We start from the raw sequence: 57,105 nt of genomic DNA on the forward strand, positions 1-57,105 counted from the left end.
ATGCCGCGCGCCCCGAGCGAGAAGGCCAGCTCCGTACCCGCCATGAGCAGGACAAGCGCCACGGTGACCGGCGGGATCGTGTTGAAGGGGCTGGCGTTGTGGTCGCTGCTCACTGGGCGCTCTCCCGGGGAGGTTGGCTTGACGCGTCTCCGGGCCATGGGTAAGCCACCGCGAACCCGTTTTCCAGCAGCTTCCAGCAGCGAGTGACCCCATGTCCGAGGCGCCTTCCAACCTCGCCAATTTCGCCCCGCGCGTGTTTTCCGGCATCCAGCCCTCGGGCGGGCTGACGCTGGGCAATTACCTGGGCGCGATCAAGCGCTTCGTCGACATGCAGGGCGCGGATTACGAGACCATCTACTGCATGGTCGACATGCATGCGATCACCGTCTGGCAGGACCCGGGCGCGCTGCGCCGCAACACCCGCGAGCTTTGCGCCGGCTTCATCGCCGCGGGCATCGATCCCGAGCAGTCGATCCTAGTCAACCAGAGCCAGGTGCCCGAGCACGCCCAGCTTGGCTGGATCTTCAACTGCGTCGCCCGCATGGGCTGGATGAAGCGCATGACCCAGTTCAAGGACAAGGCCGGCAAGAACGCCGAGCAGGCCTCGCTGGGGCTCTTTGCCTATCCCGCGCTGATGGCCGCCGACATCCTGGTCTACCACGCCACCCATGTGCCGGTGGGCGAGGACCAGAAGCAGCACCTGGAACTGACGCGCGACATCGCGGCGAAGTTCAACCACGACTACGATGTGGATTTTTTCCCGCTGACCGAACCGGTGATCGAGGGGGCCGCGACCCGCGTCATGTCGCTGCGCGACGGCTCGAAGAAGATGTCGAAGAGCGATCCCTCGGACATGAGCCGGATCAACATGACCGACGATGCCGACACGATCGCCGCGAAGATCCGCAAGGCGCGCACCGACCCCGAGGCCCTGCCCTCCGAGGCCGAGGGCCTGAGCGAGCGCCCCGAGGCGCGCAACCTGGTGAACATCTACGCCGCGCTCTCCGATCAGACCGTGGCGGAGGTACTGGCGGAGCACGGCGGCCAGCAGTTCTCGGCCTTCAAGCCGGCGCTGTCGGAGCTGGCGGTCGAGAAGCTGGCGCCGATCTCCACCGAGATGGCGCGGCTGATGGAAGAGCCCGGCGAGATCGACGCGATCCTCGCCCGCGGCGCCGAGCGCGCCCGCGAACGCGCCGAGCCGGTGCTGAAGAAGACCTACGAGATCATCGGCATGGTGCGCTGAACCGAGGCTGAGGTGAGACGCGAAGGGGCCGGAGCGATCCGGCCCTTTTTTGTTTGGGGCTTTCAGTCAGTTGAATGCCGGCGCCCCGTCCCGTCCCCTGCGCGCCTCCTTGCGCCCGAATAGCACCGAAGGTGCCGGGCGCGCGCCGGACCGGCCCCCGGTCCGGCGCGCGCCCTCTGTTGCACGAGTTGCAAGGGGTGCGCGGCGCCCCCCCTCCCCTCACCGCCGGCTCGGCGTGTTGTAGCCCTTCCGGTCCAGGCAACGCTCGCCGTAGACCAGCCGCTTGCCGCGGGTGGTCTCGACGCGGAAGGCGCATTGGCGCGGCAGGCTCTCGTGAGCGGCAAAGTTCCGCGCCAGGCAGCGCTGGGGGTAGACCACCCGGGCCCGGGGTTTGCCCGAGGTGTGGCGTTCACCGTCAAGCCGCACCCGGCATTCGGCGGGCAGCGTCGCGGCCCAGTGGTTCTCGGCCCAGCGGTCGTGGCGGTGGCTGTGGTCGCGGCGGTGCTGATGCGCGCCGTAACCCTCGTGGCGATGGGTGTAATAGGGCGATGCATGCCCGTGCTTGGCCTGGCTGGCCTTGGCCTTGGCCTTCGCCTTCTCTTTCTTCTTGTCCTTCTCGCGGTCGGCCTCGGCCGAGAGCGCCTCTCCGACGATATATAGAAGCGCGATGCCGCCGACGATCTTGGCGATATCCTGGGTCTGATCGGCGCGGGCCCCGCTGGCCGAGGCGGCGATGGCGGTGCTGGCGGCCAGGATCAGGGCGATGAAACGGCGGGACATGGCAGGTCTCCTCTCTAGCGGTCGGATCGGATGGCGGCCCCCGAAGCGCCCGCGCCGGACAGGTGACGCGTCAGGACGCCTGGGGGCCGCCACCGAGAAGGATCCGCCCGCTCCCGGCGGTCAGGCAATGTCCGGGTCGAGGTTATCACATATCGCCCCGCCGCCGCCCTGCGGTTATTGATCGACCGCGCGCGCCGGGTCACTCTCGGGCCCATGAAAACCGTCCTTCCCCTCCTTCTTGCGCTGGCCATGGCGCCGGCAGCCGCCGAGGCGGCCTGCTACGCCGACTACAAGGCCAAGCGCGAGGACCCGCTGCGCCTGCACTACGGCGTCGCCGAGGTCCCCGATGATGCCTGTTCGCGCGATGGCGCGGCCAGCGCCCTGGCGCCGCGGCTCGACCGCGCGGGCTGGACCCTCTTGAACATTGTCTCGACCTTCGGCGAAGAGGGTCTCGAGGAAAGGAAGGACAGTGCCGGACAACACTTTCTCCGTTACTGAGGCGCGCCGCTCGGGCGCGCGGGTGGTGGGTTTCGGCATCGCCGCGATCCTGCTTCTCCTGATCGTGGCCGGGGTCTGGCTTTTCGCCACCCTGCCCGACGCGGGCGCCTTCAACGACCGGGTGGAGCGGCTCTTCATCGAGAACGACGACCTGACCGCCCAGGCCGAGATCAAGCTCCTGGAGATCCTCGCCCAGTCGGGCACCGCCTTCGCGGAGACGCTCGAGAGCTACCGAGTGACGATCTTCGTGCTGCTGATCTTCGCCACCGCCCTCCTGATGACCGCGCTGGTGTCGCTGGTCATGCTGGTGGGGCTGAACCGGCGCATGGCGGCGATCGAACGCTCGGGCATCGAGGTCCGCTCGCTGATCATCAGCCGCAGCGAGAACACGGTCTATCTCAACACCATGGGCTTCAAGCTGACCGAGGCGATGATGGAGACCCTGGCGATCCTGGCCGAGGCGCGGCTCGACGAGGAGATGCTGACCGGCACCCAGATCGAGGCGATGATCTCGGGGCGCGACGAATCCGACTGCGAGGAGGCGGCGGGCGCGACCCGGGTGAAACGCCTCCGCGACGGGCTCGGCAACCAGCTGGTGAGCGAGCTTCTGGTCAAGACCATCGCCAAGCGCGGCTATGTGCTGGCGGTCGACCGGGACGTGATCGAGGTGATCTGAGGCGGGCTTTGGTGGCCTGCGGGGGCTGGCGCGGCGGGAGGCCGGGCCGGGGTCAAGCGTTGTGGCCAAAGAGGGCGCGCGTTTGAGGGGCGGCTTTCGGCGCCGCCCTCCGCACCGTGGCCGGTGCCTCAGCTCCGCCAATCCTTGGAGCTGGCCCGGACACCGGTTCTTCAAGACCCGGGGGCACCAAGGCGCGCGCCCCTCCTCTCGCCCCCGGCACCACAAGGCCGCCCGACGCCCCGCACCCTGCCCCATCCAATTGCCTTATTTGCGCCACAATTTGCCACGTTTCCGCCACGATCTGCGGTTAACCATTTGTCAAAGATCAACAATCGGCCGGGGAAGCCGTGATCGCAGAGGCAAGGGTCAACAGCAGCGGCGTGCTTTTCGCACGCGGCGCCGCGCGGCAGGGCCGTCCGGCGCATATGACCGTAGGGGGCAGACCACACTCACCGCCCCTGATGCGCAAGCAGCCCCCCACACCCCGGACCGCGAGCAGAGGCCCCGAAGCGCACCCGCCGGATCACCCCGGCCAGGCGCCCGCGGGGTGAAAGGCCGGGCAGGATGGCGACGTATTCGGTAACGAGTTCCAACTACAACGACCCCAAGTTCTGGGGCTCGATCATCGAGACCGGCTCGGGCCATACGCTCGACTTCAGCGCCCTGCCCTCGGATTTCACCGTCTACCACGCCTATGGCGGCAACTACCTCTACATCCACGACGGCGACAGCTGGTTCACCGTGGGCTCGGGCGGCATCGGCGGGGTCGACGCGACGCTGGGCGGGCTGACCGGGCTGTCCTCCTTCACCAGCTACGCGGGCGGCGCGGGCGCGGACCTCTATGGCGGCTCCGACGCGGGCGAGCTGATCGAGGGCAACGCCGGCGACGACATCATTGACGCGGCGGGCGGCAATGACACCGTCTCGGGCGGCGCGGGCAACGACATCATCCTGACCAGCTCGGACGGCGGCCAGGGCGGCGGCACCCGCATCGACTGGAAAGCCGCGGGCATCGTCGACCGGGTGCAGGGCAGCTCGGGGCAGGACTATTTCACCTGGGCCGCCGCCGAGGGCAGCAGCACCACGCTGCGCCTCGGCCAGTCGCGCGACAGCGGCGAGGGCGACGGCCAGGCCGATTACGTGGTGGTCGAGACCACCAATGAGACCGGCACGCTGACGCTGCACAACTTCGACTTCGGGCTCGACAAGATCGTCCTGCAGGAGGTCCCGGTCGCGGCCAAGCACTACGCGGGCGACGGCTACTACGAGGTCGCCCTGGCCTATGAAAACGGCAACGTCCAATCCTTCCTGATCTACAGCGACGACCGCGGCGCCGACCTGCGCGAGGCTTTCACCACCGAGATGCCGCTGGAACTGGCGGGCGACCTGCTGATGGGCGGCGACGACGCCGACACCTTCCTGGCCAGCAATGATTTCGGCAATGACACGGTCATCGGCGGCGAGGGCGGGCGCGATTTCGACGTGCTCGACTTCTCGCTGGTCACCGACCCGGTGACGCTGACCTATACCGGCGACGAATCCGGCACGATCACCGATGGCACCGACACGCTGAGCTTCTCCGAGATCGAGCGGGTGATCCTTTCCGATCGGGCCGAGACCATCGACGCCAGCGCCACCACCGGCGGCATCCAGATCGAGGCTGGCGGCGGCGCCGACCTGTTGCGGGGCGGCTCGGGCGACGACACGATCTACCTCGGCGACGGGGCGGATACGGTCGCCGCGGGCGCGGGCGACGACCTGATCGACGACATCGAGGGCGGGGTCACCAGCGGCACCCAGTGGATCGACGCGGGCCTCGGCGACGACACGGTGCTTTACGGCGGCGGCGACGACACGGTCTTCGGCGGCGAGGGCAACGACCGCATCGACGACGCCAGCGGCGAGCAGCACGCCGGGCGCAACCTGATCGACGGCGGCGCGGGCTCGGACACGATCTGGGCGGGGCACGATTCCGACACGCTGATCGGCGGGCTCGGGGCGGATTACCTCAGCGGCGAGCACGACGACGACCTCTTCATCCTCGAGGATGACTTCGGCGCCGACACGATCCTCGGCGGCAGCGGCGGCACCGACAGCGACACGGTGGATTTCTCGGCGCTGACCGGGGCCGTCACGGTGACCTATTCGGGCAACGAGGCGGGCGCCTTCAGCGCCGGCAGCGACCGCGCCAGCTTCTCCGACATCGAAGCCTTCACTTTGACCGGCTTCGACGACCGCATCGACGCCACCGCCACGACCCGCGGCATCCGCGTGGCTGAGAGCGCCGGCAACGACGTGGTGCTGGGCGGCAGCGGCGGCGACACGATCTGGGGCGGCGAGGGCTCGGACTACATCGACGGCGGCGACGGCGACGACATGCTCTTCACCGGCACCGGCGAGGACACGCTGATCGGCGGCGCGGGCAACGACACGCTGTCGAACTCCTCGGGTGACGACAGCCTGGTGGGCGGCACCGGCGACGACAGCATCACCGCCACCGAGGGCGACGACACGCTCGAGGGCGGCGAGGGCAGCGACACCATGCACGGCGGCGCCGACAACGACCGGCTGGTCGGCGGGCGCGGCGCGGACAGCATGACCGGCGACGGAGGCTCGGACACCTTCATCATCGAGGACGGCTTCGGCGCCGACACCATCGAGGGCGGCGAGACCGGCTCGGATGTCGACATGATCGACCTCTCGGCGCTCTCGGGGCCGGTCACGGTCACCTACACCGGCGACGAGGCCGGGACGATCACCGATGGCACCGACACGCTGAGCTTCACCGGGATCGAGCGGCTCAGGCTCACCGATCACGACGATTCCGTCGATGCCAGCGCCCAGCCCACCGCCGGCGCCTGGGTCGAGATGGGCGGCGGCAACGACAGTTTCACCGCCGACCAGAGCCGCGACTCCGCCCAGCAGGACACGGTCTTCGGCGGCTCCGGCAATGACACGATCTCGACCGGCGCGGGCGAGGATTCGATCGAGGGCGGCAGCGGCGACGACAGCATCGACGGCGGCGACCGCGGCGACACGATCTTCGGCGGCGCCGGCAACGACCGGATCGAGGCGGGCGAGGAATATGCCCAGGGCGACAGCGACCTGATCCTCGGCGGTGACGGCAACGACACGATCACCTCGGCCGAGACCGACGCCGGCTCGCAGGACACGATCTACGGCGAGGCCGGCGCGGATTCGATCTCGGTCACCGGCGGCGACCGCAACTTCCTCGATGGCGGGGCGGACAACGACACGATCGTCAGCGGCACCGGCAACGACACGCTCTCGGGCGATGCGGGCGACGACCTCCTGACCGGCGGGGCGGGGGACGACGCGCTCTCGGGCGGCACCGGCAACGACGTCTTCACCTATGCCGCGGGCGACGGCAGCGACACGATCAACGATTTCAACACCGGCAACACCGGCGGGCTCGAGGACGGCGACAGCGCCAACAACGACTTCATCGACCTCTCGGGCTATTACGACCACATCTCCGAGCTCTACGCCGACCAGGCCGACGACGGGGTGCTGAACCAGTCCAACGCCGCGGATTCCCGCGGCCAGGCGGTGGATTACTCCGACAACAGCCAGTTCGGCACCGGCAGTCTGACCTTCAAGGGCGCCAGCGCCGACCGCTCCTATTACACCGCCGAGAACACCGGCGTGGTCTGTTTCACCACCGGCACGCTGATCCGCACCGCGCGGGGCGAGGTGCCGATCGAGGCGCTGCGGCCGGGCGACCGGGTGGAGACGCTCGACAACGGGCTGCAGGAGGTGCTCTGGATCGGGCGGCGCCATCTCGGCAAGCGCAAGCTCGCCCATGCGCCGCAATTGCTGCCGGTGGAGATCGCGCCGGGGCTCTCGGGCGGCACTGCGCCGCTGGTGGTCTCGCCGCAGCACGGGGTGGTGCTGCGCCAGGACGGCGAGGACATCCTGATGCGCGCCACGCATCTGGCGCGGCTCGACGGCGGCCAGGCGCGGGTGATGAACGGCTGCCGCGCGGTGACCTACTACCACCTGATGTGCGCCCGCCACGAGGTGATCTTCGCCAATGGCGCGCCGTCGGAGAGCTTCTACCCCGGCCCGCTGGCCCTGGGCGCCCTCGCCGCGCCGATCCGGGCGGAACTGGGGATCCTGTTCCCCGAGATGCTCGGCCGAGCGCCTGACAGCTGGTACGGCGAGAGCGCCCGGCCCTACAGCCGGATGGGCGCCCTGCCCGAGCATCTGAAGGCACTGACGCCGGCGGCGTGAGGGGGGTGGTTGAGGCAAGCGGTGGGGCGCCGGTTGGCCTTTGGCGGGTCGCTTGCCCCCGGGTGCACCGCCGTTCTCTAGCCGACCCGCACGCCCTCATCCAAACAACTCGAGACTCCCAGTCACCAAGGCGCCCCCCTTGCGCCCGAACAGCGCGCGACGGTCGAAGCCCCAGCCCACCCCCTTGCGCCCGAATAGCACCGAAGGTGCCGGGCGCGCGCCGGACCGGCCCGATGGGCCGGCGCTCCTTGGGATGGCGTGCTTAGCTCTTCGTTAGTCCTGACCTTGGTGGGATAAAGCGCACAGCGCGAAGCGTAGAAGCGCCGGCCCCCGGTCCGGCGCGCGCCCTCGGGTGGGGAGGTCGGGATGGAGCGGATGGCGCCGATGGGTGGTCCGTTCCAGTGCAGCACCTTCACCTTCCGGAGAAGCCCGTCGAGAGCATCCAGCCTCGGACCGGACGCCTATCCCGCTCAGAACACCTGCCCAACCGCGTGCGATAAGCCTGCCCAACGGCCCTCCCGGCGCCTCCCCGAGAGGGCTTTTTCGTTTCACGCTAACGGCTTGCGGATCCACCCATTGGGCGGATTTTGGGCGCCCGTGCCGTGACATCTCGCGAAATTGCACGCCATACCGTGCTGCGCCGCAACATGTCGTGACATGCACGCTTTGCGAACACGCACGGCGAAACCCGCCGGGCCAGAAAATTCCTGTTACTTCTCAGCATCTTAATGGCGACCCCGCCAGGATTCGAACCTGGAACCTGCCCCTTAGGAGGGGGCTGCTCTATCCAGTTGAGCCACGGGGCCGCTGCGGCGCCTTGTAGCCTCTGCGCCACCGGCTGTCACCCTCCGACGAGGCTGCTTGTAGCCGCCGAGCACAATGGGCTAACCTCTTCTGGCAAGCGACAGATTGAGGATCCGCCCTTGTCGACGACGCCCCCCCGCCCGCTGACCCTGCGCGATGTCTCGGAAGCCTCGGGCGTCTCGGAAATGACCGTCAGCCGGGTGCTGCGCAACCGCGGCGACGTGAGCCAGGCCACCCGCGAAAAGGTGCTCGAAGCGGCGAAATCCCTGGGCTATGTGCCCAACAAGATCGCCGGCGCCCTGGCCAGCCAGCGGGTCAATCTGGTCGCGGTGATCATTCCCTCCTTGCGCAACATGGTCTTCCCCGAGGTCCTCAGCGGCATCAGCGCGGTCCTCGAGGACACCGAGCTGCAGCCCGTCGTCGGCGTCACCGACTACCTGCCCGAGAAGGAAGAGCGCGTCCTCTACGAGATGCTCTCCTGGCGGCCCTCCTCAGTGATCATCGCGGGGCTGGAACATTCCGACGCCTCGCGCGCCATGCTCTCGGCCTCGGGCATCCCGGTCGTGGAGATCATGGACACCGACGGCACGCCGATCGACGCCATGGTCGGCATCTCGCACCGCCGCGCGGGCCGCGAGATGGCCCAGGCGATCCTCAAGGCGGGCTATACCAACATCGGCTTCATGGGCACCAAGATGCCGCTCGACCACCGGGCGCGGAAGCGCTTCGAGGGCTTCACCGAGACGCTCGCCAAGGCCGGGATCGAGGTCATGGACCAGGAATTCTACTCCGGCGGCTCCTCGCTCGCCAAGGGGCGCGAGCTGACCCAGGCCATGCTGGAGCGCACACCCGAGCTGGATTTCCTCTATTATTCCAACGACATGATCGGCGCAGGCGGGCTCCTCTACCTGCTCGAGGCGGGGATCGACGTGCCCGGCAAGATCGGGCTCGCGGGGTTCAACGACGTCGAGCTCCTGGACGGGCTGCCGCGCCGCTTGGCCACCATGGACGCGGGCCGGACCGAGATCGGCCGCCGCGCCGCGGAGATCGTCGCCACGCTCGTCGACAACCCCCATTCCGAGATCGACCGCATCGTCGAGCTGGCCCCCAAGGTCGCCCCCGGGGACACGCTGAAGAAGCGCTGACGGGTCATCAAGCTGTTACGGAAGGCGCGCTATCCTCGGCCCCGTGTTCGGGCCGCCCGCGCCGGATCGTGACCGCAGCCGGCCCCGCGCCCATTTCAAGCGAGCCTTTCAGCACCAAAGAAGGGGGTGGCCCCGGCCGCCCCCGATTGGCTCCGGCCCGAGACCTGCACGCCTTGCAAGCCCTGCCCTGCAAGCCGCCCGGAGACATGCAGGAGCCGGGATGCCGCGTTGCAGAAAGAGCGGTGGAAGCCGCGCGGCCCGCGCCATATCTCCCGTGTCAAGGGGAGGATCAACCGTCAACGGAGATCCTGTTATGGCATTCGCAGACACCACCGCAAACACCGGCGCGAGCCGCGGCTTCTTCGGCGCGATTCTCGATTTCTTCGTGCATGTCGCCGAATCAAACTCCCGCGTCCGTCTCGCCCGTGAACTGAACGAGATGAGCGACGAGGAACTGGCCGAACGCGGCCTGAAGCGCACCGACATCGCGCGCCACGTCTACGGCGATCTCTACTACATCTGAGACCGCGCTCGGCTTTTGCCGAAGAAATCGGGCCGGCCCGGGCGATCCCCGGGCGGGCCCGTTTTTTTGTGCGCGCTAAGGGGAGATGCGGCCCCTGCCCGGCGCGGAAACGCAGCGCAGAGAGGCCCCATAAGAAAAGGCCGCACCCGAGGGGCGCGGCCTTTCCCGATAAGCGGCGCGGAACCGAAAAGGATCAGTTCTGCGCGTAGAATTCGATGACGAGGTTCGGTTCCATCTGGACGGCGAAGGGCACGTCCGAGAGGCCCGGCTGACGCACGAAGGTCGCGGTCATCTTGGAGTGGTCGGCCTCGATGTAGTCCGGCACGTCGCGCTCGGGCAGTTGGCTGGCTTCGATCACCGATGCGAGCTGCTTGGACTTCTCGCGGACCTCGATGACGTCGCCTTCCTTCACGCGGTAGGAGGGGATGTTCACCTTGCGGCCGTTCACCAGGACGTGGCCGTGGTTCACGAACTGGCGCGCGGCGAAGACGGTCGCCACGAACTTCGCGCGGTAGACCACCGCGTCGAGGCGGCGCTCCAGCAGGCCGATCAGGATCTCGCCGGTGTCGCCGCGCAGGCGCTCGGCCTCGGCGAAGATGCGGCGGAACTGCTTCTCGGTCAGGTCGCCGTAATGGCCCTTGAGCTTCTGCTTGGCGCGCAGCTGCAGACCGAAGTCGGACATCTTGCCCTTGCGGCGCTGACCGTGCTGGCCGGGGGCGTATTCACGCTTGTTGACCGGGGACTTCGGGCGACCCCAGATGTTTTCGCCCATCCGGCGGTCGAGCTTGTACTTGGCAGAGGTGCGTTTGGTCACCGTCTGATCTCCTTCTGATGCGGCGCCGGACGGGTGGTCGGCCCGGAGCCTTGGAAGGGCGTTGTCCTCTGGGCGCTTTGCGGTGCATCGCACCGGCCCTGACAGGCATCCCCTTGCGGGGGCCACCAACACCAATGAAGGCGCGCTTATATCGCCCGCGGGCGCGGTGTCAACTGGGCAGAATGCGGGCCTGCGTTAAGCGCCCGGTAAGGCGCGCGGAGGCAGGATATGCGCGGGTCCGTTCCGCCGCCCCGGTGCCGGGGGTGATGCGGGGGGTGGGCCCCTGGTGGGGGCCGGTTCGCGGTGCCCTGCCCGTCACCGCCATCCGGGCCGCCGCCGGGTGGCCTTTGTAAAGGAGATGCGCCCTGCGATCCATGCGCCCCCTGCCGCCGGAGGATGCGGTGCGCCACGGGCCGGGTGACCGGCCCCCGCGCGATCCCGCGCCGCCGCCCGACCCCGAGGCCCCGCGCAACGCGCTCGACGCGCTGGCGCGGCTGCACAGCCACGAGGCCCCGCGCACCGCCGCCGCCGCGATCCGCACGCGGCAGGTGCAGCTGGCCTATCAGCCGATCGTGCAGGCCCGCGACGCCGAGAAGGTGGCCTTCCACGAAGGGCTGGCCCGGGTCTTCGACCCGCAGGGCCGAATCATTCCTGCCCGCGATTTCATCACCGAGATCGAGGAGGAAGAGGCCGGCCGCCTGCTCGACTGCCTGGCATTGGGAAAGGGACTGCGGGTGCTGGCGCGGCACCGGGGCATCCGGCTGTCGCTGAACCTCTCGGCCCGCTCCATCGGCTTTCAGAAATACACCACGCTGCTGTCGCAGGCGCTGACCGCCGATCCCGGCATCGCCGAGCGGCTGATCCTCGAGGTGACCGAGGAATCGGCCCTGCGCCTGCCCGAGCTGGTCACCGACTTCATGCGGCACTACGGGGCCGAAGGGGTGAGCTTCGCGCTCGACAATTTCGGCGCGGGGCCGACCAACCTGCGCACGCTGACACGCTTTCCCTTCGACATCCTGAAGATCGACGGCGGCATCATGCGCGGGCTCAGCGAAGAGGGCGAGAAACAGGTGCTCCTGCGCGCCGTGCTGGCGCTCGCGCGCGAGCTGGACGTCTTCACCATCGCCCAGGGCATCGAGAGCCAGCCCGACGCCGAGCTTGCCGCCGAGGCCGGGGTCGACTGCCTGCAGGGCTATTTCTACGCCGCCCCGACGCTGACCCCGCCCTGGCAGCCGCCGGGGGCGGGCTGAGGCGGGACGAGGCGGCAGCCGCCTCGGGCGCAGCGACGCCGCCGCCTTTCGCGCACACACTAAAGCGGGTCTCGATGCAGCCGCCGGGCGCGGGATGAGGAGCGGGTCGCGGCCGAGCCGCTCCCGGCACGACACCGCGGCAGCGCCCACTCGCCCGGGCATCACGGCAGCCCCAACTCAAGCCCGCATGGGGCGCGCCCCAACTCACGCCCGCATCAGCGTCGCTCACCACCCCCGCAGGCAACACGCGCGCCCACCGCGCGCGCAGGCATCCCGGCCAACCCCACTCGCGCACGCCACAGGACCGGCTCCGATATTGCCCGTTCCACTTGCATCCTTTACCACGGGCCCAAAGCGACGGGCCCGCCGCGATGCGGCCCCGCGCCAGTGCACGAGAGGAGACCGCACATGACCAACATCGTGATCGCGTCCGCCGCCCGCACCGCGGTGGGCAGCTTCAACGGCGCTTTCGCCGCCACCCCGGCCCACGATCTCGGCGCCGCGGTGCTCGAGGCGCTGGTCGCCCGCGCCGGCATCGACAAATCCGAGGTCTCCGAGACGATTCTCGGCCAGGTGCTGACCGCCGCCCAGGGCCAGAACCCCGCCCGCCAGGCGCATATCAACGCCGGCCTGCCGCAGGAAAGCGCGGCCTGGGGCATCAACCAGGTCTGCGGCTCGGGCCTGCGCGCCGTGGCGCTTGGCGCCCAGCACATCATGCTTGGCGATGCCGAGATCATCTGCGCCGGCGGCCAGGAAAGCATGTCGCTCTCGGCCCATGCCGCGCATCTGCGCTCGGGGCACAAGATGGGCGACGTGAAATACATCGACACGATGATCCGCGACGGCCTCTGGGACGCCTTCAACGGCTACCACATGGGCAACACCGCCGAGAATGTCGCCGAGAAGTGGCAGATCGGCCGCGAGCAGCAGGACGAATTCGCCCTGGCCTCGCAGAACAAGGCCGAGGCCGCCCAGAAGGCCGGCAAGTTCGACGACGAGGTCGTGCCCTTCACCGTCAAGACCCGCAAGGGCGACATCGTGGTCGACAAGGATGAATACATCCGCCACGGCGCCACCATCGAGAACATGCAGAAGCTGCGCCCGGCCTTCGCCAAGGACGGCACGGTCACCGCGGGCAACGCCTCGGGCATCAACGACGGCGCCGCGGGCGCGCTCCTGATGTCGGCCGAGGCCGCCGAGAAGCGCGGCATCGAGCCGCTCGCGCGCATCGTCTCCTATGCGACCGCGGGCCTCGACCCGGCGATCATGGGCGTCGGCCCGATCCACGCCAGCCGCAAGGCGCTCGAGAAGGCGGGCTGGAAGCCCGAGGACCTCGACCTCGTGGAGGCCAACGAGGCCTTCGCCGCCCAGGCCTGCGCGGTGAACAAGGACATGGGCTGGGACCCCTCGATCGTGAACGTGAACGGCGGCGCCATCGCCATCGGCCACCCGATCGGCGCCTCCGGCGCGCGGGTCCTGAACACGCTGCTCTTCGAAATGAAGCGCCGCGGCGCCAAGAAGGGCCTCGCCACGCTCTGCATCGGCGGCGGCATGGGCGTCGCCATGTGCGTCGAGCGCCCGTAACGGCATAGCGGCGAAGAAGGCGGGGCCCGGACCCCGCCTTTTTTGTCTCTGCCGAGGCCGTCATGCGCCAGGTGCTGCCCCATAGCCCCGACCAGATCGTCTTTTCAGGCGGCGGGCTGCGCTGTTTCTGGCAGGGCGGCTTCATGACCGAACTGGCCAGGGACCGGACGCTTGCGCCCGCGCGGGTCACCGGCGTCTCGGGCGGGGCGCTGGCCGGTGCGGCTTATCTCGGCGGAGTGGAGCATCACCTCCTCTCCGAGATGTGCGCGGCCTTCGCCGAACAGGACAGCAATCTTGACCTCTTCCACAAGGGCGAGAGCGGCCTGACCCCGCATCAGACCATCTACTGCGAGGTGGTCGACCGGGTGCTCGACGATGAGGTCGCCCGCCGCATCGCCGAGGGCCCGCAGTTCCAGGTGCTGATCGCCCATCCGCCGCCGCATCTGCCGCCGATGATCTCGGGCGCGGCCATGACGCTGGCCTATGAGGCGGAATTGCACACGGTCAACGCCCCGCATTTCGGCTGGGCCGAGAAGCTCGGGCTCGACTACAGCCTGGTCGACGCCAATGCCGCCGCCCGCGCGGGCAAGCTCTCCGAGCTGGTCTGCGCCGCCGCGGTGATCCCGCCGGTCTTCGAGCCGCCGCTCTGGGACGGCCGCCCGGTGGTCGACGGCGGCATGGCCGACCAGGCCCCCATGCCCGAACCCGACGAAGGCCGGACGATGATCCTGCTGACCCGCGCCTACCGAAGGCTGCCCGAGGATGCGAACCGCCATTACCTGCACCCGAGCGACGAGACGCCCGCCGACAAGATCGATTTCACCGACCCGCAGAAGCTGCGCGACACCTGGGCACAGGGCGCCAGCGATGCCCGGCGGCTGCTTGACGGGGCAGGAGAGAAGTGATTTTCGTTAAGCAATAAAGTTGCGCATCAAGGGAGGTTCCGCGCAACAACAAGATAAGCACACGCGATAAAAGGAGGATTTCATGGGACGTGTAGCAGTTGTAACCGGCGGCAGCCGGGGGATCGGGGCCGCCATTTCCAAGGCGCTCAAGGCCGAGGGCTATTCCGTGGCCGCGACCTATGCCGGCAACGACGAGAAGGCCAAGGCCTTCACCGATGAGACCGGGATCAAGACCTACAAGTGGGACGTGGCCGATTACGACAGCTCCAAGGCCGGGCTGGCCCAGGTCGAGGCCGACCTCGGCCCGATCGAGGTGGTGGTCGCCAATGCCGGCATCACCCGGGACGCGCCCTTCCACAAGATGACGCCCGAGCAGTGGCACCAGGTCATCGACACCAACCTGACCGGCGTCTTCAACACCGTACACCCGATCTGGCCGGGCATGCGCGAGCGCGGCTTCGGGCGGATCATCGTGATCTCCTCGATCAATGGGCAGAAAGGCCAGTTCGCCCAGGTGAACTACGCCGCGACCAAGGCCGGCGACCTCGGCATCGTGAAAAGCCTCGCCCAGGAAGGCGCGGGCAAGGGCATCACCGCCAATGCGATCTGCCCGGGCTATATTGCGACCGAGATGGTCATGGCGGTGCCCGAGAAGGTGCGCGACGCGATCATCGGCCAGATCCCGACCGGCCGCCTCGGCGAGCCCGAGGAAATCGCGCGCTGCGTGACCTTCCTGGCCTCCGAGGATTCGCAGTTCATCAACGGCTCGACGATCTCGGCCAACGGCGGGCAGTTCTTCGTCTGATCGCCGGCGCCTTGTCCGGCTTGAGAGGGCGCGTCCGCCGGGCGCGCCCTTTTTGCTTGGCGCGAAACGCAGGGCAAGTTCTGTTCACCCGCGCACCATCATGGTGAGCGCCCGCCGGTTATCCGCCCTCATGCACAGCGCTATATCTGCCCCAAGACCAGATGGAGACCCAGCATGATCAAGGAAATCAACGGGCTGCACCACGTCACCTCGCTGGCGTCCGATGCCCAGACCAACAATGACTTCTTCACCCGCACCCTCGGGCTGCGCCGGGTCAAGAAGACGGTGAATTTCGACGCGCCCGAGGTCTATCACCTCTATTACGGCGACGCCGAAGGCACGCCGGGCACGGTGATGACCTATTTCCCCTTCCAGGGCGCGCGGCGCGGCAAGGCCGGCACCGGCGAGGTGGGGACCACCGTGTTTTCGGTGCCGAAGGGCGCCCTGCCCTACTGGGAGAGCCGCCTGACCGAGGCCGGAACCGCCAACCTGACCCGCGACAACCGCTTCGGCGCGGCGCGGCTGCGGTTTTCCGGCCCCGACGGCGACGGCTTCGCCCTGACCGAGACCGAGGACGACCCCCGCGCCCCCTGGACCGGCGGCGGCGTGCCCGAGGAGGCGGCGATCCGTGGCTTCCACTCCACCGACATGCGGCTTGCCGACCCCGGCGCCACGGCCGAGCTCTTGCGCTTCATGGGCTACGAGGAGGCCGACACCCAGGGCGAGGTGACGCGCTTTCACGTGCCTGGCGGCAATGCGGCCAATGTCATCGACCTGACCCGGGTCAACGCCCCCATGGCGGACCAGGGCGCGGGCTCGGTGCACCACGTGGCCTTCGCGGTCGAGGACCGCGCGGCGCAGCTTTCGGTGCGCAAGGCGCTGATGGACACCGGCTACCAGGTCACCCCGGTGATCGACCGCGACTACTTCTGGGCGATCTACTTCCGCACCCCGGGCGGCGTGCTCTTCGAGGTGGCCACCAACGAGCCGGGCTTCGACCGCGACGAGGACAGCGCGCATCTCGGCCAGGCGCTGAAGCTGCCGAGCCAGCACGAACACCTGCGCGAGATCCTCGAGGCGCGCTACCTGGAGCCGATCCGTGACTGATCCCGCCTATCATTACGCCGAGACCGAGGGCGCCCCCGGGCGCCCCCTGGTCTTCACCTTCCACGGCACCGGCGGCAGCGAGGCGCAGTTCCACCGCATCGCCTCGGACCTGGTGCCCGGAGCGCATGTGATCTCGCCCCGGGGCGATGTCTCGGAGATGGGCGCGCTGCGCTATTTCCGCCGCCGGGGCGAAGGGCGCTACGACATGGAGGACCTGGCCCGGCGTCGCGCGGTGATGGGCGAGTTCCTCGCCGCCCAGAAGGCGCGGGTCGGGGCGTCGCGGGTGATCGGCCTGGGTTATTCCAACGGCGCCAATATCGCCGCGGCGGTGGCCTTCGAGATGCCGGAGCTCTTCACCGACCTGGCGCTCCTGCACCCGCTGATCCCCTGGGAGCCCGCGCCGGAACCGCGGCTCGCTGCCCTTCGCGTGCTGATCACCGCAGGACGGCGCGACCCGATCTGCCCGCCGGATCTGACCGAGGCGCTGACCGGCTACCTGGCCGCGCAAGGATCCCCGGTCGAGACGCATTGGCACCCGGGCGGGCATGAGATCGCGCAAAGTGAAGTCACGGCGCTGAGCGCCTTCCTGGCCGACTAAGCGGCCCGCGCGCGGAATAAAAAACGCCCCCGGAGGCTCGGCCCAGGGCCGTCGCTTCGGGGGCGTTTCGCATCTGCGCGCGGGTCGTCGGGCGGGCCAGCCGCCTGCGGCCCCTAGCGGCGCGCAAACAGCGCGGACCAGAGCGCCGCAACCGCGGCGCCCCGGGCGTCATGGGCACGCCGGATCGCGGCGCGATGTCGTCTGTCGATGGGCGATTCCAACATGGCTTGCTCCTTTCGCATCGAAAAATTCTTGACCTCCTCTCATATGGACCTTGCCATGAGCGCCGACAAACGAGAGGTTTTAGCCTATCAGTTAAGAATATCTTGTGTGATATGCCCGACCGCCTTCCGCCCCTGACCGCCCTGCGCGCCTTCGACGCCGCGGCGCGGCATCTTTCCTTTGCCAAGGCGGCGGAGGAGCTGAACGTCACGCCCGCGGCTTTGTCCTTTCAGATCAAGTCACTGGAGGAACACCTGGGCCGCCCGCTCTTCCGCAGGCTCAACCGCGCGGTGGAACTGACCGAGGCCGGCCGCACCCTCGCCCCCGGCGCGGCGCGCGGCTTCGAGACCCTGCAGGGCGCCTGGCAGGAGACCCGGCGGCTGGGCGATGCGCGCACGCTGACCGTCACCGCCGGCCCCGCCTTCACCGCGAAATGGCTCGCCCCGCGCATGTTCGACTTCGCCCAGGCCCACCCCGAGATCGAGATGCGCTTCTCCGCGACCCTGCGCCCGCTGTCCTTCGACCGCGACGAAGTCGACGTGGCGATCCGCTTCGGCCAGCCCGGCAAGCCCGATCCCGCGCTTTTCGAGGCGCCGCTTCTGCGCGACCTGATGACGCCGATGATGGGCCCGGCGCTGGCCGCGCGTTTCCCGACGCCCGAGAGCCTTCTGGAGGCGCCGCTGGTCTTCGACGACAGCATCGCCTTTCTCGGCGACCGCGCGAGCTGGCACCGCTGGTTCGCAGCGGCGGGCATCGAGGCCGACCCGACGCCGGTCGCGCGCTTCGACCAGGCCGACCACGCGGTCGACATGGCGCTGACGGGGCAAGGGGTGATCCTGGGCCGCACCGGCATCGCCGCGCAGGAACTGCGCGCGGGCCAGCTGGTCGCGCCCTTCGCCACCGCGCTCGATCCCGGCGCGATCTTTCGGTTTCTCTGTCGGAAGGGCGCCGAGTCGCGCCCGCAGATAGCCGCTTTCCGGACCTGGATCGAAGACGAGGTCCGGAAAGTCGAGGCCGCGCTACGCGAGTTCGAGGTTCACGACACGCGCGACTGACGGCACCGGCGCGACGGCCGGTGCCGGATGCCTGGCATCAGTGCATCGTGCCTGCGGACAGGCGCGAAATCTCCTCCTTGAGTCGCAGCTTCTGCTTCTTGAGCTCGGACACACGCAGACCGTCCGCACTTGGGGACTTCTGGGCCTCTTCGACCTTGCTGGACAGCATCGCATGCTTCTTCTTCAGCTCGGACAGATGCGAACTCAGGCTCATGTGGACCTCCTTCAATGCGTGTGGGAACTGAAAGTTCAGCACAGAAGAGGTAATAAGTCACGCTGCAGGCGCAAAATCAGGAAAGCAAAATTGCGCCGATTGTAACTTTCTTAGGCGCCCGCCCCGAAGTCGAGCGCCGCGCCCTCGCGCAGGACGGCGCGGATGGCGGGCGCGTAGTCCTCGCCGTCGGCCTCGTGGCGGGGGCCTGCATGCAGAACGATCGGGGCATGCATGCGGAACGCCGCGCGCCCGCCCTTGCGCCCGCGCAGGATCACCAGCCGCGCGGAGCGGCCCGCGCGGGGCGCCAGGGGCTGCAGCTCGAGGCTGCCCAGGTGCTCTGCCGCCGCCGACAGGAGCTCGGGCAGCCGCTCGGCGCGGTGGATCATGGTGAAGCGCCCGCCCGGGGCCAGCCGCCGCGCGCCGGTGCTGATCCAGGCCGCCAGCGGCGTCTCCTCGGCCAGCGCCGCCTCGCGGCCCGCGTCCCGCGCCCGGGTCCGGCCCTCGGGGTCGAAATAGGGCGGATTGGCCAGCACGTGGTCGAAGCTCTCGCCGCGGATCTCGGGCGGCAGCGCGGTCAGATCGGCGGTCACGATGCGCGCGCTAAGGCCGTTTTCCTCGGCGTTGCGCCAGGCGAGCTCGGCGTAATCGGCCTGCCGCTCGACGCCGTTCAGGGCCAGCCCGCCGACCCTACGCCCGAGACAGAAGAGCGCAGCCCCCGCCCCGCAGCCCAGCTCGAGCACCCGCTCGCCCGGACGCGCCGGCACGGCAGCGGCCAGGAGCACCGGATCGACGCCCGCGCGATAGCCCGCGCGCGGCTGCAGAAGCGTCACCCGCCCGCCCAGGTAGGCGTCGCGGGTCAGCGCCTCCTCGGGAAAGACCGGGGCCTCAGCCGTCAAGCGCGACCCCCTGCTCCCAGAGCGCGGTGCGGGCCCGGCCGAGGTCGGCCGTGCGCACCATCAGCCGGCGCGGCAGGATTCCGATGGAGCCTTCGAGGACGCTCATATTTACGTCCAACTCGAAGCTCTCTATACCCTCGTCCTCGAGTATGGCCCGCGCCAAGGGGATGAGCGTGATGTCAGTGGTACGCAACAGTTCTTCCATGGGCGCGATCTAAACCTCTCCTATTTCGACTGTCGAGAGTCAGGAGTCCGCATGAGCCTGGACCACCCACAGCAGAAACCGCACGATCGCCTCGCCGAGGCGCTCTCTGAAGAGATGGGCGCGGTCAATGCGCTGATCCGCGACCGCATGGCCTCGGAACATGCGCCGCGCATTCCCGAGGTCACGGCGCATCTGGTCGAGGCCGGCGGCAAGCGGCTGCGCCCGATGCTGACGCTTGCGGCGGCGAAGATGTGCGGCTACCCCGGCCCCTATCACCTGCATCTCGCGGCGACGGTGGAGTTCATCCACACCGCGACGCTCCTGCATGACGATGTGGTGGACGAAAGCGCCCAGCGTCGCGGGCGGCCCACGGCGAACCTTCTGTGGGACAACAAGTCGAGCGTGCTGGTCGGCGACTACCTCTTTGCGCGCTCCTTCCAGCTCATGGTCGAGACCGGCAACCTGCGGGTGCTCGACATCCTGGCCAATGCCGCCGCCACCATCGCCGAGGGCGAGGTGCTGCAGCTTTCCGCCGCGCAGGACCTCAAGACCACCGAGGAGATCTACCTCACGGTGGTGCGCGGCAAGACCGCCGCGCTGTTCTCGGCGGCGACCGAGGTCGGCGGGGTGATCGCCGGGGTCGAGGAACGCCAGGTGCAGGCGCTCTTTGCCTATGGCGACGCGCTGGGGATCGCCTTCCAGATCGTCGACGACCTCCTGGACTACCAGGGCGACGCCAAGGCGACCGGCAAGAACGTCGGCGACGACTTCCGCGAGCGCAAGCTGACCCTGCCGGTGATCAAGGCCGTCGCCGCCGCCGATGCCGAGGAACGCGCTTTCTGGGTCCGGGTGATCGAGAAGGGCCGCCAGGAGGAGGGCGACCTCGACCATGCGCTGGCGCTGCTCGACCGGCACGGCGCGCTCGCGGCGACCCGCGCCGATGCGCTGGCCTGGGCCGAGACCGCGAAGACCGCCATGGCCGAGCTGCCCGCGAGCGACTTCCGCGACATGCTGCGCGATCTGGCCGACTACGTGGTCGCGCGGATCAGCTGACGCTTGCGCCGGGGGCGCGGGCTTGCCACCATCACGGCCCGTGACCGGAGCCCCGTGACCCCATGCGCAAGACCCCTGCCCGCCTGAGCCTCCTGGCCGCCGCCCTGCCGGTCGCGGCCGTCGCGGCGGATCTGCCCGACCCGGTGACCGAGGCCGACTACCGCGCGGTTTCCGAGGCCGAGGCGCGGCTGGGCCAGCAGCTCTTCTACGACCCGATCCTGTCGGGCAACCGCTCGGTCGCCTGCGCCACCTGCCACCACCCCGCCTTCGGCACCTCCGACGGGCTCTCTCTGGGCTTCGGCGACGGCGGCACGGGGCTGGGTCCGAAGCGCGTGACCGACGCCGAGAACCCGCCCGAGGCGCGGGTGCCGCGCAACGCCCAGGCGCTCTGGAACCTCGGCGCGCATGAGTTCCGGGTGATGTTCCACGACGGCCGCGTCGAGGTCCGCGAGGACGGCTCGATCCGCACGCCCCTGGGCGAGGACATGGTGGGCGATTTCGCCTCGCTTCTCTCGGCGCAGACCATGTTCCCGGTGCTCTCCGCCGACGAGATGGCCGGCCACTACGGCGAGAACGAGGTCTCCAAGGCCGTGCGCCAGGGGCGGCTGACCGGCCCCGGCGGGGCCTGGGACATCATCGCCCGGCGCGTGGCGGGGGTGGAGGACTATGCCCGGGCCTTCGCCGCGCTCGACCCCGCGATCAGCAGCCCCGACGAGATCACCTTCACCGCCATCTCCGATGCCATCGCCGCCTTCATCGAGCTGGAATGGCGCTCCGACGACAGTCCCTTCGACGCCCACCTGAGGGGCCAGGCCCCCCTGCCCGAACCCGCCCGCACCGGCATGGCGCTGTTCTACGGAGAGGCCGGCTGCGCGGCGTGCCACTCCGGCAAGTTCCAGACCGACCACGGTTTCCACGCCATGGGCGAGATGCAGCTCGGCCCCGGCAAGGCCGCCGCCTTCGAGAGCCATTTCCGCGACGAGGGGCGGATGCGGGTCACCGGCGATCCGGCTGACGCCTATGCCTTCCGCACGCCCTCGCTGCGCAATGTCACCACCACCGCGCCTTACGGCCACGCGGGCGCCTATCGCGACCTCGGGGCCTACCTGCGCCACCACGCCGCCCCGCGTGCGGGCCTTGAGGGCTACGAGCCGCAGGTGGTGCTGCCGGTCTTCGAAGGGCCGGACTGGGCGGTGCGCGAGGATGACCGGGAACTCGCCGCCATCGCCGCGGCGGCGCGCGTCGAGGCGCCGGGGCTGACCGAGCCCGAGATCGACGCGATCCTCGCCTTCCTCGAGACGCTGACCGATCCCGTCGCGCTCGAGGGACGGCTCGGCGTGCCGAAGACGGTGCCGAGCGGCCTGCCGGTGCCTACTCCCTGATGAGCCGGTGGGCCCGGTTGGCCTTGAGCGTCACCGGCGGGAAGACCGTGCCGTCGGGCCAGGTGACGCTGACCTCGGCTTCCATGGCCTCTCCGAGCCCCCAGTGCAGCGGCAGGGCGCTGCCGCCCGCGTGACCGCCGCCTATTGTGACCTCCTGCTCGCGGCCCGCGACGCGGATCCGCGCGCCCACCGCGCGGGGGTTGGCGCCCCGCTGGTCGAGCGCGAGCGTCAGCCAGTTGCCGGCCTCCGGCGTCACGTTGCGGTAGAGCTCCATGCCCGCGCGGCGGTTCACCACCACGAGGTCGCGCCGCCCGTCGCCGTCGAGATCCGCCAGCGCCGCCCCGCGCGACCGCTCGAGCCCCGCGACGCCCGCCGCCCCGGCGGCCTCGGAGAAGCTGCCGTCAGCGCCCTGCATCAGCAGGTTGTTGGGGTCCTGCATCGCCATGCCGGGCATCTGGTCGACATTGCCCTTGGCGATGAAGAGATCGTCCCGCCCGTCGTTGTCGACGTCGCCGAACTCGGCGTGCCAGCCGGTCGAGGGCCGCCCGTCGCCGCCGGTGAAGGGCCGGGTGGCATAGGTGCCGATGCCGTAGGGCGCGGCGCTGTAGCCCTCGGGGCCCGCGATCTGCAGGAGCTGGTCGCCCATGGAGGTCAACATGACCTCGTCGCGGCCATCCCCGGTCAGGTCGCGCGCGGCGATGCCCATGCCCCAGAGCATCGGCCCGTCCCAGCCGTCCGCCTCGGTCAGGAAGCGGCGCTCGGCGATGTCCCACATCTGCTCGGCCCCGCCCCGGACGTAATAATGCCGGTCGTTGGAGATCCGCAGCGTCGGCCGCCCGCGCCAGTCCTGGGCCGCCAGCATCGAGAGCGGGCAGAAGCCAGGGGCCAGCACCTCGGCGGTGTAGCCGTTCGGGCCGGGGCGCAGGATGGTATTGCTGTCGCAGGCCTCGAAGGGCCCCTCGGGGTCGCTGCGGTCGACGTAATGCCCCACCGCCAGCGTCGGGCGGTCGTCGCCGGGCTCCCACCAGGCGGTGAAGGCGGTCGACCATTGCTCGCTTGTGGGCAGGCCGATCTCCGCGGTCCCGTCGCGGAAGCCGCAGGCGCCGTCGCCCAGAAGCGCGAGGTCCGGGCCGACGCGCATGACGTAGAGGTCGAGCGTGCCGTCTTGGTCGAGATGCAGCGGATAGGCCCCGGTCACGCCTTTCAGGTCAGGCAGCGCCCCGGGCACGAAGTCCATGCCGCCCTGGTTGAGGAAGAGCGCCGCGGGCGCTTCGCCCCCGGCGGCAAACAGCTCGGGCAGCGCGTCGCCGTCGCAGTCGAGGACCGCCACGCCGCCGCCGACGAAATGCTCCCAGCCGCCGGAATAGACGTGCTCGGCAAGCGGCCCCGCCACCGGCTCGAAGCGCGGCGCGCCCTCGCCCGCGACAGACTGCCCCGCCAAGGGCGGCGCCACGAGCCCCGCCAGCGCCGCGCATGTCGCCAGATGCCTCATCCCGTGCCTCCCAAAAGCCGGTCCGTCTCGGCCGAGAGCGCCAGCGCCGAGGCGCCCCGCGCCCAGACCAGGTCGCCCCAGGCGTGGATCTCGATCCGCGCGGGGCTGCGGCCCTCGTTCAGCGACAGCGCCGCCACCTCGGAGAGCACCTCGTCGGCGTAGAGGTAGTCGTAGCGCATCCGCGCGCCGGACAGGATGATCAGCTCGGGATCGAAAAGCTGCACCACGTTCGACAGCCCCAGCGACAGGTAGCGCCCGGCGCGCTGGAAGATCGTCCGCGCGGCGCGGTTGCCGGCGCGGGCCTCCTGGAACAGCTCCTCGATGATCGCCTGCGGGGCCTTGGCCGCATGCGGCCCGTGATCGAGCGCGATCGCCGCCTCGCGGGCCAGCGCGTAATCGGCCACATAGGCCTCGAGGCAGCCGCGCTTGCCGCAGCGGCAGAGCGCCCCGTCGAGCTGCACCTTGGTGTGGCCCAGCTCCAGCCCCATGCCGCGCGCGCCGCGGAAGGGCTGGTTCCCCAGCACCATGCCCATGCCGACGCCCTGCTCGATGGTGACCACGGCAAAGTCCTTCTTGCCGCGCCCGGCCCCGAACCAGAGCTCGGCGAGGCTCAGCATGTTCACGTCGTTGTCGAGATGCACCGGCACGCCGAGCCGCGCCTCGAGCGTGGCCTTCAGCTCGATGTCGGTGTCGCGGAAGAGCGGCGACCAGGTCACCTGCCCGCGGTCGTGGTCGATCAGCCCCGGCAGGCCCACGGCGACGGCGGCGACCGGATCGGCGGGATCGCCCGCCGCGGCGCGGGCGTCGCCGATGATACGCTCAAGCTCGGCCAGCCGCGCCTCGGTCGAGAGCCGCCCGGTGGTGCCTGGCTCGGTGGCCGCCCCGCAGTGGCGCCCGGCGAAATCGGTGATCACCGCCGAATGCACCTGGTCCGAGAGCTTCACGCCCACCACCCGGCCGGCGCCGCCCACGACCCGGAGCGCGATCGGCGGCCGGCCCCGGACCGGCGCGCGGTCGGTCTCCTCGACCTCCTCGAGAAGGCCGCGCTGGATCAGGTCGGCGCTGATCTGGGTGACCGAGCCGGCGCTGATCCCGACCGCCCGGGCGATGTCGGCGCGGGTCGCGCGGCCCTCGGCGCGGACATGCTCGAATACCTGTTGCCGCAACGGTTTCGCCTCGGCATGGTCATGTCCGAGAAGCGGACCGCAGCCCCCCGCGCCTCCCGAATCGGACGGATCGGGCGACGCGCCCAGCGCCTCTATTTTCTTCACATCGCGAATATAACCCGCGTGGTCGCTGGACATATTGACCTCTCGCCAGCGGAATGCTGGCCCTCCCAGGGCTGCATTCCGGCACTTTCTGCCCTCTTCTGTCAATTTTATTTTGACAGGTGAAGAAAATATCCGCATCGTCCCGGACCAGGGTCACAAGACTCGCCGTCCGTCCTTAGCGGCAGACGGGATCCAAGGGAGGAACATATGCATAAGGCAATTCTCGCCGCCGTCGTCGCGACGGTCGGCTTCAGCTCCGCGGCGCTTGCCGCGAGCCACGAATCGCTCACCGTCGGGGTGAGCTGGTCGAACTTCCAGGAAGAGCGGTGGAAGACCGACGAGGCGGCGATCAAATCGGCGCTCGACGCGGCCGGCGCCGACTACGTCTCGGCGGACGCGCAGTCCTCCTCGGCCAAGCAGCTCTCGGACGTGGAAAGCCTGATTGCCCAGGGCGTCGACGCGCTGATCATCCTGGCCCAGGACGCCCAGGCCATCGGCCCGGCCATCGACGCGGCCTTCGCCGAGGGCATCCCGGTGGTCGGCTACGACCGCCTGATCGAGGACGACCGCGCCTTCTACCTGACCTTCGACAACGTCGAAGTCGGCCGCATGCAGGCCCGCGCCGTGCTCGAGGCGCAGCCCACCGGCAACTACGTGATGATCAAGGGCTCGCCGACCGACCCCAACGCCGACTTCCTGCGCGGCGGCCAGCAGGAGGTCCTGCAGGAGGCGATCGACGCCGGTGACATCACCATCGTCGACGAGGCCTATACCGACCAGTGGCTTCCGGCCAACGCCCAGCGCAACATGGAGCAGATCCTGACCGCGCAGGACAACAACGTCGACGCGGTCGTGGCCTCCAACGACGGCACCGCCGGCGGCGCCGTGGCGGCGCTGACCGCCCAGGGCATGGAAGGCATCCCGGTCTCGGGCCAGGACGGCGACCACGCGGCGCTGAACCGCATCGCTCAGGGCACGCAGACCGTGTCGGTCTGGAAGGACGCCCGCGACCTCGGCCAGCGCGCCGGTGAGATCGCGCTCGAACTGGCCGGCGGCACCGAGATGTCGGCGATCGAGGGCGCCGAGGAATGGACCTCGCCCGCGGGCACCACGCTCTGGGCCGAGTTCCTCGAGCCGGTGCCGGTGACCGCCGACAACCTGACCGTGGTGGTCGAGGCCGGCTGGATCGACCAGGAGAAGCTCTGCCAGGGCGTCGAGGGCGGCCCCGCCCCCTGCAACTGATCCAAGCCTGAGAAAAGGCCCCCCGCGGACGGCGGTTCCGCGGGGGCGCCACGCCACGCACCGCGCCATTCATCCCGTGCCGGGACCCGCCTGACGTCGCGCCCGGTCCGAGCACAAACGAGCCAATCCCATGACCGATACGACCCAAGCCGCGTCCCCTGGCGCGCCGAAGCGCCGATCTATCTGGAAAAGCCTCGAGATCGACCCGCGCCTGCTGGGCATGATCGGGGCCTTCATCCTCATCGCGCTCATCTTCAACATGCTCACCGGCGGCCGCTTCCTGACGCCGCGCAACATCTTCAACCTGACGATCCAGACGGTCTCGGTGGCGATCATGGCCACGGGCATGGTCTTCATCATCGTCACCCGGCACATCGACCTCTCGGTCGGCGCGCTTCTGGCCACCTGTTCGGCGGTCATGGCGATGATGCAGACCGACTGGCTCCTGGGGCTGGGCTTCGAGCTGGGCCACCCGGCGCTGCCCTGGATCGCCATCGGCGCGGGGCTCGTGGTCGGCACGCTGATCGGCGCCTTCCAGGGCTACCTCGCGGGCTACCAGGGCATCCCGGCCTTCATCGTGACGCTGGGCGGGCTTCTGGTCTGGCGCAACGTCGCCTGGTATCTGACCAACGGCCAGACCATCGGGCCGCTCGACGAGACCTATGTCGCCTTCGGCGGCATCCAGGGCACGCTCGGCACCACCTGGAGCTGGGTCGTCGGCCTGATCGCCGTGGCCGCGGCGCTGCTCGCACTGATGTCGGCGCGGCGCAACAAGGTCGCCCATGGCTTTCACGTCAAACCGCTCTGGGCCGAGGGCGTGGTCGCCGGCCTCATCGCCATCGGCATCCTGGGCTTCGTCTGGATCCTGACCTCCTACGAGATCCCCCAGCGGGTGCTGGAGCGTGACTTCGAGGCCGCGGGCCGGGTCCTGCCGGAAGGCTACACCGCCTCCTACGGGCTGCCCTTCTCGGTCCTGGTGCTGATCGCCGTGGCGGTGGTCATGACCGTGATCGCCACCCGCACCCGGCTCGGGCGCTACATCTTCGCCGCCGGCGGCAACCCCGACGCGGCGGAGCTCTCGGGCATCAACATCCGCTTCCTGACGGTCAAGGTCTTCGCCATCCTCGGCGCGCTCTGCGCGATCTCGGCGGTGGTCGCCTCGGCCCGACTGGCCAACCACACCAACGACATCGGCACGCTCGACGAGCTGCGCGTCATCGCCGCGGCGGTGATCGGCGGCACGGCGCTGTCGGGCGGCATCGGCACGATCTACGGCGCCATCCTCGGCGCGCTGATCATGCAGTCGCTGCAGTCCGGCATGGCGATGATGGGCGTCGATGCGCCCTTCCAGAACATCGTGGTCGGCGGCGTCCTCGTGCTCGCCGTGTGGATCGACATCCAGTACCGCAAATGGACGGGAGAGGGAAAATGACGACTCCCCTGGTCGAACTGAAGAACATCTCGATCGCCTTCGGCGGCATCCAGGCGGTGGACGACGTGTCCATCGACCTGATGCCCGGCGAGGTCGTCGGCCTCCTGGGTCACAACGGCGCCGGCAAGTCGACGCTGATCAAGATCCTCTCGGGCGCCTATCGGATGGATTCCGGCGAGATCCGCATCAACGGCGAGAAGGTCGAGATCAACTCGACCCGCGACGCCCGGCGCCACAACATCGAGACGATCTACCAGACGCTGGCGCTGGCGGACAATCTCGACGCCGCCTCGAACCTCTTTCTGGGGCGCGAGCTGGTGAACGCGCTGGGGCTGGTCGACGACGCCAAGATGGAGGCCGAGACCCGCAAGATCATGGCGCGGCTGAACCCCAACTTCAAAAAGATCACCGAGCCGGTCTCGGCGCTCTCGGGCGGTCAGCGGCAGTCGGTGGCCATCGCGCGGGCGGTCTATTTCAACGCCAAGATCCTGATCATGGACGAGCCCACAGCGGCGCTCGGCGTGCATGAGACGCAGATGGTCGCGGATCTGATCAAGGAGCTGAAGGCCCAGGGCCTCGGCATCTTCCTGATCAGCCACGACACCCGCGAGATGCTCGACCTCTGCGACCGGGTCTCGGTGATGAAGAACGGCCAGCTGGTCGGCACCGAGCGCGTCGAGGACGTCACCGAGGACGACATCCTGTCGATGATCATCCTGGGCAAGAACCCCCGCGACAAGGCGGTGGCCTAAGGCCCCGAACGGAGAGAGCGCCATGTATATCGGGCTCGACCTCGGCACCTCCGGCGTCAAGGCGGTGCTGATCGACGCGGCGCAGGAGATCCGCGCCGAGAAGACCGCGCCGCTCGAGGTGGCGCGGCCCCACCCCGGCTGGTCCGAACAGGCCCCCGAGGACTGGTGCGCCGCGGCCGCCGCCGCCATCGCGGGGCTGGGGGATCTGTCCGCCGTGCGCGCCATCGGGCTTTCGGGCCAGATGCATGGCGCCACGCTTCTGGGCGCCGACGACCGGCCGCTGCGCCCGGCGATCCTCTGGAACGACACCCGCGCGGCCGCCGAGGCCGCCGCGCTCGACGCCGACCCGCGCTTCCGCGCGATCACCGGCAATATCGTCTTTCCCGGCTTCACCGCGCCCAAGCTCGCCTGGGTCAAGGCGCATGAACCCGAGATTTTCGCCGCCTGCCGCCGGGTGCTCCTGCCCAAGGACTACCTGCGGCTCTGGCTGACCGGCGAGGCGGTGGCCGAGATGTCGGATGCCGCCGGCACCTCCTGGCTCGACACCGGCGCGCGGGACTGGTCCGAGCCGCTCCTGGCCGCGACCGACCTCTCGCGCGATCACATGCCCCGGCTGGTGGAGGGCTCCGAGCCCTCGGGCACCCTGCGCCCGGAACTGGCCCAGCTCTGGGGCCTGCCCGAGGGCGTGGTGGTCGCGGGTGGCGGCGGCGACAACGCCGCCTCGGCGATCGGCTGCGGGGTGGTCCGCGCGGGCGAAGCCTTCGTCTCGCTCGGCACCTCGGGGGTGCTGTTTGCCGCCGCCGACGCCTATCAGCCCGCGCCCGAAACCGCGGTGCACAGCTTCTGCCACGCCCTGCCGGACACCTGGCACCAGATGGGGGTGATCCTGGCGGCGACCGATGCGCTCAACTGGTACGCGCGCTCCGCGGGCACCGAGGCGGCGACGCTGACCGGCGCGCTGGGGCCGCTCGAGGCGCCGGGGCGGACGCTCTTCCTGCCTTACCTCGGCGGCGAGCGGACCCCGCACAACGACGCCGAGATCCGCGGCGCCTTCCTGCATCTCGACCATGGCGCCGACCAGGCCGCGCTGACCCGCGCGGTCCTCGCAGGCGTCACCTTCGCGATCCGCGACTGTTTCGACGCGCTGACCGCCACCGGGACGCGGATCGAGCGGCTGATCGCCGTGGGCGGCGGCTCGCGCTCGGACTACTGGCTGAGCGCCCTGGCGACCGCCCTCGACCTGCCGGTCGAACGCCCCGTCGCGGGTGATTTCGGCGGCGCCTTCGGGGCGGCCCGGCTTGCCATGATGGCCGATGGCGCCGGCCCCGAGATCGCCACGCCTCCCGAGACCGAGCGGGTCTTCGCCCCCGAGACACCCCTGACCGGCGCCTTTTCCGAGGCCCAGGCCCGCTACCGCGCGGCCTATACCGCACTCAAAGGACTGACATGACCGATTTCTTCAAGGACATTCCCGAGATCCGCTACGCCGGCCCCGAGGCGACCAGCGACTTCGCCTTCCGCCACTACGACCCCGCGGAGACCCTCGGCGGCAAGACCCTGGCCGAGCACCTGCGCTTCTCGGTCGCCTATTGGCATTCCTTCGCCTGGGAAGGCGGCGACCCCTTCGGCGGGCCGACCTTCGAGCGCCCCTGGTTCGGCGAAGGCATGGATCGCGCCAAGATGAAGGCCGATGCCGCCTTCGAGATGTTCCGCATCCTGGGCCAGCCCTTCTTCTGCTTCCACGACGTCGACGTGCGCCCCGAGGGCGGTAATTTCGCCGAGAGCCTCGCCAACCTCGAGGAGATCACCGACTACTTCGGCCCCAAGATGGAAGAGACCGGCACCCGGCTGCTCTGGGGCACGGCGAACATGTTCAGCCATCGCCGCTGGATGTCCGGTGCCGCGACCAACCCCGACCCCGATGTCTACGCCTATGCCGCCGCCACGGTGAAATCCTGCATGGATGCGACCCACAAGCTGGGCGGGGCGAACTACGTCCTCTGGGGCGGGCGCGAGGGCTACGAGACGCTCCTGAACACCGACCTCAAGCGCGAGCGCGAACAGGCCGGGCGGTTCCTCGCCGCGGTGGTCGACTACAAGAAGAAGATCGGCTTCGAGGGCGCGATCCTGGTCGAGCCCAAGCCGCAGGAGCCCTCGAAGCACCAATACGACTACGACGTCGGCACGGTCTACGGCTTCCTCAAGGAGTTCGGCCTCGAGGGCGAGGTGCAGATGAACATCGAACAGGGCCATGCGATCCTCGCCGGGCACAGCTTCGAGCACGAGCTGGCCATGGCCGGCGCCTTCGGGATCCTCGGCTCCATCGACATGAACCGCAACGACTACCAGTCGGGCTGGGACACCGACCAGTTCCCCAACAACGTGCTCGAGGTGGCCTTGGCCTATTACGAGGTGCTGAAGGCCGGGGGCTTCTCCAGCGGCGGCACCAATTTCGACGCCAAACTGCGGCGCCAGTCGCTCGATCCCGAGGACCTGATCCTGGCCCATGTCGGCGGCATGGACGTCTGCGCCGCGGGCTTCAAGGCGGCCTGGGCGATGCTCGAGGACGGCGGCCTGGAGGAGGCCCGCGCCGCCCGCTACGCGGGCTACGACAGCTCCGACGTGCTGGGCCAGGACCTCGGCACGCTCTTCGACCGGGTGCTTGCCCAGGACATCAACCCCAAGCCCCGCTCGGGCCGGCAGGAGCGGCTGGAGAACCTGGTGAATCGGTTCTTGTGAGAGGGCGGAGCGGGCGGCGGGGCCGCCCGCGCTTGGTGTCTCGTCCGGGGCCTTTCGGCCCCGGCCTCGGGTGTGCCTCCGGCGGGAGGTATTTTTGGCCCGGTCAAGCCTGGTTGGTGGCGCGCCGCGGGTGAGGGGGTGGCGGGGTTTTGGGGTTTTGTTGGGAGGTGGGTGGTGTGTTTGCCGCGGTGGGTTGAGGGAACGTCCCCGAGCGCTCGATAGTGGGACGCACCGCGCTGGTCATCTTTGCGCAGCCTGCGCCCGAATAGCACCGAAGGTGCCGGGCGCGCGCCGGACCGGCCCTATGGGCCGGCGCTTCTTGGGATGGCGTGCCTAGCTCGTAGTTTGTCCTGACCTTGCGTGGATAAAGCGCCTCGCTCGAAGGTCAGCAGCGCCGGCCCCCGGTCCGGTGCGCGCCCTTTGTTGAGATGGTGGGCGAGGCTGGATGTTGCGGTGCAGGGCCAAGCATTCAGAGTGATTGGACGTCGTCGCGGGCTGCGCCCACCAGGCGGCATCGCTGAGCTCAAATCAGATCCTAGGCGGGTGAGGAGGATAAATGGCCTATGCCTTCACCCCCTCGGGCCGCTTCCCGTTCGCGCGCTCACCCTTTACCCCGCTCACGGGTTGCCCCCCTCACCCCCTACGGGTTCAGCGTCACCGCGCGGACCCACCAGCCGGGCCGGACCGCCGCGATCTGCTGGGCGGCGGCCTCGGCGGCGCGAAGATCCGCGTAGAGGCCGAAGCAGGTCGCGCCGGAGCCGGACATGCGCTGGAAGAGCGCGTCCTCGCCGAGCGCGGAGAGCGCCTCGGCAATCGCGGGGGCCTCGGCCTCGGCGGGGGCCGAGAGGTCGTTGCGGGTCTCGGACAGGAAGGCCGCCACTGCGGCGGGATCGGGGGTCGCGGGCCAGATCTCGGCCATCGGCGGGTTCTCGTGGCTCTCGAGCGCCGCGAAGATCGTCGCGGTCGAGACCGACACCCCCGGGTTCACCAGCACCGCAGGCAGCGCCGGCAGGCCCGGCACCCCGCGCACGCCCTCGCCCGCGCCGGAGATCCGCTGCGCCGTCGGCACCAGGCACATCGGCACATCAGCCCCGAGCGCCATGGCCTGGCGTGGCAGCGGCATGCCCCAGAGCTCCGCCAGCGCGCGCAGCGTCGCCGCGGCATCCGAGGAGCCGCCGCCGATGCCCGCCGCACTGGGCAGATGTTTCTCGAGAGTGATCCGCGCGCCCCGCACCGGGTCGAGAAAGCGCGCCGCGCGCAGGACCAGGTTCTCCTCGCCCGGGGGCACGCCCTCGGACATCGGGCCCGTCACCTCGAGCGTCAGTTCATCGGCCTCCTCGACGCGCACCACGTCGCCCAGATCGGCAAAGACCACCAGCGAATCGAGCAGGTGGTAGCCGTCGGGGCGTTGTCCGGTGATGTGCAGCGAGAGGTTGACCTTGGCGGGTGCCTGTTCCTCAACCATCACTCTCCGCGGCCACGCTCAGGGGCGCGGCCCCTTCCTCTTCGAGCACGCGGTCCAGCCCGACCTCGAGCTTGCGCCGGATGCGATCGGGGTCGGCATCCTCGGACACATCCTCGAAGTCGACGAAGGACAGCGCGCGTTTCCACATGAATTCCGCCTCGAGCTCGCGGCCCACCGCCCAATAGGCGTCGCCCAGGTGATCGTTGACCACAGGGTCGATGGGCATCAGCTCGGCGGCGCGTTCCAATTGGCCCACGGCCTCGTCGTAGCGCCCGAGCCGGTAGTAGACCCAGCCCAGGCTGTCGACGATATACCCCGCATCGGGCCGGGCGGCCACCGCCCGTTCGATCATGTCCAGCGCCTCGTCGAGCTTCTCCTGCTGTTCGACCAGCGAATAGCCCAGGTAGTTCAGGACCTGCGGCTGCTCGGGGTTGAGCTCGAGCGCGGCGCGGAAGTCGGCCTCGGCGGCCTCCCAGTTGCCCGAGCGCTCCTGCGCGATGCCGCGGGCGTAATAGAGGAACCACTGCGCCCGGTCGGGCTCGGAATAGCTGTCGAGCGCCCGGCTGTAGGCGGCGATGGCGGCCTCGTAGCGGTCCTGGCGGCGCAGGAAATCGGCCAGGGTGGATTGCACCACCGGCAGCTCGCCATGGGTCTCGGCCAGGCTCTGCAGCGCCTCGAGCGCGGCATCGGTGCGGCCGATCTCGCGCAGGGCCTCGGCGCGGCCGATCTCGGCGGCATGGAAGGCCGGGTCGTCGCGGGGCACGGTGTCATAGGTCTCGGCGGCGGTCTCGAACTGGCCGAGGGCGCGCAGAAGCTCCGCGGCCATCAGCGTGGCGTCGGTGTGATCGGGCGCGAGATGCTGGGCCACGCGGGCGTAGAGCAGCACAAAATCCTCGCTGGCCTCGGCGCTGAGCGCCGAGCCGATGGTGTAGAAGGTCTCGGCCAGCCCGTCCTTGGCGCCGCGGATGCGGTCGAAGGGCACCGGCTCGCCCTCCTCGAGCGCCGCCACCAGCGCGCGCAGCTCGGGGTCGAACTCGGCGCTGAAGGAGCGGTCGATCAGCTCCAGCGCGTCCTCGGCGCGGCCAAGCTGGCTCAGCACCGTGGCGCGGGCGATGATCGCCTGGCGGGTGGCATCGACGCCGCCGCCCATCTCCTGGGAAAAGAGCGCCTCCGCGCCCTCGAAATCCCCGACCGAGGCCAGCGCCAGCGCCTTGTGGTAGCCCGCGAAGGGCGCCAGCCCCTGGGTGTCGGCCACCGCGTCGAAGGCGTTGAGCGCCGAGGACATGTCCCCCTGCCCCAGGAGCGACCAGGCCCGGATCAGCCCGTCGACCAGCGGCCCCGCGCCGCGGTTCTCGTCGATCGCGGCCAGCACCGCGCCGTAGTTCTCGAGGCCCATCTCGCGGGCGAGCACCGCCATCTGGCCGACCTGGGTGCTCTGGTTCTGCGCGATGACCCGCTGGCCAAGGTCCGCCGCCCGCGCGACATTGCCGAGCGAGAGATGCGCCAGCGCCGCGCGTTCGAGGAACTCCGGGCTCTCGCCGTCGTGCATCAGGGTGCGGTCGTAATATTCCGCCGCCGCGGCGAAATCGCCGGTCATCCCGGCGTGGCGCGCGGCCAGGTAGTCGCCGGCGACGCCCTGCGCCCCCGCGGCGCCCGGCAGCGTCATCGCGGCGGCCAGCAGGCCAGCCCGGATCCAGTGGCGGTTAGTGCCCGTCATGCGGCATTCCTTCGGCTCGAACCTCGTTCGGGCGATGGTAAACCCGCGGCTCACCGGCTTGCAATGCAAGGGGCGGCCCGCAGGCCGCCCCATCCGTCACGTTCCCGTATGGCGCCGCTGTGCGGCTCACATGTTGGGGTAGTTCGGCCCGTCGCCGCCCTGCGGCGTGGTCCAGACGATGTTCTGCGCGGGATCCTTGATGTCGCAGGTCTTGCAGTGCACGCAGTTCTGGAAGTTGATCACGAAGCGCGGCTCGCCGCCCTCGTCGGGGGTCACGAACTCGTAGACGCCCGCCGGACAGTAACGCTGCGAGGGCCCGGCATAGAGCTTCCAGTCCACCTCGACCTGCTTCTCGGGCTCCTTGAGCTTGAGATGCGCGGGCTGGCTCTCTTCGTGGTTGGTGGCCGCGAAGGAGACATTGGTCAGCCGGTCGAAGCTCAGCTTGCCGTCCGGTCGCGGGTAGTCGATCTTGGCGTGCTCCGAGGCCTTGCCGGTGGCCGCCGCGTCGCTCTTGCCGTGTTTGATCGTGCCCAGCACCGAGAAACCCAGCGTGTTGGTCCACATGTCGAGCCCACCCAGCGCCAGGCTGGTGGTGAGCCCGTATTTCGACCAGAGCGGCTTGACGTTGCGCACCTTCTTGAGGTCCTGGCCGATGGCGCCCTCGCGGACCTCCTTCTCGTAGTCGGCCAGCTCGTCCGAGGCCCGGCCTGCCTGCAGCGCCTTGTGCGCCGCCTCGGCCGCCGCCTTGCCCGAGAGCATGGCGTTGTGGTTGCCCTTGATGCGCGGCACGTTGACCATGCCCACCGAGCAGCCCAGCAGCGCCACGCCCGGCGCGACCATCTTCGGCATCGACTGATAGCCGCCCTCGGTGATCGCCCGCGCGCCATAGGCGACGCGCTTGCCGCCCTCCAGCAGCTCCGCGACCATCGGGTGATGCTTGAAGCGCTGGAACTCCATGTAGGGGTAGAGATGCGGGTTCTCGTAGTTCAGGTGCACCACGAAGCCCACGTAAACCTGGTTGTTCTCGAGGTGGTAGATGAAGGAGCCGCCGCCGGCGTTCTTGCCGAGCGGCCAGCCCATGGTGTGGGTGACCGAACCCTCGCGGTGCTTCTCGGGGTCGATCTCCCAGATTTCCTTCATGCCGAGACCGAACTTCTGCGGTTCGCTGTCCGCATCGAGCCCGTATTTCGCGATCACCTGCTTGGAGAGCGAACCGCGCACGCCTTCGGACAGGAAGACATATTTGCCGTGCAGCTCCATGCCGGGCTCGTAGCCCTCGCCCTGGCTGCCGTCGGCGTTCAGCCCGAACTCGCCGGCCACGACGCCCTTGACCTCGCCGTTGTCGCCCCAGACCAGTTCCGAGCAGGCCATGCCGGGGAATATCTCGACGCCCAGCGCCTCGGCCTGTTCGGCCATCCAGCGGCAGACGTTGCCCATGGAGACGATGTAGTTGCCGTGGTTGTTCATCAGCGGCGGCATCGGCCAGTTCGGCACCCGGACCTTGCCCTCTTCGCCCAGCAGGTAGAAGTGATCCTCTTTGACCGGCACGTTCAGGGGCGCGCCCTTCTCCTTCCAGTCGGGGATCAGCGCGTCGAGCCCGCACGGGTCGAGCACCGCGCCCGAGAGGATATGCGCCCCCACCTCGGAGCCCTTCTCCAGCACCACGACCTCGAGATCGGCATCGAGCTGCTTGAGCCGGATCGCGGCGGACAGGCCCGCGGGCCCGGCTCCGACGATCACCACGTCGTATTCCATCGCTTCGCGCTGGATATCGGTCATGTCTCTCCCTTCAGGACCGCCCGGCGCGGCCCGCTTCGCTGTCAAACTTGCCCTGAATTAGAGGCTGGGGGCCGGGAGGGTCAATTGTGACACCGCGTCCCGCGGGGCGCCAGCCCGCCCCGCAGCGCCCCTTTGGCGCGCAAACGGGCGCTTGCCCGCCCGCGCAAGTGCCTGTGCGCCCTTGCAATCAGAGGCCCTTCGGGTCAGGTATTTCAGAACCGCTTGCGGCCCCTTCGGCGGCCGCGCCCCGGCAGATCAGACGTTCGGACGACACCATGGACAAGATATTGATGACCCGCGCGGGGTATACCGCGCTCGAACGCGAATTGAAGACGCTGAAGTCCGAGGAACGCCCGGCGATCATCCAGGCCATCGCCGAGGCCCGCGAGCTAGGCGACCTCAAGGAAAACGCGGAATACCATTCCGCGCGCGAGAAGCAGGGATTCATCGAGGGCCGCATCAAGGAACTCGAGAGCATCCTGGGCCTCGCCGAGGTGATCGACCCCAAGACCCTCTCGGGCGCGGTGAAATTCGGCGCCACGGTCAAGGTCGTGGACGAGGACACCGAGGAAGAGAAGGTCTGGCAGATCGTCGGCGAGCACGAGGCCAACATCGAGAAGGGCCTGTTGAACGTGAAATCGCCCATCGCCCGCGCGCTCATCGGCAAGGACGAGGGCGACAGCGTCGAGGTCCGCACCCCGGGCGGGGAAAAGAGCTACGAGATCCTCTCGATCGAGTTTGTCTGAAGGCTGAAAGGGCCGGCGCAGAATGGCCGACGCGAATGAGAGCCGTGGCAAGGGTCTCGGCGGCTTTCCCCCGCGGGACCGCCCCGAGCCCGCGGGCGTCGCGGGTCCGGCGCTTCTGGCGGGGCTCGCCTGGCTGGTGCTGGCCGGCGCGGCGCTGGCCGCGGGCGGCATCGGCACGGGCGAAGGCACGGGGGCCCCGGTGCTGCTCCTGGCGCTCCTGGCGCTGGTCCTGCCGCTCGGGCTCATTTGGGTCGGCGCGCTGACGGTGCGCTCGGGGCGGATCATCCGCGCCGAGGCCGCGCGGCTCGACGCCGCCGTCGAGGCGCTGCGCCGCGCCCACCAGCAGTCCGGCCGCGACGGCGGCGCCGACAGCGGCGCGGCCATCGCCAAGAAGCTCGACGAGATCGCCGCCACCCAGAAGAAGACCGAGACCGCGCTGGCGATGTTCACCTCGACCCGCGCCCGCGAGGGCCTCGGCCGGCGCGCGGGAGGCAGCGGCGGCGCGGGCGCCCCTCAGGGCCCCGAGGGCCCGGACGCCGACCAGCCCGACCTGGCGCTCGGCACGCCCGCCGAGGTTTTCGTGCAAAGCCTGCCCAACGGCGATTTCATCCGCGCGCTGAACTTCCCCGACACCGCCGAGGACGAGGCCGGCTTCGCCGCCCTCCGCCGCGCGCTGAAGCACCGCCCCGCCGCGCAGCTGATCCAGGCCAGCCAAGACGTGCTGACCCTGCTCAGCCAGGACGGCATCTACATGGACGACCTGCGCCCGGACATGGCGCGCCCCGAGCTCTGGCGCCGCTTCGCCCAGGGCGAACGCGGGCGGCCCACGGCGGCGCTCGGCGGTGTGCGCGACCGCGCCTCGCTGGCGCTGACCAGCACGCGGATGAAGGAAGACCCGATCTTCCGCGACGCAGCGCATCACTTCCTGCGGCTTTTCGACAAGGGCCTGGCGCGCTTCGAACCCGAGGCCAGCGACACCGAGATCACCGCCTTCGCCGACACCCGCAGCGCCCGCGCCTTCATGCTCGTCGGCCGCGTCGCCGGCACCTTCGACTGAGCGCCCCGCGCGGCGCGGCCGCCCAGAACGCCGCTGCAACCACCTCCAGCACCAACCCTCGACATCCCGGCGCCGACCACAAGGCAACGCCCAGCAAAAACGCGCCACCCCTCCAGCCGCGCCACCAGCCCCAAAAAATCCCCGCTCACCCCCGAAGCGCCACCGCCGGCCCCAAAGCCCAACCCCCAGCCCTTCAGCTTGGCCAAAATACCTCGGGGGTGAATGCGGGCGCACGCCCGCAGAGGGGGCAGCGCCCCCTACGGGTCCGGGGCGCCGCAGGCGGCCCGGACCCACACTCAAAAAGCCCGAACCGCCAGGACCTACAGCCCGAACTCGGAGAAAGGCAGGAACCGCACCGGATCGCCCTCGCAGATCTCGCGCGCGCCGTCGTCGAGCTCGACCAGCCCCTCCGCCCAGGACAGGCCCGAGACCCTTCCGGAGCCCTCGGAAGGGAAGACCTCGGCGCGGCCGTCGCGGAGGCGCGCGCGCAGGTATTCGCGGCGGCCGGGCTTCTTGCGCTTCGCAAAGCCCGCCGGCACCTCGCGGCCCAGGGGCGCCTGCCAGCCCGCGCCGGCCAGGAGCGACAGCGCCGGGCGCGCGAAGATCAGCGTGCAAACGAAGGCCGCGACCGGGTTGCCGGGCAGGCCGAAGACCGGCAGCCCCTGCCAGAGGCCCAGCGCCAGGGGCCGGCCGGGCTTCAGCGCGATGCGCCATTCGGTCATCGCCCCGGCGGCGCGCAGGAGCGCCGAGACGTGGTCCTCGTCGCCCGCCGAGGCGCCGCCCGAGGTCAGGAGCACATCGGCCTCCTCCCGCGCCCGGTCGAACGCGGCGGAGAGCGCCGCGCGGTCGTCGGGGATGCGGCCAAGATCCAGCGGCGCATGGCCCCAGCGCCGCAGGAGCGAGAGCAACATCGGGCGATTGGCGTCGTAGATCACCCCCGGCCCGGCTTCTGCGCCCGGGTCCACCACCTCGTCCCCGGTCGAGAGCACCGCGACCCGCAGACGGGCGCGGAGGGGCAGGTCGCCATGCCCGGTGGCGGCGGCCAGCGCGAGGTCAGGCGGGCGCAGGACCTGGCCCGCTGCGAGGATGCGGACGCCCGCCTGCATGTCCTCGCCGGCCTTGCGGGTGTTGGCGCCGCGCTTCGGCGGGCCGCGGAAGGCGAGGCCCGCAGCATCGACCGCGCAGTCCTCCTCGAGGACGACCGTGTCGACGCCCGCGGGCAGATCCGCGCCGGTCAGGACGCGGAGCGCGGCGCCCTCGGGCAGCACGCCCTGGAACGGCGCGCCCGCGGCCGCGCGGCCGGGGTGCAGCGGCAGGTGCACGGCGCCCTCCTCGGCGGCGGCCAGGGCCGCGGCATGGGCGAAGCCGTAGCCGTCAACCGCGCTGTTGGGATGCGGCGGGTTGGCCCGGCGGGCCTGCAGGTCCTCGGCGAGGATGCGGCCCTCGGCCTCGAAGAGATCGCCGGTCTCGATCCCGGTGACCGGGCGCAGCCGGTCGCGCAGAAGCGCCAGCGCCTCGTCGACCGGCGTCCAGTCGACGCCCGGCGGCAGGGCGAAGCAATCGTTCTGCAGGGGCGGCGGCTGCAGGCGCGCGGCGCGCTCCAGCGCGGCCTCCTGCCCGGCACCGAGGATCGCGCCTTCCTCGGGGGCGGAGACGGCGAGCATGCCCTCCAGCACCTCCTGCGGCAGCGTGGCGAGCGCCCGTGCCAGAAGCCGCACCTGGTGAGCGTCGCGGATGCCGCCCGCGGTCTCGGCGGCCTTCACCGCGCGGTTGATGAGCCCCGGCCAGATCTCCACGAAGACTGCCGGCGCCTCCGCCAGCGCCTCGGGCTCGAAAGGCCAGACCGCCGCGCCGAAGCGCCGCCGCAGCCGGTTCAGGACCGGCAGCCCGGTCATCACCTGGCCGCCGACCGCGCCCGCGCCGCCCATCTGCCAGGTCGAGAAGACGCCCTTGATCCCCGCCTCGGCGGCGCGATGCTCGGCCATGCCGTGGCCCGCGCGGGTGTCGCGCCGAGGCAGATGCGGCAGATCGGCGTTGCCGCCGTTGAACCAGAAGGGCCCGGTGCCGGGGAAGCGCGCGTTGATCCGGTCGGCCAGCGCAAAGCGGTTGTTGCCGCGCGGGCTATCCTCGAGCGCCGCCTCGAACCAGTCCCAAAGCGCGAAGGGATCGGCCCGCCCGGTCAGCGCCTCGGCGAAGCCCGCCGGGTAGCCGAAGGGGAAATCGAAGCCGATCAGAACCCGCTCGCCCGCGTCGCGCGCCTCTGCGAGCAGCGCCGCGAGGCGCGCCTCGGCCGCTTGCCGGTTGCGCAGGTATTCGGGATCCCCGCCCGCCTCGCAAAGCCAGATCGCGTCCTTGCGCGGGCGCGGGCCGGTGTCGTTGCCGCCCGACCAATCGACCATGACGGTGCGGTCGAAGGGTCTCACAGCCCCACCTCCGCGAGGATGAAATCGGCGATCGCCGCGGTATCGTCGAGCCCGAAGACCGGCCGGTCGAGCGCCGGGGCGCTGTCCGAGGCCACGGCGCGGATCGTCGGGTCCTCGGGGGCGATCAGCGGCTGGCCGGTTTCGGCGCGATGGGCCTCGATCTTGGGGTGGCGGTCGCGCTTGTAGCCCTCGATCAGCACCAGGTCGACCGGCGCGAGCCGGGTCAGAAGCGCCTCCAGCGTCGGCTCTTCGGCGCCGCGCAGCTCGGTCATCAGCGCCACGCGGTTGCGCGAGGACAAGAGCACCTCGCGGGCGCCGGCCTCGCGATGGCGGTGGCTGTCGCGGCCCTTCTGGTCGACGTCGAAGCTGTGATGGGCGTGTTTCACCGTGGAGACCGAGAAGCCCCGCGCGCTGATCTCCGAGACCAGCCGCTCCATCAGCCCGGTCTTGCCGGAGTTCTTCCAGCCGGTGACGCCGTAGATCCTCATGGCGCCAGCGCCTCGGCCCGGGCGAGATCCTCGGGCGTGTTGACGTTGAAGAAGGGATCGCCCGGGTCCTCGAAGAGCGCCTCGCGCCCGCCGTGGGCCTCGGTCCAGAGCACCACCTTGCGGGTGCCCGCCATGAGCGCCGCGCGCAGATCCTCGCGAAGCGCCACGGGCCAGAGCCCGAAGGTCGGATGCCGCACGCGCCCGCGCTTGGGGTCAGGCGTGGCCGCCAGAACCAGCGGATGCGCCATGCCGCGGGCCTCGGCCTGAAGCCGCGCCACCAGGTCGCGGGGGAAAAACGGCGTGTCGGCGGCGACACTCACCAGCGTCTCGGCCCCCGCCTCGGCGGCCCAGTCGAGCCCGGCCAGCACACCCGCGAGCGGCCCGGGGAAGTCCGGCAGGCTGTCGGGCAGGACCGGCAGGCCGAGGTCGGCAAAGCGCGCCGGGTCGCCGTTGGCGTTCAGCGCCAGGCCCGCGACCTGGGGGGCAAGCCGGTCGGTGACATGGGCAAACAGCGAGGCGCCGCGCAGCGCCAGCCGCCCCTTGTCGCCGCCGCCCATGCGGGTTGCCTTGCCGCCGGCGAGGATGACACCGAGCGGCGCGCTCACGCGCCGGCCCCCTTGCGGCGGGACTTGCGGTCCTCCTCGGGCACGCTCTCGGGGTCGATGTCGCGCAAAAGCCGCGCGTCGCCCGCGAGGCAGGTGAAGCGCTTGCCGCGCATCCGCCCGATGCAGGTCAGCCCGACCTGGCGGGCGATCTCCACGCCCCAGGCGGTGAAGCCCGAGCGCGAGGCAAGGACCGGGATGCCCATGAGCGCGGTCTTGATCACCATCTCCGAGGTCAGCCGCCCGGTGGTATAGAGGATCTTGTCGCCCGGCGGCACATCCTCAAGGAACATCCAGCCGGCGATCTTGTCGACGGCGTTGTGGCGGCCGACGTCCTCCATGTAGACCAGCGGCCGGTCGCCCTGGCAGAGCACCGTGCCGTGGATCGCCCCGGCCTCGAGGTAAAGCGAGGGCGTCGTGTTGATCTTCCGGGCGAGTGTGTAAAGCCAGGAGGCGCGGACCTCGGTTTGCGGCAGCTCCAGCCCCTCGAGCCCCTCCATCATGTCGCCGAAGACGGTGCCCACCGCGCAGCCCGAGGTGCGGGTCTTCTTGCGCAGCTTCTCCTCGTAGCTCGTCTGCAAGGCGGTGCGCACCACCACGGTCTCGAGCTCCTCGTCGAAGTCGATGGCGGTCACCCGCTCGCCGTCGCCGAGCATCCCCTGGTTGCGCAGGAAGCCCACCGCGAGGTAGCGCGGATGGTCGCCGATGGTCATGGCGGTGACGATCTCCTGGCCGTTGAGATAGATCGTCAGGGGGCGCTCTTCGACGACCGGGATCTCGACCTCGGCGCCGGTCTGGTCGCGGCCGGTGACGCGGCGGGTCAGGCCCGGCCCCTGGGGCGCGGGGGCGATCAGGTAATCGCCGGGTTCGTCGGCATTGTCAGGCATTTGCACATTCCCTGCCACGGGGCTAAGCCTTCGCGCAAGCAAAGGTCGGGGCAGAAGTCATGGCGGGTTCGGACGTAATGTCAAGTTATCGGCGCGGCGTGAAGGACGGGCTGCCCTTCCTCCTGGTGATCGTGCCCTTCGGCATGCTGTTCGGCGTGCTGGCGACCGAGGCGGGGCTCTCGGTCTTCGAGGCGCTGTCCTTCTCGGTGGTGGTGATCGCGGGGGCCTCGCAGTTCGCCGCGCTGCAACTTCTGCAGGACCAGGCGCCGGTGCTGATCATCCTGGCCTCGGCCCTGGCGATCAACCTGCGGATGGCGATGTATTCCGCCGCCATGACCCCCTATATCGGCAAGCTGCCGTTCTGGAAGCGCGCGGTGGCGGCCTATTTCCTGGTCGACCAGGTCTATGCCTGCGCCGCGCTCGACTACGAGCGCCACCCGGCGGAAAGCGCCGCCCAGCGCTTCGGCTACTTCCTGGGCGTGGCGACGCCGATCTGCCCGGTCTGGTATCTCGCGACGATTCTGGGCGCGCTTGTCGGCGGGGCGATCTCGACGGGCTACGGGCTCGACTTCGCGCTGCCCATCGCCTTCCTGGCGATGATCGGGCCGATGCTGCGCACGCCCGCCCACGTGGTAGCGGCCCTGGCGGCGGTGACCGGCTCGCTGGTCTTCGCCTGGCTGCCCTTCAACCTCGGCCTGATCGTCGGCGGGATCATCGGCATGGTCGCGGGCGCCGAGACCGAGCGCCGGCTCGAGGCGCGGAGCGCGGAAGGAACGCGGACATGATCGACACCGGCACCCTCTGGATCGTCATCGTCGGGCTGGGGCTCGGCAGTTTCGGGATGCGGTTCCTGTTCCTCGGCCTCGTGGGCGACCGTGAGATGCCGCCCTGGGTGCTGCGCCACCTGCGCTACACCGCCGTGGCGGTGCTGCCGGCGCTGATCGCGCCTCTGGTGATCTGGCCGCGCGGCACCGGCGGCGAGTTCGAGCCGGTGCGCTTCGTGGCGGCGCTCGTCACCTTCGCGGTGGGTTATTGGTCGAAGAACGTGCCCGCCGCCATGCTGACCGGCGCAGCGGTGCTGGGGCTGGGGCTCGGGTTCCTGGGCTGAGGCTCGGGGGCCGGTCGGTCCTGCCGTTGCGCTGAGGCGCCGGGTCTTGGGCTGAGGTCAGAGGGGCGCGGTGCGAAGGTCAGGCCCTGCCACGCGCTTTTCTAAGCTGCAGTTCCGGGAGCATGCGGGGACCAACGACCCTGCCTGAGACGGCCCGCGCGCCAAATTCCCTTCCCCGCTCAGATGCCCTCAGGCGCCGCCGGACTTCCGGAAGGCTTCGACGGCCTCGGTCTTGTCGTCGGCGTCACTCTCGTAGACCGCCCGGGTCTCGACGCCGGGCACCGCGCCGAACTGTTCGGCCAGCCGCTTGGGGAAGAGCACCGGAGAGATGCTCTCGAAGCCCGGCAGCTGGCGCAGGATGCCCGCGGTCTCGCTGGTGCAGAACATCGGTCCGACCGCGCCATTGGCCATGGCGAGCCGCAGCGCCCGTTCGGCGACCTCGGGGCTCACCTCAACGCGCTGCACCACGACGTGATAGGTCTCGCGGGCATGGGCGCTTTCGTAGAAGCGCGCCACCTCGGGCGTGATGCCGTAGAGCACGTCGCCCTTCTCGGGGATCTGGGGGTGTTTCACCGAGCCCGCGGGATCGAAGATCACCCGCTGCGAGCCGTTGATCATCAGGCTCGTATGGGCCCCGGCGCCGGAGTTGTTCGACACCATGGTGTAGAGCGTCAGCGCCGGCGGCCCGTCATGGCGATAGGCCGCGCGGGTGATTTCCTCGGGAGAGGCGGCGTTGCTCTGCGGCTCGGCGCAGGCGGCCAGCGCCAGGGCCGCAAGGACCGGCAGCGCCGGCAGGCGCGGGAATCTCTTCCGCATGAACCGTCCCCTCCCTCGCGCTTTGCGCGGCGCCGATCAGGCGTTGAACATCGCCAGCAGAACCACCGCCACGAGGATCACGACCACCGTGCGGATGGTGAAGGTGACAAACCCCGCGAAGGTCTTCTCGTGGTCCTTGATGTCCATCTCGCCGTGCTTGTGTTCGGCCATGGCTGGTATCCTTCCAAACTGCGTGTCGGCCCGCGATCTAGCGGATTCGAGCGGGGCTGTCACGCCGCCACGGGCGCGCGAATGGCCGCATCCGCCCTATATGGCGCGAAAGCGCCACGCCTCGGCGGCGTCGAGGTGACGCTCGGCCCGGCCGTGGTGCCAGAGGTGCAGGCAATGGGCCATGGCCTCGACCATGGCGAGCCCGTATTCGCCGTCCGAGATGCGGCGCATGAAGAGCGGCGGGAAACATTCCGCGGCGCTGCGCGGCTCTTCGGCCAGGAAGGCCTCGAGCCGCCCCAGCGCGCCGTGGTGGTTGTCGACCAGCTGGCGCAGCCGCGTCGGTATGCCCCGGAAGGGCCGCTTGTGCCCGCCAAGGGCCAGTTGCTCGGGTGTGGCATGCTCGCTGAGCCGGGTGCAGGCCTCGATCCAGTCGGCGACCGGGTCGGCCTCGGGCTCGGTGGCATAGACCCCGATGTTGGAGCTGATCGAGGGCAGGATCTGGTCGCCCGCCAGCACCAGCTCGCCGTCCTCGGACCAGAAGGTCGCATGTTCCGGCGCATGGCCGTTGCCGATCCGCACGGTCCAGTCGCGGCCGCCGATGACCATGCGGTCGCCCTCCTTGATCCGGCTGTAGCCCAGCGGGATCGGATGCACGATGTCGGCGAAATTGAAGGGCCGGCTGGCGGCGCGCTCGTCGTAGATCCGCCGTTCCATGCCGCAGCGCCGCCAGAAGCGCAGGGTCTCTTCGGTCGGGCGGGCCTGTTCGTCGAGCGTCAGCATCCGCGCCATGAGCATGGCGGTGCGGGTGGTGACGATCTCGGCGCCGTGCTGCTCCTTGAACCAGCCGGCCATGCCGACGTGGTCGGGATGGTGATGGGTCAGGATCACCCGCCCCACCGGCTTGCCCTTGAGCGGCCCGGCCAGAAGCGCCTCCCAGATCGCCACGGCGCGGCGGCTGTGCACCCCGGTGTCGACCACGGTCCAGCTGTCGCCGTCGTCCAGCGCGTAGACATTGACGTGATCGAGCGCCATGGGCAGCGGCAGCCGCAGCCACAGCACGCCCTCGGCCACCTCGATGGCCTCACCCTCGGCGGGCGGCTCCTCCCAAGGATACCTTATGCCGCGCGCCGCCACGTTCATGCCGCGAGGTCGTCCGGCGTGATCGCATAGAGGTCCTCGGCCCCGCCGCGCGCATGGGCCAGGAGCCCCGCGTGTTCCGGCAGGAGCCGGGTGATGTAGAAGCGCGCCAGCCGCGCCCGGGGTCCCTCGGGATCGGCCTTAGCCGCGCGCAGGTGGTAATAGCCGCCGAGCACCCGGGCGAAGCCCATGAGGAAAGGCATGGAGCCCGCGAAGCGCGCGTTCATGTCCTTCTCGGCGACCAGCCATTCGACCGTCTCGCGCAGGGTCTCGGTGGCCTGCCAGACCGGCTCGGCGAGGTCCGGCATCTCGCTGCGGGCGGTCTCGGCGAAGCCTTCGATCTCGTCCAGAAGCAGGAAGGCCGCCTCGCCGCCGTCCATCATCTTGCGGCCAACGAGGTCCATGGCCTGGATGCCATTGGTGCCCTCGTAGATCGCGGTCACCCGGACGTCGCGCAAGAACTGCGCCGCGCCGGTCTCCTCGACGAAGCCCATGCCGCCGTGGACCTGCACGCCCTCGTTGGCGACGCGGATGCCGGTCTCGGTGCCAAAGGCCTTGGCGATGGGCGTCAGGAGCGCGGCGCGCGCCTCCCATTCGGCCTCGCCGCCGGCGCGGGCCATGTCGATCGCCACGCCGCAAGCGAGCGCGATGGCGCGGGCAGCGAAGACATCGGCCTTCATCGAGGCCAGCATCCGGCGCACATCGGCATGATCGACGATGCTGCCGGTGGCGTCGGGCAGATGCGATTTGCCCTGGGTGCGGTCCTGGGCATAGGCCAGCGCGTGCTGATAGGCGCCGTCGGCGATGCCGACACCCTGGGCGCCGACGCCGAGCCGGGCGTTGTTCATCATGGTGAACATCGCCTTGATGCCGCCGTTGGGCTCGCCCACGAGCCAGCCCTGGGCGCCGTCGTATTCCATCACCGCGGTCGGCGAGCCGTGCAGGCCCAGCTTTTCCTCGAGCGAGACGACCCGCAGGCTGTTCGCGGGGCCGAGGTTGCCCTCGGCGTCGGGGATGTATTTCGGCACCATGAAGAGGCTCAGACCCTTGGTCCCGGGGGCGGCGTCGGGCAGCCGCGCCAGCACCAGGTGGCAGACGTTCTCGGCCACGTCGTGATCGCCCCAGGAGATGTAGATCTTCTGGCCGCTGACCGCGTAGGAGCCGTCGCCGTTGGGCTCGGCCTTGGCCCGCGCCGCGCCGACGTCCGAGCCCGCCTGCGGTTCGGTCAGGTTCATCGTGCCGGTCCATTCGCCCGAGATGAGCTTCGGCAGGTAGAGCGCGTTCAGCTCCTCCGAGCCCCAGGCCTCGAGCGCGTCGATCTGGCCCTGGCTCAGGAGCGGGCAGAGCTGCAGCGAGAGATTCGCCGCCGACAGCATGTCGTTGACCGCGGTGGCCATGGCCTGCGGCAGGCCCATGCCGCCGTGCTCCTGGCCCGCGGCGATGGCGACCCAGCCGCCCTCGGCCAGCGCCTGGTAGGCCTCCTTGAAGCCCTTGGAGGTGCGCACCACGCCGTTCTCCAGCCGCGCGCCGTCGGTGTCGCCGTTGCGGCGGGTGGGGGCGATGACCTCTTCGCTGAGCTTGCCGGCCTCGGTCAGGATCGCCTCGACCACGTCGGGGGTGGCATCGGCATATCGATCCTTCTCGGTCACGCGGGCCAGGTCGACCACGTGGTCGAACAGGAACCGGAAATCCGCAACGGGCGCCGCATAAGGCATGACACATCTCCTCGGCGTCTTGGCAAGGGCGGCGGCTTCCACTAGGGAGGCGACCCAAGCCAGAGCATGGTTCTACTTGGCAAAACCTGTATTGCAAGGGTGCGACCCGGCAACAGAAACGCCGCGTCACGGGGTCGGGGGCCCAGGATGACCGAACGTCTGACCTTGGCAGAGGCCGACATCACGCGCGCCACGGAGATCTGGCGCCGCGGCGGACTCGTCGCCTTTCCGACCGAGACCGTCTACGGGCTCGGCGCAGATGCCTCCTCGGATGCCGCGGTCGCGGGGATCTTCGCGGCCAAGGACCGGCCGGATTTCAACCCGCTGATCACCCATGTCGCGAGCCTCGACCAGGCCAAGGCGCTGGCGGTCTGGTCCGAGGCCGCCGAGGCGCTGGCCGCCGCCTATTGGCCCGGGCCGCTGACCCTGGTGCTGCCTCTGCGGGACGGCGCGCCCCTGTCGAAGCTGGTGACGGCGGGGCTGGGCTCGGTCGGCATCCGCATGCCCGCGCATCCGGTCGCCCGGCAGCTCCTCTCGGCCTTCGGCGGCGGGGTGGCGGCGCCCTCGGCCAATCGCTCCGGGCGGATCAGCCCGACCCGGCCCGAACATGTGCTCGACACGCTCGACGGGCGGATCGACGCGGTGGTGGCCGGCGGGCCCGCCGAGGTGGGGCTCGAATCGACGATCCTGGGGCTGACCGGCAAGCCGACGCTCCTGCGGCCCGGCGGGATCACCGCCGAGGCCCTGGCCGAGACGCTGGGCGCGCGGGTCTTCACCCGGCGCGACACCGAGGCGATCTCGGCCCCCGGGCAGACGCCCTCGCATTACGCGCCGCGCGCCGAAATGCGGCTCAACGCGGCGGAATGGCAGGAGGGCGAGGCGCGGCTGGGCTTCGGCGAGATGCCCTGCGATCTGAACCTCTCGGAGCGCGAGGATCTGACCGAAGCGGCGGCCAATCTCTTCGCGCATCTGCACGCGCTCGACCGCATGGGGCGCTCGGTCATCGCCGTCGCCCCGGTGCCGCACCGCGGGCTGGGGATCGCGATCAACGACCGGCTGAGCCGCGCCGCCGCGCCGCGGTAGGTGGGGGTTTGGCGTAACGTGTGAGGGGGCCAGCGCGGCCCGGCGTTTTGGTTAACGCGAGTTTCACTGGGCAGCGTGAGGGCGTGCTGAAACGGCGCTCAACCCGCCAAAATTCAGGCCGCGCGACTCACAAGTAACGATTTCGAATCAACATCTTAGGCCCACCACTCTCACGCGCAGGCCCAGCCCTTCAGGCCTGCCCGCCCTCGGCCGAGAGCATCAGCGAGGACACCCCCAGCGACGCCAGCGCCGCCTCCCAGGTGGCGGCGGCATCCGGCCCGAAGACCAGCGCGTCCGAGGAATCGCAGACCAGCCAGCCGTTGGCCTGCAGCTCGGCCTCGAGCTGCCCCGGCCCCCAGCCCGCGTAGCCCAGGCACATCCGCCGCCGCGCCGGGCCGCGCCCCGCGCCGATCTCCTCGAGGATGTCGAGCGTCGCGGTCATCGCCAGCCCTTCGGTCACGTCGAGCGAGGTCACATCCGACTGGAAGTCGCTGCTGTGCAGCACGAAGCCGCGCCCGGTCTCCACAGGGCCGCCGAAGAAGACCGGCTCCATGCCCAGGCCCTCGACCATGTCGATCTCGAGCTGTTCGAGCAGGGTCGCCAGCTCGATCCCCGGCGCGGGCTTGTTCACGATCAGCCCCATGGCGCCGTCCTCGGAATGCGCGCAGATGAAGACCACCGCGCGGTCGAAGCGATGGTCCTCCATCCCGGGCATGGCGATCAGCATGCGGCCGGTCAGATCGGTTTCCGGGTCGGTGGATAACATGTCCTGTCCTTGCATGACCTTCTCAGCATGGCGGCGGGCGCGCGGGGGCGCAAGGTCGCGGCTTGTCTCCGAGACGTGACTTTTCATTTCACCCCCAACGCGGCAGATCGGTGCGATGATCCGTGCCAGTCTTTTCGCCGCCGCCGCGGCGCTCGCCCTCACCGTCACCCCCGCGCCTGCCCCGGCCGAAGAGCTCGACGCCGTGGTCGCGGCCGAGCTGCGCCCGGGATGGCGGCGCGCCGACGGCACCCATATCGCCGCGCTGCACCTGAAGCTGGCGCCCGGCTGGAAGACCTATTGGCGCGCCCCGGGCGACGCCGGCATCCCGCCCGAGTTCGGCTGGCGCGGGTCCGACAACCTCGGCGGCGTCTCGGTGATCTGGCCCCGGCCCGAGGTCTTCGACCAGGCCGGGATGCGCAGCATCGGCTACGAGACGGAGCTGGTCCTGCCGTTGGCCGTGCGGCCCGCGGGGCCCGGCGACGTGCGGCTGGCGGGCGACATGCAGCTGGGGGTCTGCAAGGACATCTGCATGCCGCACGAGCTGCGCTTCTCAGGGCTCCTGCCCGCGGGCCAGGGCGCGCGCGACCCGGCGATCGTGGCGGCGCTGGCCGACCGGCCCTTTTCCGCCGAGGAGGTGGGGGTCGCGGGGGTGAGCTGCTCCATCGCCCCGCGCGAGGGCGACGGGCTGCGGCTCGAGGCGCGAATCGAGATGCCGCCGGCGGGCCGCGAGGAAGAGACCGTGGTGGAGACCGGCAATCCCTACCTCTGGGTCGCCGAACCCGCGACCCGGCGCGAGGGCGGCACTTTGATCGCCGCGACCGAGATCCGCCACATGGAGCAGAAGCCCTTCGCGCTCGACCGTTCGGCGCTGACCTTCACCGTGCTCGGCCAGAGCCACGCGGTGGAGATCGCGGGCTGCGGGTAAGGCGCGCGGCGCCTCGGGGGCGGTTGAAGTGGCCTGTTTTAGGGACGTTTTTCCCCACGCCTCGTAGCAGTGCGAGGCCTATGGGCCTTTGAGTGGCCCCTTCCTGTCTCAGCCTTCGCTCTACCCCCCTGCCCCACACGCCGATTTCTGAACCGCGGGCCGGTGTCCGCGCCCCCGGGGCCCCGTGCCTGCGCGGATCTCGCGTCACAGCACCACCGCTCCTGACCCGTCGTAGCCGCAGCGACCGCCCCCCTGCCCCGTCGCTCCTGACCACGCACGGCCCGCAGCGAGTGCCCCGGCCCCTACACACACCTCAACCCCGCCAACGAAAAAGGCCCCCGGCGATCCGCCGGGGGCCTTTTTCTGTTTCTCTCTCGCGCGGCGCTTACTCGCGGCTTTCCGAGGTGTCCTCGATCACCGTGTCGAGGCTCTCGCCACCGGCGAGATCCTCGGCCGGGGCGGCGAGGCGGGCGGCCTCTTCGGCCTCCGCCCGGCGCGCCTCGATCACCACGTTGTCTCGGTCCGAGGCGACCTTCTCGACGCGGTTGATCGCGCCGCCGGTGCCTGCCGGGATCAGCCGGCCCACGATCACGTTTTCCTTCAGACCCAGGAGGTTATCCACCTTGCCCTGCACCGAGGCCTCGGTGAGCACGCGGGTGGTCTCCTGGAAGGAGGCCGCCGAGATGAAGGACCGGGTCTGCAGCGAAGCCTTGGTGATGCCGAGCAGGATCGGCTCGCCCTTGGCCAGGCGCCCGCCCTTCTTCTCGGCCTTGGCGTTGGCCTCGTCGAACTCGATCTTGTCGACATGCTCGCCCTTGAGGAGCGTGGTGTCGCCGCTGTCGAGGATCTCCCACTTCTGCAGCATCTGCCGGACGATGACCTCGACGTGCTTGTCGTTGATCTTCACGCCCTGCAGCCGGTAGACGTCCTGGACCTCGTTGATCATGTAGTTCGCCAGCGCCTCGACACCCATGATCGACAGGATGTCATGCGGCGCGGGGTTGCCGTCCATGATGTAGTCGCCCTTCTGGACGTAATCGCCTTCGACCACCGGAATATGCTTGCCCTTGGGGATCATGTATTCCTTGGGATCGAGGTTCTCGTCCGCCGGCTCGATGGTGATACGGCGCTTGTTCTTGTAGTCCTTGCCGAAGCGCACGTAGCCGTCGATTTCCGCGATGATGGCGTGGTCCTTCGGACGGCGTGCCTCGAAGAGCTCGGCCACACGCGGCAGACCGCCGGTGATGTCCTTGGTCTTCGCGCCCTCGCGCGGGATCCGCGCCACGACGTCGCCGGCCTTGACCGACTCGCCGTCCTCGCAGGAGAGGATCGCATCCACCGACATCGGGTAGGTGACCGGGTTGCCCTGGTCGTTGCGCACCGGCTCGCCGTTCTCGTCCTGAAGGATGATCTCGGGCTTGAGCTCGTTGCCCTTGGGCGCGGCGCGCCAGTCGGTCACGATCTTCTGGCTCATGCCGGTGGCTTCGTCGGTCTCCTCGCGGACGGCGACGCCGTTCACCAGGTCGACGTGACGGGCCACACCGTCCTTCTCGGCGATGATCGGCAGGGTGTAGGGGTCCCACTCGAAGAGCTTGTCACCGCGCTCGATGTCCTGGCCTTCCTGGACGAAGAGCTTGGTGCCGTAGCCGACCTTGTGGCTGGCGCGCTCGGCGCCATCCTCACCGACGATGCGGATCTTCATGTTGCGGCCCATGACCAGAAGGTCACCGGCTGCGCTCACCAGCGTGTTCGGGTTCTCGTATTCGATCTTGCCCGACTGCGAGGCCTCCAGGAAGCTCTGCTGGCCACCCTGGGCGACGCCGCCGATGTGGAAGGTCCGCATGGTCAGCTGGGTGCCCGGCTCGCCGATCGACTGCGCCGCGATGATGCCCACGGCCTCGCCGGTGTTGACCATGGTGCCGCGCGCAAGGTCACGCCCGTAGCACATGGCGCAGACACCCTCTTCGGCGTCGCAGGTCAGCGGCGAGCGGATGCGCGCGTTCTGGACCGCGGCCTCCTCGATGGCATCCGAGGTGCGCTCGTCGATGAGCTGGCCTTCCTTGACCAGGACCTCGTCGGTGCCCGGCTTCAGGATGTCCTCGGCCGCGACGCGGCCCAGCAGGCGCTCGCCGAGCGAGGCCACCACCTCACCGTCGGAGATCGCCGCCTCGGCGGTAATCGACCGGTCGGTGCCGCAGTCGTGCAGACGCACGATGCAATCCTGCGCCACGTCCACCAGGCGGCGGGTCAGGTAACCCGAGTTCGCCGTCTTCAACGCGGTGTCCGACAGACCCTTCCGGGCGCCGTGCGTCGAGTTGAAGTATTCAAGAACGGTCAGACCTTCCTTGAAGTTCGAGATGATCGGCGTCTCGATGATGTCGCCGTTCGGCTTGGCCATCAGGCCGCGCATGCCGCCCAGCTGCTTCATCTGGGTCACCGAGCCACGGGCGCCGGAGTGGGCCATCATGTAGACCGAGTTCGGCTCTGCCTCGGCGCCGTTCTCGTCGGTCTTGGCCGCCGAGATGGTCGACATCATCGCCTCGGTCACCTTGTCGTTGCACTTCGACCAGGCGTCCACAACCTTGTTGTACTTCTCACCCTGGGTGATCAGGCCGTCCATGTACTGCTGTTCGAAGTCCTTGACCTGCTCGCGGGTCTCTTCGACGATCGACCACTTGTCCTGCGGAATGACCATGTCGTCCTTGCCGAAGGAGATGCCCGCGCGGAACGCCTCCTTGAAGCCCATGGACATGATCTGGTCGCAGAAGATCACCGATTCCTTCTGGCCGCAGTAGCGGTAGACGGTGTCGATGACGCGCTGCACGTCCTTCTTCCGCAGAAGCGTGTTGACCAGCTCGAAGGGGGCCTTGGTGTTGAGCGGCAGAAGCGCGCCCAGGCGCACGCGGCCCGGCGTGGTCTCGTAGCGGCGGATGACCTCCTGGCCTTCGTCGTCGATCTGCTTCACGCGGCAGTGGATCTTGGCGTGCAGATGCACCTCGCCCGCGTTCAGCGCGTGTTCGACCTCTTCCACCGAGCCGAAGACCATGTCCTCGCCCTTCATGCCTTCGCGCATGATGGTGGTGTAGTAGAGACCCAGGATCATGTCCTGCGACGGCACGATGATCGGCGCGCCGTTGGCCGGCGACAGCACGTTGTTCGTGGACATCATCAGGACCCGCGCCTCGAGCTGCGCCTCGAGCGAGAGCGGCACGTGCACGGCCATCTGGTCACCGTCGAAGTCGGCGTTGAAGGCCGAGCAGACGAGCGGGTGCAGCTGGATCGCCTTGCCCTCGATGAGGACCGGCTCGAAGGCCTGGATGCCCAGGCGGTGCAGGGTCGGCGCGCGGTTCAGCAGCACCGGGTGCTCGCGGATCACCTCGTCGAGGATGTCCCAGACCTCGGGGCGCTCTTTCTCGACGAGCTTCTTGGCCTGTTTCACCGTCGAGGAAAGGCCCTTGGCCTCGAGCCGCGAGTAGATGAAGGGCTTGAACAGCTCGAGCGCCATCTTCTTCGGCAGGCCGCACTGGTGCAGCTTCAGCTCCGGGCCGGTCACGATGACCGAACGGCCCGAGAAGTCCACGCGCTTGCCGAGCAGGTTCTGACGGAACCGGCCCTGCTTGCCCTTGAGCATGTCCGAGAGCGACTTCAGCGGGCGCTTGTTGGCGCCGGTGATGACGCGGCCGCGGCGGCCGTTGTCGAACAGAGCGTCGACGGATTCCTGCAGCATCCGCTTCTCGTTGCGGACGATGATGTCCGGCGCGCGCAGTTCGATCAGGCGCTTGAGGCGGTTGTTGCGGTTGATCACCCGGCGATAGAGGTCGTTCAGGTCCGAGGTCGCGAAGCGGCCGCCGTCCAGCGGAACCAGCGGGCGCAGTTCCGGCGGAATGACCGGGATCACGGTCATGATCATCCACTCGGGGCGGTTGCCGCTCTCGAGGAAGTTCTCGACCACTTTCAGACGCTTGATGATCTTCTTGGGCTTCAGTTCGCCGGTGGCTTCCTTCAGCTCCTCGCGCAGCTGCTCGGCCTCGGCCTCGAGGTCGATCTGCGACAGCATCTCGCGGATCGCCTCGGCGCCGATATTGGCGGTGAAGGCGTCCATGCCGTACTGGTCCTGCGCGTCGAGGAACTCGTCCTCGGTCATCAGCTGGCCGTAGGTCAGGTCGGTCAGGCCCGGCTCGATCACGACGTAGTTCTCGAAGTAGAGAATCCGCTCGAGGTCGCGCAGGGTCATGTCCAGCATCAGGCCGATGCGCGAGGGCAGCGACTTCAGGAACCAGATGTGGGCGCAGGGCGCGGCCAGCTCGATGTGGCCCATGCGCTCGCGGCGCACCTTCTGGAGGGTGACCTCGACGCCGCATTTCTCGCAGACGACGCCGCGATACTTCATGCGCTTGTACTTGCCGCAGAGGCACTCGTAGTCCTTGATCGGGCCGAAGATGCGCGCGCAGAACAACCCGTCACGCTCGGGCTTGAACGTGCGGTAGTTGATCGTCTCGGGCTTCTTGATCTCGCCGAAGGACCAGCTGAGGATCCGTTCGGGCGACGCGAGCGACACCTTGATCTCGTCAAAGGCCTTTTGCGGGGTCAGCGGGTTGAACGGGTTGTTGGTGATTTCCTGGTTCATCTCAAATCCTCAAAGTTCAGAGGGTGCGGGGGGGAGGAGCGGCGGGAATTTTCGTGAAATTCCAGCCGGTTTCCGCGCGGAAACCGGGGCGGGGCCAGGGGCCCCGCGCCGGGGGAGCGCGTCACTCCTCGTCTTCCTCCGCATCCAGGAGTTCCATGTTGAGGCCCAGACCCCGGACCTCCTTGACGAGCACGTTGAACGATTCCGGCACTCCGGCCTCGAAGTTGTCCTCGCCCTTGACGATCGACTCGTAGACCTTGGTCCGGCCTGCCACGTCGTCGGACTTCACCGTCAGCATTTCCTGCAGGGTGTAGGCCGCGCCGTAGGCTTCCAGGGCCCAGACCTCCATCTCGCCGAAGCGCTGACCGCCGAACTGCGCCTTGCCGCCGAGCGGCTGCTGCGTGACCAGGCTGTAGGGGCCGGTCGAGCGCGCGTGGATCTTGTCGTCCACCAGGTGGTGCAGCTTCAGCAGGTACTTCACGCCGACGGTCACCGGCCGTGCGAACTGCTCGCCCGTGCGCCCGTCGAAGAGGATCGACTGGCCGCTCTCGTCAAAGCCCGCGCGGGTCAGCGCGTCGTTGACGTCGGGCTCTTTCGCACCGTCGAAGACCGGGGTGGCGATCGGCACACCGCGGGTCACATTGGCGGCCGCCTCGAGCAGGCGCTGCTCGTCCATGTCCTTGATGCCCTCGTCGTAGACATCATCGCCATAGGCGTTGTGCATGGCTTCGCGGACCGGCGTCAGGTCGCCCGAACGGCGGTAGTCCTGCAGCGCCTCGTCGACCTTGATGCCGAGGCCGCGCGCGGCCCAGCCCATGTGGGTCTCGAGGATCTGACCGACGTTCATCCGGCTCGGCACGCCGAGCGGGTTGAGGCAGAAGTCGACCGGCGTGCCGTCGCCGAGGAACGGCATGTCCTCGATCGGCACGACGCGGCTGATGACGCCCTTGTTGCCGTGACGGCCGGCCATCTTGTCGCCCGGCTGCAGCTTGCGCTTCACCGCGACGAAGACCTTGACCATCTTCATCACGCCCGGCGGCAGGTCGTCGCCCCGGCGCACCTTCTCGACCTTGTCGTCGAAGCGGGCGTCGAGCGCGCGCTTCTGCGCCTCGTACTGCTCGTTCAGGGCCTCGACGTGCTTGGCGTCCTCTTCCTCGCCGAGGGCGAGCTGCCACCACTGACCGCGGGTCAGGCTGTCCAGCAGCTCCTCGGTGATCTCGGAGTTGGCCTTCACGCCCTTGGGACCCTTCACCGCGGTCTTGCCGAGGATCATGGTCTTGAGACGCGCGTAGATGTTGCGGTCGAGGATCGCCAGCTCGTCGTCGCGGTCGCGCGCCAGCTGTTCGATCTCTTCACGCTCGATCTGCAGCGCGCGCTCGTCCTTCTCGACGCCGTGACGGTTGAAGACGCGGACCTCCACGACGGTGCCGTAGTCGCCCGGCTTCACGCGCAGCGAGGTGTCGCGCACGTCCGAGGCCTTCTCGCCGAAGATGGCGCGGAGCAGTTTCTCCTCCGGCGTCATCGGGCTTTCGCCCTTCGGCGTGATCTTACCCACGAGGATGTCGCCCGGCTCCACGTCGGCGCCGATGTAGACGATGCCCGCCTCGTCGAGGTTGCGGAGCGCTTCCTCGCCGACGTTGGGGATGTCGCGGGTGATCTCTTCCGGCCCGAGCTTGGTGTCGCGCGCCGCCACTTCGAATTCCTCGATGTGCACGGAGGTGAACACGTCGTCCTGCGCGATGCGCTCGGAGATCAGGATCGAGTCCTCGTAGTTGTAGCCGTTCCAGGGCATGAAGGCGACGATGACGTTCTTGCCGAGCGCCAGTTCCCCCATGTCGGTGGAGGGACCGTCGGCGATCACTTCGCCCTTCTCGACCTGCTGGCCCACCGTCACCTGGGGACGCTGGTTGATGCAGGTGTTCTGGTTCGAGCGCTGGAACTTGCGCAGGCGGTAGATGTCGACGCCCGGGTCGCCGGGCTCGAGATCTTCCGTCGCGCGGACCACGATGCGCATTGCGTCGACCTGGTCGATCACGCCGCCGCGGCGGGCCATGATCGCCGCACCGGAGTCACGGGCGACGATGCCCTCGATGCCGGTGCCGACCAGCGGCGCCTCGGAGCGCAGCGTCGGCACGGCCTGCCGCTGCATGTTCGAGCCCATCAGCGCGCGGTTCGCGTCGTCGTTCTCGAGGAACGGGATCAGCGAGGCCGCGACCGAGACCAGCTGCTTCGGCGAGACGTCGATCAGGTCGACGTCACCCGAGGGCGCCAGCGTGTAGTCGCCCGCCTGGCGGGTGTTGACCAGCTCGTTGACGAACTTGCCGCTCTCGTCGAGCACGGCGTTGGCCTGCGCGATGGTGTGGCGCATCTCCTCGGTGGCGGACATGTAGCGGACCTCGTCCGTCACCTGCCCTTCGTTGACCACGCGGTAGGGGGTCTCGATGAAGCCGTACTTGTTCACCCGCGCGAAGGTGGCGAGCGAGTTGATCAGGCCGATGTTCGGACCTTCCGGCGTCTCGATCGGGCACATCCGGCCGTAGTGCGTCGGATGCACGTCGCGGACCTCGAAGCCGGCGCGTTCGCGGGTCAGACCGCCGGGCCCGAGGGCCGAGAGGCGGCGCTTGTGCGTCACTTCCGACAGCGGGTTGGTCT

At 69.5% G+C, this 57,105-nt stretch carries 48 protein-coding genes and 1 tRNA gene (2 of these 49 running past the window's edge); 26 read left to right on the top strand and 23 right to left on the bottom strand.

What is annotated here, in order from left to right; translation table 11 throughout:
- Positions 1–113 carry the start of a rhomboid family intramembrane serine protease gene (locus LR948_RS03635; protein ID WP_232752554.1) on the bottom strand. 571 nt of this gene lie to the left of the window's left edge, so only the first 113 of its 684 coding nucleotides appear in the window; its start codon is at positions 111–113; its stop codon lies off the left edge, out of view.
- Between the two features lie 98 nt (positions 114–211).
- Here LR948_RS03635 and trpS point away from each other — a divergent pair, with 98 nt between their 5' ends.
- Entirely contained in the window at positions 212–1,243 is a 1,032-nt protein-coding gene (gene trpS / locus LR948_RS03640) for a tryptophan--tRNA ligase (RefSeq protein ID WP_232752555.1), read from the top strand.
- 219 nt (positions 1,244–1,462) lie between these two features.
- Here trpS and LR948_RS03645 read toward each other — a convergent pair whose 3' ends face one another.
- Entirely contained in the window at positions 1,463–2,023 is a 561-nt protein-coding gene (locus tag LR948_RS03645; RefSeq protein WP_232752556.1) for a hypothetical protein, read from the bottom strand.
- 213 nt (positions 2,024–2,236) lie between these two features.
- On the opposite strand from LR948_RS03645, the gene LR948_RS03650 reads away from it, so the two are divergent.
- The 3 genes from LR948_RS03650 to LR948_RS03660 all read left to right on the top strand — a co-directional run bounded on the left by LR948_RS03650 (position 2,237) and on the right by LR948_RS03660 (position 7,451).
- Positions 2,237–2,521, top strand: coding sequence for a hypothetical protein (locus tag LR948_RS03650; protein WP_232752557.1), 285 nt, complete (start codon positions 2,237–2,239; stop codon positions 2,519–2,521).
- Positions 2,493–3,197: a hypothetical protein gene (locus tag LR948_RS03655; RefSeq protein WP_232752558.1), complete on the top strand. Its 705-nt coding sequence runs from the start codon at positions 2,493–2,495 to the stop codon at positions 3,195–3,197. Before LR948_RS03650 ends, LR948_RS03655 begins: the two co-directional genes overlap by 29 nt.
- A gap of 564 nt (positions 3,198–3,761) precedes the next feature.
- Entirely contained in the window at positions 3,762–7,451 is a 3,690-nt protein-coding gene (locus LR948_RS03660) for a Hint domain-containing protein (RefSeq protein WP_304621972.1), read from the top strand.
- Positions 7,452–8,180: 729 nt separating this feature from the next.
- Here the strand turns inward: LR948_RS03660 and LR948_RS03675 are convergent.
- Positions 8,181–8,257: transfer RNA gene (locus LR948_RS03675), tRNA-Arg, on the bottom strand.
- A gap of 117 nt (positions 8,258–8,374) precedes the next feature.
- Here LR948_RS03675 and LR948_RS03680 point away from each other — a divergent pair.
- Positions 8,375–9,400, top strand: coding sequence for a LacI family DNA-binding transcriptional regulator (locus LR948_RS03680; protein WP_232752559.1), 1,026 nt, complete (start codon positions 8,375–8,377; stop codon positions 9,398–9,400).
- Between the two features lie 313 nt (positions 9,401–9,713).
- Positions 9,714–9,923 (top strand): DUF1127 domain-containing protein, encoded by a 210-nt coding sequence (locus tag LR948_RS03685; RefSeq protein ID WP_232752560.1) that lies wholly within the window; start codon positions 9,714–9,716, stop codon positions 9,921–9,923.
- 193 nt (positions 9,924–10,116) lie between these two features.
- Here LR948_RS03685 and rpsD read toward each other — a convergent pair whose 3' ends face one another.
- Positions 10,117–10,737: a 30S ribosomal protein S4 gene (gene rpsD, locus LR948_RS03690; RefSeq protein ID WP_232752561.1), complete on the bottom strand. Its 621-nt coding sequence runs from the start codon at positions 10,735–10,737 to the stop codon at positions 10,117–10,119.
- A gap of 374 nt (positions 10,738–11,111) precedes the next feature.
- Here rpsD and LR948_RS03695 point away from each other — a divergent pair, with 374 nt between their 5' ends.
- From LR948_RS03695 to gcvA, 7 genes are all read left to right on the top strand, one after another.
- Positions 11,112–11,987: an EAL domain-containing protein gene (locus LR948_RS03695; RefSeq protein WP_232752562.1), complete on the top strand. Its 876-nt coding sequence runs from the start codon at positions 11,112–11,114 to the stop codon at positions 11,985–11,987.
- A gap of 408 nt (positions 11,988–12,395) precedes the next feature.
- Entirely contained in the window at positions 12,396–13,571 is a 1,176-nt protein-coding gene (locus LR948_RS03700; RefSeq protein WP_232752563.1) for an acetyl-CoA C-acetyltransferase, read from the top strand.
- A gap of 62 nt (positions 13,572–13,633) precedes the next feature.
- A complete protein-coding gene (locus LR948_RS03705; protein ID WP_232752564.1) occupies positions 13,634–14,476 on the top strand; it encodes a patatin-like phospholipase family protein in 843 nt (280 codons plus the stop codon).
- A gap of 82 nt (positions 14,477–14,558) precedes the next feature.
- Positions 14,559–15,281, top strand: coding sequence for an acetoacetyl-CoA reductase (gene phbB / locus LR948_RS03710; RefSeq protein ID WP_232752565.1), 723 nt, complete (start codon positions 14,559–14,561; stop codon positions 15,279–15,281).
- Positions 15,282–15,455: 174 nt separating this feature from the next.
- Complete coding sequence (locus LR948_RS03715) at positions 15,456–16,388, top strand: VOC family protein (protein WP_232752566.1); 933 nt, start codon at positions 15,456–15,458, stop codon at positions 16,386–16,388.
- A complete protein-coding gene (locus tag LR948_RS03720; protein ID WP_232752567.1) occupies positions 16,381–16,986 on the top strand; it encodes an alpha/beta hydrolase in 606 nt (201 codons plus the stop codon). The genes LR948_RS03715 and LR948_RS03720 overlap by 8 nt, the downstream gene beginning before the upstream one ends.
- 335 nt (positions 16,987–17,321) lie before the next feature.
- On the top strand, positions 17,322–18,263 hold the full coding sequence (gene gcvA, locus LR948_RS03725; protein WP_232752568.1) for a transcriptional regulator GcvA: 942 nt from the start codon (positions 17,322–17,324) through the stop codon (positions 18,261–18,263).
- A 37-nt stretch (positions 18,264–18,300) separates the two neighbouring features.
- On the opposite strand, the gene LR948_RS03730 is transcribed toward gcvA, so the two are convergent.
- The 3 genes from LR948_RS03730 to LR948_RS03740 all read right to left on the bottom strand — a co-directional run bounded on the left by LR948_RS03730 (position 18,301) and on the right by LR948_RS03740 (position 19,578).
- On the bottom strand, positions 18,301–18,477 hold the full coding sequence (locus LR948_RS03730; protein WP_232752569.1) for a YdcH family protein: 177 nt from the start codon (positions 18,475–18,477) through the stop codon (positions 18,301–18,303).
- A 110-nt stretch (positions 18,478–18,587) separates the two neighbouring features.
- Positions 18,588–19,373 carry a tRNA1(Val) (adenine(37)-N6)-methyltransferase gene (locus tag LR948_RS03735; protein ID WP_232752570.1) on the bottom strand — a complete coding sequence of 262 codons (786 nt, stop codon included), beginning with the start codon at positions 19,371–19,373 and terminating at the stop codon, positions 18,588–18,590.
- Positions 19,363–19,578 (bottom strand): DUF2007 domain-containing protein, encoded by a 216-nt coding sequence (locus LR948_RS03740; protein ID WP_232752571.1) that lies wholly within the window; start codon positions 19,576–19,578, stop codon positions 19,363–19,365. The genes LR948_RS03735 and LR948_RS03740 overlap by 11 nt, the downstream gene beginning before the upstream one ends.
- A 51-nt stretch (positions 19,579–19,629) precedes the next feature.
- Between LR948_RS03740 and LR948_RS03745 the strand changes: the two genes are divergently transcribed.
- Both LR948_RS03745 and LR948_RS03750 read left to right on the top strand, forming a co-directional pair.
- Complete coding sequence (locus LR948_RS03745; protein ID WP_232752572.1) at positions 19,630–20,631, top strand: polyprenyl synthetase family protein; 1,002 nt, start codon at positions 19,630–19,632, stop codon at positions 20,629–20,631.
- Positions 20,632–20,693: 62 nt separating this feature from the next.
- Complete coding sequence (locus LR948_RS03750) at positions 20,694–22,013, top strand: cytochrome-c peroxidase (RefSeq protein WP_232752573.1); 1,320 nt, start codon at positions 20,694–20,696, stop codon at positions 22,011–22,013.
- Here the strand turns inward: LR948_RS03750 and LR948_RS03755 are convergent.
- Both LR948_RS03755 and LR948_RS03760 read right to left on the bottom strand, forming a co-directional pair.
- The gene (locus LR948_RS03755; RefSeq protein ID WP_232752574.1) at positions 22,003–23,505 is read right to left on the bottom strand and encodes a CRTAC1 family protein; all 1,503 of its coding nucleotides are present in this window, start codon (positions 23,503–23,505) and stop codon (positions 22,003–22,005) included. The two genes, LR948_RS03750 and LR948_RS03755, sit on opposite strands and share 11 nt — an antisense overlap.
- Positions 23,502–24,671 (bottom strand): ROK family transcriptional regulator, encoded by a 1,170-nt coding sequence (locus LR948_RS03760; protein WP_232752575.1) that lies wholly within the window; start codon positions 24,669–24,671, stop codon positions 23,502–23,504. The genes LR948_RS03755 and LR948_RS03760 overlap by 4 nt, the downstream gene beginning before the upstream one ends.
- Before the next feature lie 312 nt (positions 24,672–24,983).
- Here LR948_RS03760 and xylF point away from each other — a divergent pair, with 312 nt between their 5' ends.
- From xylF to xylA, 5 genes are all read left to right on the top strand, one after another.
- Positions 24,984–26,018 carry a D-xylose ABC transporter substrate-binding protein gene (gene xylF, locus LR948_RS03765; protein WP_232752576.1) on the top strand — a complete coding sequence of 345 codons (1,035 nt, stop codon included), beginning with the start codon at positions 24,984–24,986 and terminating at the stop codon, positions 26,016–26,018.
- 130 nt (positions 26,019–26,148) lie between these two features.
- Positions 26,149–27,450 carry a sugar ABC transporter permease gene (locus LR948_RS03770; protein ID WP_232752577.1) on the top strand — a complete coding sequence of 434 codons (1,302 nt, stop codon included), beginning with the start codon at positions 26,149–26,151 and terminating at the stop codon, positions 27,448–27,450.
- A complete protein-coding gene (locus LR948_RS03775; protein ID WP_232752578.1) occupies positions 27,447–28,202 on the top strand; it encodes an ATP-binding cassette domain-containing protein in 756 nt (251 codons plus the stop codon). Before LR948_RS03770 ends, LR948_RS03775 begins: the two co-directional genes overlap by 4 nt.
- A gap of 22 nt (positions 28,203–28,224) precedes the next feature.
- Entirely contained in the window at positions 28,225–29,652 is a 1,428-nt protein-coding gene (gene xylB, locus LR948_RS03780; protein WP_232752579.1) for a xylulokinase, read from the top strand.
- Positions 29,649–30,941, top strand: coding sequence for a xylose isomerase (xylA, locus tag LR948_RS03785; protein WP_232752580.1), 1,293 nt, complete (start codon positions 29,649–29,651; stop codon positions 30,939–30,941). Before xylB ends, xylA begins: the two co-directional genes overlap by 4 nt.
- A 640-nt stretch (positions 30,942–31,581) precedes the next feature.
- On the opposite strand, the gene LR948_RS03790 is transcribed toward xylA, so the two are convergent.
- From LR948_RS03790 to LR948_RS03800, 3 genes are all read right to left on the bottom strand, one after another.
- Positions 31,582–32,406 carry a 4-(cytidine 5'-diphospho)-2-C-methyl-D-erythritol kinase gene (locus LR948_RS03790; RefSeq protein ID WP_232752581.1) on the bottom strand — a complete coding sequence of 275 codons (825 nt, stop codon included), beginning with the start codon at positions 32,404–32,406 and terminating at the stop codon, positions 31,582–31,584.
- A complete protein-coding gene (locus tag LR948_RS03795; RefSeq protein WP_232752582.1) occupies positions 32,399–34,123 on the bottom strand; it encodes a tetratricopeptide repeat protein in 1,725 nt (574 codons plus the stop codon). The genes LR948_RS03790 and LR948_RS03795 overlap by 8 nt, the downstream gene beginning before the upstream one ends.
- A gap of 126 nt (positions 34,124–34,249) precedes the next feature.
- On the bottom strand, positions 34,250–35,902 hold the full coding sequence (locus LR948_RS03800; protein WP_232752583.1) for an electron transfer flavoprotein-ubiquinone oxidoreductase: 1,653 nt from the start codon (positions 35,900–35,902) through the stop codon (positions 34,250–34,252).
- 275 nt (positions 35,903–36,177) lie between these two features.
- Here LR948_RS03800 and greA point away from each other — a divergent pair, with 275 nt between their 5' ends.
- Complete coding sequence (gene greA / locus LR948_RS03805; RefSeq protein ID WP_232752584.1) at positions 36,178–36,648, top strand: transcription elongation factor GreA; 471 nt, start codon at positions 36,178–36,180, stop codon at positions 36,646–36,648.
- 22 nt (positions 36,649–36,670) lie between these two features.
- A complete protein-coding gene (locus LR948_RS03810) occupies positions 36,671–37,705 on the top strand; it encodes a hypothetical protein (RefSeq protein WP_232752585.1) in 1,035 nt (344 codons plus the stop codon).
- Between the two features lie 320 nt (positions 37,706–38,025).
- Here LR948_RS03810 and glp read toward each other — a convergent pair whose 3' ends face one another.
- The 4 genes from glp to LR948_RS03830 are packed head-to-tail and all read right to left on the bottom strand — an operon-like array spanning position 38,026 to position 42,105.
- Complete coding sequence (glp, locus tag LR948_RS03815) at positions 38,026–40,104, bottom strand: gephyrin-like molybdotransferase Glp (RefSeq protein ID WP_232752638.1); 2,079 nt, start codon at positions 40,102–40,104, stop codon at positions 38,026–38,028.
- A gap of 20 nt (positions 40,105–40,124) precedes the next feature.
- Positions 40,125–40,616 carry a molybdopterin-guanine dinucleotide biosynthesis protein B gene (gene mobB / locus LR948_RS03820; protein WP_232752586.1) on the bottom strand — a complete coding sequence of 164 codons (492 nt, stop codon included), beginning with the start codon at positions 40,614–40,616 and terminating at the stop codon, positions 40,125–40,127.
- Positions 40,613–41,221, bottom strand: a complete 609-nt coding sequence (gene mobA, locus LR948_RS03825) for a molybdenum cofactor guanylyltransferase MobA (RefSeq protein WP_232752587.1) — start codon at positions 41,219–41,221, stop codon at positions 40,613–40,615. Before mobA ends, mobB begins: the two co-directional genes overlap by 4 nt.
- Positions 41,218–42,105: a formate dehydrogenase accessory sulfurtransferase FdhD gene (locus tag LR948_RS03830; RefSeq protein WP_232752588.1), complete on the bottom strand. Its 888-nt coding sequence runs from the start codon at positions 42,103–42,105 to the stop codon at positions 41,218–41,220. Before LR948_RS03830 ends, mobA begins: the two co-directional genes overlap by 4 nt.
- Before the next feature lie 59 nt (positions 42,106–42,164).
- On the opposite strand from LR948_RS03830, the gene LR948_RS03835 reads away from it, so the two are divergent.
- Both LR948_RS03835 and LR948_RS03840 read left to right on the top strand, forming a co-directional pair.
- Positions 42,165–42,890 (top strand): AzlC family ABC transporter permease, encoded by a 726-nt coding sequence (locus tag LR948_RS03835; protein WP_370634859.1) that lies wholly within the window; start codon positions 42,165–42,167, stop codon positions 42,888–42,890.
- A complete protein-coding gene (locus tag LR948_RS03840; RefSeq protein WP_232752590.1) occupies positions 42,887–43,213 on the top strand; it encodes an AzlD domain-containing protein in 327 nt (108 codons plus the stop codon). The genes LR948_RS03835 and LR948_RS03840 overlap by 4 nt, the downstream gene beginning before the upstream one ends.
- Positions 43,214–43,402: 189 nt before the next feature.
- Here the strand turns inward: LR948_RS03840 and LR948_RS03845 are convergent, their stop codons facing one another.
- The 4 genes from LR948_RS03845 to LR948_RS03860 form a co-directional block, all read right to left on the bottom strand.
- Positions 43,403–44,029, bottom strand: coding sequence for a hypothetical protein (locus LR948_RS03845; protein WP_232752591.1), 627 nt, complete (start codon positions 44,027–44,029; stop codon positions 43,403–43,405).
- Positions 44,030–44,065: 36 nt separating this feature from the next.
- Positions 44,066–44,200, bottom strand: coding sequence for an aa3-type cytochrome c oxidase subunit IV (locus LR948_RS03850; protein ID WP_232752592.1), 135 nt, complete (start codon positions 44,198–44,200; stop codon positions 44,066–44,068).
- Positions 44,201–44,296: 96 nt separating this feature from the next.
- Positions 44,297–45,340 (bottom strand): MBL fold metallo-hydrolase, encoded by a 1,044-nt coding sequence (locus LR948_RS03855; RefSeq protein WP_232752593.1) that lies wholly within the window; start codon positions 45,338–45,340, stop codon positions 44,297–44,299.
- Positions 45,337–47,052, bottom strand: a complete 1,716-nt coding sequence (locus LR948_RS03860; RefSeq protein ID WP_232752594.1) for an acyl-CoA dehydrogenase family protein — start codon at positions 47,050–47,052, stop codon at positions 45,337–45,339. The genes LR948_RS03855 and LR948_RS03860 overlap by 4 nt, the downstream gene beginning before the upstream one ends.
- 147 nt (positions 47,053–47,199) lie before the next feature.
- On the opposite strand from LR948_RS03860, the gene LR948_RS03865 reads away from it, so the two are divergent.
- Positions 47,200–48,135, top strand: coding sequence for an L-threonylcarbamoyladenylate synthase (locus tag LR948_RS03865; protein WP_232752595.1), 936 nt, complete (start codon positions 47,200–47,202; stop codon positions 48,133–48,135).
- Positions 48,136–48,325: 190 nt separating this feature from the next.
- Here LR948_RS03865 and LR948_RS03870 read toward each other — a convergent pair whose 3' ends face one another.
- Positions 48,326–48,901: a YqgE/AlgH family protein gene (locus tag LR948_RS03870; RefSeq protein WP_232752596.1), complete on the bottom strand. Its 576-nt coding sequence runs from the start codon at positions 48,899–48,901 to the stop codon at positions 48,326–48,328.
- A gap of 115 nt (positions 48,902–49,016) precedes the next feature.
- On the opposite strand from LR948_RS03870, the gene LR948_RS03875 reads away from it, so the two are divergent.
- Positions 49,017–49,826: a protein-disulfide reductase DsbD domain-containing protein gene (locus LR948_RS03875; protein ID WP_232752597.1), complete on the top strand. Its 810-nt coding sequence runs from the start codon at positions 49,017–49,019 to the stop codon at positions 49,824–49,826.
- A gap of 385 nt (positions 49,827–50,211) precedes the next feature.
- Here LR948_RS03875 and rpoC read toward each other — a convergent pair whose 3' ends face one another.
- Together rpoC and rpoB are read right to left on the bottom strand one after the other, a co-directional pair.
- Positions 50,212–54,453 carry a DNA-directed RNA polymerase subunit beta' gene (gene rpoC / locus LR948_RS03880; protein WP_232752598.1) on the bottom strand — a complete coding sequence of 1,414 codons (4,242 nt, stop codon included), beginning with the start codon at positions 54,451–54,453 and terminating at the stop codon, positions 50,212–50,214.
- A gap of 121 nt (positions 54,454–54,574) precedes the next feature.
- A protein-coding gene (gene rpoB, locus LR948_RS03885) for a DNA-directed RNA polymerase subunit beta (protein ID WP_232752599.1) crosses the window boundary here: on the bottom strand, positions 54,575–57,105 show its 3' portion. Its footprint extends 1,609 nt past the window's final position; 2,531 of the gene's 4,140 nt are visible here — the last part of the coding sequence; its start codon lies off the right edge, out of view; the stop codon is at positions 54,575–54,577.

The sequence above is a fragment of the Roseivivax sp. GX 12232 genome (genome assembly GCF_021272185.1).
In the GTDB taxonomy this organism is placed as follows: Bacteria; Pseudomonadota; Alphaproteobacteria; order Rhodobacterales; family Rhodobacteraceae; genus Roseivivax.

Coding starts and splice junctions, on each gene's coding strand:
- LR948_RS03770 (WP_232752577.1), top strand. CDS start 26,149: ATGACCGATACGACCCAAGCCGCGTCCCCTGGCGCGCCGAAGCGCCGA.
- LR948_RS03800 (WP_232752583.1), bottom strand. CDS start 35,902: ATGACCGATATCCAGCGCGAAGCGATGGAATACGACGTGGTGATCGTC.
- phbB (WP_232752565.1), top strand. CDS start 14,559: ATGGGACGTGTAGCAGTTGTAACCGGCGGCAGCCGGGGGATCGGGGCC.
- LR948_RS03715 (WP_232752566.1), top strand. CDS start 15,456: ATGATCAAGGAAATCAACGGGCTGCACCACGTCACCTCGCTGGCGTCC.
- LR948_RS03695 (WP_232752562.1), top strand. CDS start 11,112: ATGCGCCCCCTGCCGCCGGAGGATGCGGTGCGCCACGGGCCGGGTGAC.
- xylF (WP_232752576.1), top strand. CDS start 24,984: ATGCATAAGGCAATTCTCGCCGCCGTCGTCGCGACGGTCGGCTTCAGC.
- LR948_RS03660 (WP_304621972.1), top strand. CDS start 3,762: ATGGCGACGTATTCGGTAACGAGTTCCAACTACAACGACCCCAAGTTC.
- LR948_RS03650 (WP_232752557.1), top strand. CDS start 2,237: ATGAAAACCGTCCTTCCCCTCCTTCTTGCGCTGGCCATGGCGCCGGCA.
- LR948_RS03750 (WP_232752573.1), top strand. CDS start 20,694: ATGCGCAAGACCCCTGCCCGCCTGAGCCTCCTGGCCGCCGCCCTGCCG.
- xylA (WP_232752580.1), top strand. CDS start 29,649: ATGACCGATTTCTTCAAGGACATTCCCGAGATCCGCTACGCCGGCCCC.
- LR948_RS03855 (WP_232752593.1), bottom strand. CDS start 45,340: ATGAACGTGGCGGCGCGCGGCATAAGGTATCCTTGGGAGGAGCCGCCC.
- LR948_RS03755 (WP_232752574.1), bottom strand. CDS start 23,505: ATGAGGCATCTGGCGACATGCGCGGCGCTGGCGGGGCTCGTGGCGCCG.
- LR948_RS03860 (WP_232752594.1), bottom strand. CDS start 47,052: ATGCCTTATGCGGCGCCCGTTGCGGATTTCCGGTTCCTGTTCGACCAC.
- LR948_RS03850 (WP_232752592.1), bottom strand. CDS start 44,200: ATGGCCGAACACAAGCACGGCGAGATGGACATCAAGGACCACGAGAAG.
- LR948_RS03840 (WP_232752590.1), top strand. CDS start 42,887: ATGATCGACACCGGCACCCTCTGGATCGTCATCGTCGGGCTGGGGCTC.
- LR948_RS03810 (WP_232752585.1), top strand. CDS start 36,671: ATGGCCGACGCGAATGAGAGCCGTGGCAAGGGTCTCGGCGGCTTTCCC.
- LR948_RS03835 (WP_370634859.1), top strand. CDS start 42,165: ATGGCGGGTTCGGACGTAATGTCAAGTTATCGGCGCGGCGTGAAGGAC.
- gcvA (WP_232752568.1), top strand. CDS start 17,322: ATGCCCGACCGCCTTCCGCCCCTGACCGCCCTGCGCGCCTTCGACGCC.
- LR948_RS03685 (WP_232752560.1), top strand. CDS start 9,714: ATGGCATTCGCAGACACCACCGCAAACACCGGCGCGAGCCGCGGCTTC.
- LR948_RS03870 (WP_232752596.1), bottom strand. CDS start 48,901: ATGTTATCCACCGACCCGGAAACCGATCTGACCGGCCGCATGCTGATC.
- greA (WP_232752584.1), top strand. CDS start 36,178: ATGGACAAGATATTGATGACCCGCGCGGGGTATACCGCGCTCGAACGC.
- trpS (WP_232752555.1), top strand. CDS start 212: ATGTCCGAGGCGCCTTCCAACCTCGCCAATTTCGCCCCGCGCGTGTTT.
- xylB (WP_232752579.1), top strand. CDS start 28,225: ATGTATATCGGGCTCGACCTCGGCACCTCCGGCGTCAAGGCGGTGCTG.
- LR948_RS03845 (WP_232752591.1), bottom strand. CDS start 44,029: ATGCGGAAGAGATTCCCGCGCCTGCCGGCGCTGCCGGTCCTTGCGGCC.
- LR948_RS03740 (WP_232752571.1), bottom strand. CDS start 19,578: ATGGAAGAACTGTTGCGTACCACTGACATCACGCTCATCCCCTTGGCG.
- LR948_RS03730 (WP_232752569.1), bottom strand. CDS start 18,477: ATGAGCCTGAGTTCGCATCTGTCCGAGCTGAAGAAGAAGCATGCGATG.
- LR948_RS03865 (WP_232752595.1), top strand. CDS start 47,200: ATGACCGAACGTCTGACCTTGGCAGAGGCCGACATCACGCGCGCCACG.
- LR948_RS03795 (WP_232752582.1), bottom strand. CDS start 34,123: ATGACGGGCACTAACCGCCACTGGATCCGGGCTGGCCTGCTGGCCGCC.
- rpoC (WP_232752598.1), bottom strand. CDS start 54,453: ATGAACCAGGAAATCACCAACAACCCGTTCAACCCGCTGACCCCGCAA.
- LR948_RS03775 (WP_232752578.1), top strand. CDS start 27,447: ATGACGACTCCCCTGGTCGAACTGAAGAACATCTCGATCGCCTTCGGC.
- mobB (WP_232752586.1), bottom strand. CDS start 40,616: ATGAGGATCTACGGCGTCACCGGCTGGAAGAACTCCGGCAAGACCGGG.
- LR948_RS03830 (WP_232752588.1), bottom strand. CDS start 42,105: ATGCCTGACAATGCCGACGAACCCGGCGATTACCTGATCGCCCCCGCG.
- glp (WP_232752638.1), bottom strand. CDS start 40,104: ATGGTCGATTGGTCGGGCGGCAACGACACCGGCCCGCGCCCGCGCAAG.
- LR948_RS03790 (WP_232752581.1), bottom strand. CDS start 32,406: ATGGTTGAGGAACAGGCACCCGCCAAGGTCAACCTCTCGCTGCACATC.
- LR948_RS03645 (WP_232752556.1), bottom strand. CDS start 2,023: ATGTCCCGCCGTTTCATCGCCCTGATCCTGGCCGCCAGCACCGCCATC.
- LR948_RS03700 (WP_232752563.1), top strand. CDS start 12,396: ATGACCAACATCGTGATCGCGTCCGCCGCCCGCACCGCGGTGGGCAGC.
- LR948_RS03705 (WP_232752564.1), top strand. CDS start 13,634: ATGCGCCAGGTGCTGCCCCATAGCCCCGACCAGATCGTCTTTTCAGGC.
- LR948_RS03875 (WP_232752597.1), top strand. CDS start 49,017: ATGATCCGTGCCAGTCTTTTCGCCGCCGCCGCGGCGCTCGCCCTCACC.
- LR948_RS03745 (WP_232752572.1), top strand. CDS start 19,630: ATGAGCCTGGACCACCCACAGCAGAAACCGCACGATCGCCTCGCCGAG.